Origin of the sequence: Butyricimonas synergistica DSM 23225, assembly GCF_000379665.1 — a bacterium.
Classification (GTDB): Bacteria; Bacteroidota; Bacteroidia; order Bacteroidales; family Marinifilaceae; genus Butyricimonas; species Butyricimonas synergistica.
The window spans coordinates 173014-230684 of record NZ_KB903360.1 but is presented as its reverse complement, the minus strand read 5'-3'; the positions used below and the strand labels follow the sequence as shown (position 1 = coordinate 230684).

Sequence of the window (57671 nt, the reverse complement as noted above, 5' to 3'; positions counted from 1 at the left end):
TTCGCCTTTAACCCCGGTTTCGGTGAAGTGGGTGATGAGTTCTTTCAGTGTGCCGCGTTGAAAATCCTCGAATAGTTTGCTGATCTCGCGGGCGACACAAGCACGGCGGTTTTCCCCGAAAAATTCAGCCATTTGTTCCAGGGCTTTAACCAAGCGGAAGGGGGACTCGTAGAAAATCATGGAGCGGTCTTCTTCGGCGAGCGAGATGAGTTTTTTCTGGCGCCCTTTTTTCTGGGGCAGGAATCCCTCGAAGCAGAAACGGTCGCAGGGAAGCCCCGAGTTGACGAGGGCGGGCACGAATGCCGTGGCTCCCGGGAGGCATTCAGTTTCTATACCTTGTTCCACGCATGTGCGGACGAGCAGGAAACCGGGGTCAGATATGCCGGGAGTGCCCGCGTCACTAATCAGCGCAACGTCTTCTCCCCGAGTGATACGTTCGGCAATGCGGTTTACTTGCTGGTGTTCGTTGAACTTGTGGTGTGAGAGTAGCGGCGTGCTGATCTCGTAGTGCTTGAGCAGTTTCGCTGACGTGCGGGTGTCTTCGGCAAGAATGAGAGGTACTTCCTTTAATATACGGAGTGCTCTTAACGTGATGTCTTCGAGGTTCCCGACCGGGGTGGGTATAAGATATAGTTTTGCCATAGTAATTGAAAATTGAGAGTTGAAAATTGAAAGTGAGGTTTCAATTTTCAACAATTTAATATCCGCAAAGGTAGGAATATATCTATGATTTTATTCATGATTTGACGATATTTCTCTTTTAGGAATAGGGTGTTGCTTTCGTGTTGGGTGTGATTTTCAGCGTTTTGGAGGCGTAATTATCGCTAAAAGCGTGTGTTAGTGAAAAAAAAATAGTGATTTCTTTGGTGGGAATGAAATTTGCCGTATATTTGCAACCGCTAAAGCAAAGCATGGTCCGTTCGTCTAGGGGCTAGGACGCAAGATTCTCATTCTTGTAACACGGGTTCGATTCCCGTACGGACTACCAAGCTAATAGTAATCGATTTAACGATGGTCCGTTCGTCTAGGGGTTAGGACGCAAGATTTTCATTCTTGTAACACGGGTTCGATTCCCGTACGGACTACCGAGAAGGTAGTGGTTTTTAATGGTCCGTTCGTCTAGGGGTTAGGACGCAAGATTTTCATTCTTGTAACACGGGTTCGATTCCCGTACGGACTACAAAGTTGAATTAAATTAATTTGTAGAGATGGCAAATCATCAATCATCAGAAAAAAGAATACGGCAGACTGAAAAAAGAAAATTGCATAATCGCTACTATGCGAAGACTGCTAGAAATGCTGTTAGAAAGCTACGTGCATTGACGGAGAAGGAAGCCGCCACGGATTTGTTACCGAAAGTTTCATCTATGTTAGATAAGCTTGCGAAGAAAAACATTATCCACAAAAATAAGGCTGCCAACTTGAAGTCGAAGTTAGCTTTGCACGTGAATAAGCTGTAATTGTAATAGACATAAGATATTCAGGTAATGAGCCTAGGTTCATTACCTTCGTTTTTATGTGTCGGGTAATCTTGAGAATTTATTCTCGAGATTTTTTTTATTCTTGAAAATTGTTTACTTTTCCGGCTATAAAGATAAGATTATGGCTGGAGAATATATCCCGATGTCCTCGTGGGCGGAAGATGACAAGCCCCGGGAAAAAATGCTGGCGAACGGTGTCGCCACGCTTTCTACAAATGAGTTGCTGGCAATCCTGTTGCGGTCGGGAAGTGGTGGGGAATCCGCCCTCGATCTTGCCCGGCGTATCCTTGCCGATTGTAATAATGACCTGAACGTGCTGGCTCGCTTGTCCGTGACGGATTTCATGAACCGTTACAAGGGCGTGGGGATGGCAAAAGCCGCATCGATTATTGCTGCCGTGGAGATCGGGCGCCGCCGGGCTTTGGCTGCTGCCCGGGAAGAGCCTGTGCTGACGACGAGCCGGGATTTGTACGATTACCTGCAACCGCTGATCGGCGATCTGGATCATGAGGAGTTTTGGGTGATTACGCTATCGAGTGCTTGCCGGATCAAGTCATGCGAGCGGTTGTTCTCGGGAGGCATGGAAAACACGATTATCGATATCCGGATGGTGTTCCGAAAAGTGCTGGAATCCAAAGCCTGCTCTATCGTCATCGCCCACAACCACCCTAGCGGCAATAATCGCCCGAGTTCACAGGATGTCGCTTTGACGAAAAAGGTGCAGGAAGCTGGAAAGCTGTTGGATATTGTCCTGTTGGACCATATCATTGTATGTCCTGACCGGTATTACAGTTTTGCGGATCATGGAACGTTGTGAATTTTAGATTTGATGATTTTAGATTTTGGATTGAGGGTGTAAATCACTTAATTGTTGTATCTTTGTGGCAGCATATTGTGCCACATTGACATTCGTTTTGTTTGTCAATGTGGCATATTGACTGTTGGCAGGGATTTTGCTTAGAAAAAGTAGCTTAAAATGTTTATTCATAAAAAATATATACGATATGTCAGAAGAGAAGAAAGCGACTCGCGAGGAAGAACTGGAAGAGTCACAGAATGTTGAGAAAGAGGCGGAAGAAAAATCTCACAAGGATAAATCTTCTAAAAAGGAGGGGAATCAGCTGGAAGAATTGGGTCAGAAGCTGGTAGAGATGAATGACAAGTATCTGCGGTTGTCTGCCGAGTTCGACAATTATCGGAAGCGTACTTTGAAGGAGAAAATGGAATTGACGAAGAGTGCCGGGGAGCAGATACTGACTAATATTTTGCCCGTGGTGGATAACTTCGAGAGAGCTTTGAAAAGTATAAGTATGACGAAGGATGTGGCTGCCCTGAAAGAAGGGGTTGATTTGATATACGCGAATTTCAAGACATTCCTGACACAAAACGGGGTAAAGGAGATCGAGACGGAGAATGCAGACTTTGACACGGATATTCACGAGGCGGTGACGACGATTCCGGCTCCGGCTCCCGAGTTGAAAGGAAAAGTGTTGGATTGTATCGAGAAAGGATATTACTTGAACGATAAGGTGATGCGTTTTGCGAAAGTGGTTGTTGGCGAATAATTTAAGATGGCGTGGTAATGGAAAAGAGAGATTATTATGAAGTGTTGGGCGTGTCTAAAAATGCCGATGCTACTGAAATAAAGAAAGCGTACCGTAAATTGGCATTGAAGTATCACCCGGATAAGAACCCGGGCGATAAAGAGGCGGAGGAGAAATTCAAAGAAGCAGCCGAGGCGTATGACGTGTTGAGCAATGACGATAAAAGACGCCGTTACGACCAGTTTGGGCACGCCGGAATGGGCGGAGCGGGGCAAGGCGGTTTCGGCGGAGGCATGAGCATGGATGATATCTTCTCTCACTTTGGAGATATCTTTGGCGGCTTCGGAGGTTTTAGTGGCTTCGGCGGAGGGGGACGTACAGCCCGCCGGGTGAACCGGGGTACTAATTTGCGAGTGAAGGTAAAGTTGGACTTGCAAGAGGTCGCAGCCGGGGTTGAGAAGAAGATCAAAGTAAAAAAATACGTGGCTTGCCAACATTGTAACGGCACGGGAGCGAAGGACGGGAAGTCTTTCTCCACGTGTTCGACCTGTCACGGTTCGGGACAGGTGACCCGTGTGCAGAACACGATACTGGGAGCTATGCAGACGACATCGACTTGCCCGACTTGCGAGGGCGAAGGGAAGATTATCAACGAGAAGTGTACTTTTTGTAACGGAGAAGGCGTGCTGATGGCAGAGGAAGTCATCACGATCAATATTCCTGCCGGGGTAGCGGAAGGGATGCAATTGTCGTTGAGCGGTAAAGGTAACGCTGCCCGGCGGGGTGGCGTGAACGGTGATTTGATCGTGCTGGTGGAGGAAGAGGAACACCCGGACTTGGTGAGGGACGGCAATGACTTGCTCTATAACGTGTTTATCGGTTATCCGGAAGCCGTGCTGGGCGATACGGTAGAGATACCGACGATCGAGGGCAAGGTGAAAGTGAAGATTGAGCCGGGGACTCAGCCGGGCAAGATATTGCGTTTGCGCAGAAAAGGATTGCCGGACGTGAACGGGTACGGGAAAGGCGATTTGCTGGCAAAAGTAAATGTATGGATACCTAAGAACTTGTCAAAAGACGCGAAGAAGCTGGTGGAGAAGATGAAGGACACGGAGGGGTTCAAGCCCGGAAATAATGACAAGAAAAGTATTTTTTCCAAGATGAAGGATTTTTTTGATTAATGCAAATTTATGATTACACTGACACAACTGGAATATATCGTAGCCGTTGACGAGTACAGGCATTTCGCTACTGCCGCAGACAAGTGTTTCGTGACACAGCCGACATTAAGTATGCAAATCAAAAAACTTGAAGACGATCTCGGTGTAATCATTTTCGATAGGAGTCGGCAACCGGTGGTGCCCACGGATATCGGGGCTAAACTGATCGCTCAGGCTCGGACGGTGTTGGCTTCAACACAAAGGATGAAGGAAATTATAAACGAGGAGAAGCTAGAGGTCGCGGGTTCTTTGAAGATCGGAATTATTCCCACGTTAGCACCCTATTTGTTGCCTATTTTTATAGGGGATTATATCCGTCGTTATCCCGCTGTGAAGGTGGAGGTGGAGGAATTGGTGTCGGAAGAGATCATTCAGCGGTTGAAGCGGGACACGTTGGATGCGGGGATTTTTGTAACTCCTTTCCATGACGAGAAGATCGTGGAGCGTCCGATTTTTTACGAGGAGATGATGATATACGCTCACCCCAGTCATGAACTTTTGAGGAAAAAGGACGTAGAAATACAAGATATTGCAACTCCCGAAATATGGATGCTGGGGGACGGGCATTGTTTCCGCGACCAGGTGGTGAACCTGTGCGAGATGCATGATACGCAACACAAGAATCTGCCTTTTGATTTCGAGAGCAATTCGCTGGAAACTTTGATGAAGATCGTAGACCGGGAAGGTGGTTTTACCTTGATCCCGGAGCTGGCATTGTTGTACATGACGGAAGAAAAGAAAAAGCAAGTCCGTTCGTTCACGACCTATAAGCCGCTGCGGGAGGTCAGCGTGATCTATTCCCGTTATTTCACGAAGCAGAAGCTGATAAACCTGCTTTGCGAGGATATTAAACAGGTTGTTCCCCCGGGAATGTTAAAGAAAGAGAGGGGAAGAATTGTCGAATGGAAAAAATAAGATAAACGTAATACCCTAAGAAAATGGATAGTATCAAGAAAAGTTTTTTAGAGGCGCAGCAGGTGTTGGCAGATTTTGTAGCAGATGACGAGAAGTTGAAACAGGTTGGGTTGGCAGCCGAGATATTATCCCGGGTTCTGAAAAGCGGAGGTAAAGTGATTAGCTGCGGGAATGGTGGTTCCATGAGTGACGCCATGCATTTCGCGGAAGAACTTACCGGACGTTTCAGGGGAGACCGCCCGGCATTGCCTGCTGTGGCTATTTCTGACCCCACTCATCTGACTTGTGTGGCGAATGATTTCGGTTTCGACCACGTGTTCTCCCGTTACGTGGAGGCACACGGGAAAGCCGGGGATGTTTTGCTGGCGATCAGCACGTCCGGCAATTCTGCTAACGTGGTGAATGCCGTGAATGCCGCACATGAGCGGGGAATGGTAGTGATCGGTCTGACGGGAAAAGACGGGGGACAGATGAAGAACTTGTGCGATGTGAATATTTGTGTCCCATGGAACGGGTATTCCGACCGGATACAGGAGATTCATATTAAAGTGATTCATATTTTGATAGAACAAATCGAGCTGCATTTGTTTGCAGAGTAGATATTATTGAGGTGTATAATAACATGGTTTTAAAACGAAATAGTTATGGGAAACAAAATTAATGACCCTATTGCGCGGTTGATGGGGTTGAGGTACAAGTCACACCCGTGGCATGGGATAGATATCGGCGAGGATGCTCCTGCTGTTGTGACCGCGTTTATCGAGATGGTGCCGACGGACACGGTGAAGTATGAATTGGATAAGGTGAGCGGCTATATCAAGATCGACCGTCCGCAGAAGTATTCAAACGTGGTTCCGGCATTGTACGGTTTTTTACCGCAGACGTATTGCGGGGATCTAGTGGCAGATTATTGTATGGAGCAGACCCAACGGGCGGATATTCATGGGGATGGTGACCCGCTGGATATTTGTGTGTTGACGGAAAAAACGATATCCCACGGGGATATTATCGCGGAGGTGCGTCCGATCGGGGGATTCCGTATGCTGGACAAGAATGAGGCGGACGATAAGATTATCGCCGTGTTGAAGCACGATGCAACGTACAGTATCTACAACGATATATCCGAGTTACCTCACGTGGTGATCGATCGCTTAAGGCACTATTTCCTGACTTACAAGGATCTTCCCGGCGAAGAACGCCGTACGGAAATTACCCACGTGTATAATAAGGAAGAAGCCTACGAGGTCATCCGTAGAAGTGCGGAGGACTACAAGAACCACTTCCAGGGACTGGAAGATATTTTGAGTAGAGTGTAAATGAATGATTCCGTGATTGACGATTGTATGATTCCGTGATTCTATAATCACCTAATCATCAATCATTAAATCACTGAATTACTTTATCCTCCCCATTCTTCCCGGTCGAGGCTGCGGTATTGAATGGCTTCTGCGATGTATTCGGGTTTGATTTCTTTGCTGTGGTCGAGGTCAGCTATGGTGCGGGATAATTTTATAATACGGTCGTAAGCCCTTGCCGATAAACCGAAGCGTTGCATGGCAATTTTTAACAGGGCTGTGCATTTATCATCTAAAGAACAGTATTTTTTCAACAGAGGCGAGGTCATTTGGGCGTTGCAGTAGATGCCTTGATGGTGGCGGAAGCGTGCAGTCTGAATTTCCCGGGCGGCGATTACCCGGGAGCGAATGGCAGCACTGGGTTCACTTTCTGCGGTACTGGTTATCTTGTCGAGTTCGACGGGAACGACTTCGATATGGATGTCAATACGGTCGAGTAGGGGACCCGATATTCTGGAAAGGTATTTTTGTACCGCTCCCGGCGGACAGTTACATTCTTTGGTCGGATGGTTGTAATAACCGCAGGGGCAGGGATTCATGGAAGCGATTAGCATGATGTTTGCCGGGTATTCCACGCTGAATTTGGAACGACTGATAGAGATCATCCGATCTTCCAGCGGCTGACGGAGGACTTCGAGGACAGACCTCTGAAATTCAGGCAGTTCGTCCATGAATAAAATTCCGTTATGCGCCAGGGAGATCTCCCCGGGTTGAGGTGAGGCCCCCCCGCCGACGAGTGCCACGTTGGAGATGGTGTGGTGGGGAGAACGGAATGGACGGGTAGTGATTAACGAATTGTTGTTCTGTATCTTTCCTGCCACGGAATGAATCTTGGTTGTTTCGAGTGCTTCTTCGATTGTCATCGGAGGCAGGATGGTCGGGAGCCTTCGGGCAAGCATGGTTTTCCCCGAGCCGGGCGAGCCGATCATAATCATGTTGTGTCCGCCGGCGGCAGCGATTTCCATGGCTCTTTTCACGTTCTCCTGTCCCTTGACATCCTTGAAATCCAGCAGTTCGTTGTCGGGTTGTTGTTCCATGACTGTTCGGTCGAACTTTGTGGGAGAGAAGGTTTTCTCTTTTTTCAGAAATGCGATGACTTCGCTGATATGCCGAAAGCCGTATACCTCGAAATCTTGGACGACAGCTGCTTCATTGGCATTTTGGCAGGGAAGGATAATTCCCTTGAATCCTTCTTTTTTGGCATGAATGGCTATTGGCAGTACGCCTTTCACGGCTTGTAGGCTACCGTCGAGGGATAGTTCTCCCATGATGACATAGCGTTCCAAGTCGGCGTTGGGAAGTTGTTCGTTTGCCGCAAGGATTCCGATGCCTATTGGCAGATCGTAAGCCGAACCTTCTTTCTTCACGTCTGCGGGAGCCATGTTGATGATAACTCTTTTGCCCGGAATCTTCAGCCCGATTTCCCGGAGTGCGGAGTCTATGCGCTGTTGGCTTTCTTTCACTGCATTGTCGGGTAATCCGACGATAACAAATTTGGCTCCCCATAGAATATTTACTTCTATCGTGATGGTAATAGCATCGATACCGTGTACGGCACCCCCGAATATTTTGACTAACATAACTACCGATCTTGGTTTTACATACAGGCAGTTAAGTTAGGATTTTTTTACACGAAAACAAAGGAAGAAGGTTATTTTTTATCCTCGAGTTTTTCCAGCGATACTTTGTTGCCGTCGAATTTGGCGTAGGTGAAATGCGTGATCCAGTCCCCCGTGTTGATATAATGGCTGGATACTTCTAGTTGGAGGTCGATCGGGAGATGCCGGTGCCCGAAGATGAAATAGTCAAAATGCCGTTCCTGTAATACCTTTTTGCAATACAGTACGATTTCTTCCCTGTCATCCCCGAGGTATTCGGAGGCTTCGATCTTCCCGTTGCCTTTCAGCCGGGAATGGGAAGACCATCTGTTTGCCAGCGCAATTCCCCAATCGGGATGGATGAACCGGAAGCATTTTTGTAGAAAACGGTTGTGGAATACTCTGCTTAGGAAAAGGTAGCCTTTGTCTTTGGGGTTAAGCCCGTCGCCGTGCCCGATGAGAAAGGATTTTCCGTTTATACCGGTTTCATACATCTTCGTGTGCAGAATTACCCCACATTCTTTTTCTAGGTAATCGAAAGCCCAAATGTCATGGTTGCCGGTGAAAAAATGCACTTTTATCCCGTGGTCGGTAAAGTTGGCGAGTTCTGCCAAAAAACGCACGTGTCCTTTGGGTACCACATGCTTGTATTCAAACCAAAAATCGAACATATCACCGAGCAGGTAGAGTTCCGAGCAGTCGGGTTTGATCTTTTGCAGAAAGTCTACAAGCATCAACTCCCTTTCCCGGTTGTTCTTTAATAGTTTAGCCCCTAAATGTGCGTCAGAGAGGAAATAAACGTTCTTGCCCTGCATGATGATATGTCCGTTCTATTTTATTATTTCTTCAATAAAGTGTTCAATCGATCTTCCAAACGATCGCCATACAAGTTTTTGCCGACAATCTCTTTCTTTTGGTTGATGATGAAGTTTGCGGGAATGTCTTTCACGTTCCAGGTTGCGGCAGCCCTGCTCTGCAAACCTCCTTCATCCCATACGCAAATCCAGTCGATCTTGTTTTGTTTTATCACTTCTTCCCATAATAGCCGGTTCTTGTCCAGGCAGACCATATAGATTTCCACGCCTTGTTTTTTGAACTTGTCATAGATGGCTTTCATCTCTTTGATGTATACCTGGCTTTCCTTTGCGGTGATTAACCCGAAGTCTAACACGACCAGTTTGTTTTTCAGAGAAAGCAACGATACCTCTTTGCCTTCCACGTTCGGAAGCTTGATGTCCGGTAGTGATCCTTCCGTGTTGTTAATCATGTTAACCAGGTGCTGGTTTTGGATCGCTTGTGATATTTTTTTCAGGTGGTTCATGATCGCTTTCGTGTATTGCGATTCCGGGTAAAGGGCGGTGAGTGAAGATGCAACTACTTTGTAGTAATGCAAATCCTCGATCTCGTCCATGATGCCGATATTCCCGTCGATCTTCTGATACAGGGCGTAATATGATGCCGGAGAGGTGGCGTGTTTGATGATAAAGTCCCGGGTGAAGTTGATCTGTTTGTTGATGGCTTCTTCCCATGCCTTGGCATATTCTTCCCGTTGCTTGTCGTAAGCGGGTTCTTGCGGGAGAGCCTGGTAGGACTTTCTTAGAGAATCGGTTAACGTGAGCGTGCGGTCGAGTTGGAAATTTAATAACTTGATCCATAATGAATTTTCTGACCCGTCTACCCAGTAATTATTTTTTATATCGTTGTACGTTCCACTCACTTCGATCTTTTCGTCCGGGCTGGCGATGATGGTAACCTGCTCGTTGTTCGCGAATTTAAGTGTATAAAAAGTCGGCAGATCAACATTAATCCCGAATGAGAATTCTCCATTCTTGTTAATTTTTGTTGAGTCAATAACTTTCCGGGAACTCACGTCGATTTGTTCCAGATATACTTTCGTCTTGCCCGCATCTTTGATGGATCCGGTAATCTCGACATTGGTGTCTTTACCACAAGCAACGATAAGAACTACAAATAGTCCAAGTAATAGTATTTTTCTCATAGTTTGTTGGAATGATATAAATAATCTACATCTAAATATTAGATTCGAAAGTAATACTTTTTTTCGATTTTTTACATCAATAGAGGAAGAATTTGAATAAAAAAACCGTTAATTAATTGTTAATGTGCTGTTTTAGAGTGTTTGAATTCAAATAAAGTTTTATTTTTGCAAATGATGAAACAGCGAAAAATAAATATTCCTGCCCTTTTGTTATTGTTCACGTTCCTGTTCGGGACCATAGGGGTGAATGTAAGTAAGGTTTACTGCCATCGTTGCCAGGAAACTTACTCGCACGTGATGTTTATTCCTGCTGACGTCTTGTGCCCTTGTATGCACGGGTGTTCTTGTTGTCAGGCGTGTCACCATATGCACAAGAAAAATTGTGATAACGCGAAGCAGCAGCATACCTATTATAAAGTTTACGGGGACTGGGCGGCGTCTTATTCAGAGATACAGTTTAACGATATGGTACTGGCGGTGGATGTAACTCCTGTTTTTGCCGGTGATATCGAATCTATTGTCAAATCTTTTTATCTTTTCTCTTCGTGCACGGATAATTCTCCACCCTTGGAGGTGCTGTGTACATTTCGTTGTTGATTTAATTTCTGTTTGATGAAAAGGTATCCCTGCGGGTTCTTTTCGGCGGGTCATGCGTGTTTGCTTGACCGGAGTGTGTGACGAGTGAATAGAAATTTAAATAGAGCGAAAGTAATTGTATGAGAAATCTTTTTATTGTGATCTGTTTGTTTGCCTCCATCGGGTTGCAGGCACAAACGATTAAAGGTCGGGTGTTGGAAGAAACCGCCGACGGCGAGGAACCGCTTGCCGGGGCGAATGTGTATTGGGTGGGGACGACCAAAGGTGCAGTGACAGACGAAAATGGAGAGTTTAAACTGAAGTGGGAGAAGGTGGGGAAGCTGGTAGTCAGTTTTATCGGTTATCGGGCAGATACCATTCTGGTGAAGCCGACGGATAAGTATGTTACCTGTACGTTGAAGTCTGGGGCGCAGTTGGAGGAGGTAAACGTGGAAGCCCGGAAACAAAGTACGGTGATGTCTACGAATCGACCGTTGATTGAGCAATTAATCACGGGTGAGGAATTGTGTAAGGCTGCTTGCTGTAACTTGGGCGAGAGTTTTGAAACCAACGCTTCCGTGGATGTTTCTTATGCGGATGCGGTGACTGGGGCTAAGCAGATACAGTTGCTCGGGTTGACGGGAAAGTATGTGCAGATGATGACGGAGAATATGCCTAATTTCAGGGGGCTGTCTTCGTTGTACGGGTTGACTTATATTCCCGGTCCGTGGATGTCGGCGATTTCCGTGTCGAAAGGTACCGGTTCGGTCATCAATGGTTACGAGTCGATGGCAGGGCAGATCAGCGTGGACTATAAGAAGCCCCGGGATGAGGAGTTGCTGTCGGCAAACGTGTTTACCAGTAGCGAGGGGATGTACGAGTTTAACTCGAATTTCAGTATCCGGTTCAATGACAAGTGGAGCACGATGTTTCTCTTGCACGGCGACTGGATGGAAGAACCGCACGACGGGAACAAAGACGGCTTTCTGGATATGCCCGAGAAAACACAGTACAATGTGATGAACCGCTGGGCGTACAAGGATGATTCCTGGTACTTGCAATTCGGCGGTAAATTTATTGACGAGGAACGTACCGGGGGACAGACTGCTCACGGGGGACATGCGACACCCGATCCGGCTTACGGGCTTTACAAGATCGGTATTGATACGCGTCGTTACGAGGGTTTCTTGAAGGTGGGTTATTTGATGCCACAATACGAGAACACCAGTATGGCTTTGCTGTTGAATTACACGGACCACACGCAGGACTCCTATTACGGGCGGAAAATATATAATGCCGGACAGAAGAGTTTCTTTGCGAACTATATATACCAGTCCATATTCGGGAATAATCCGGGACAGATGTACTCGGCGGGTATTAGTTTCAATTACGATAAGTATGACGAGGACTTCCGGGATCAGTTGGTCGGGGATGACGGGCTCACGGGCGTGGATGTCAGTTTCAAACGTGAAGAACGTGTTCCGGGTGCATTTTTCCAGTACACGGGAGAGTTCCTGGATCAACGGTTTATCGTGATGGCAGGCTTGCGTTATGACTACCACAATATTTTCGGTAGTATCTGGACTCCCCGGGCTCATATCATGTATAAACCGGATGAGTTCACGAATATAAAAGCCACTTTCGGGCGGGGATTGCGCACGGCGAATATTCTTGCGGAGAATAGTTATTTGTTGGCTTCCGCCGCTAATTTTTACGTGGAAGGCAAGTTACTGGCTGCTCATCCTGATTTGCTGGACGAGTTGAAGATGGAAGATTCATGGAATTTCGGGGCGAACGTGAACCGGAAGTTCACTTTGTTCGGGCGTACGTTGAATATTAATCTCGATTATTATCACACAAAGTTTAACGATCAGGTTGTGGTGGATAACGAGACGGCATTCGATCGGGTGAATTTCTATAACCTGGAAGGGAAGTCGTATTCCAATTGCTACCAGGCAGAGGTGAAGTACGAGTTAATCCCTCGTTTGGAAGCTACGGTGGCATACCGCTATAACGACGTGAAAACGACGATAAATGGGGAGTTGAAACGTACCCCGTTTACTAGCCGTTACAAGGGGATGGTGAACCTGTCGTATTTCACGAACCTGAAGAAATGGCAATTCGATTTCACCACGCAGTTCAACGGTTCCGGTCGTTTGCCCGAGCAGGGAGGTATTGCGCAGGAGTACAAGATTGCACCTCGCTTCGATTCTTTCCAAATCATGAATGCACAGGTGACGAAATATTTCCGTTTGTGGAGTGTTTACGCGGGATGTGAAAATATAGGGGATTTCACGCAAAAGAATCCGATCGTGAATGCTCACGATCCTTGGAGCAACACGTTTGATTCGTCGAAAGTATGGGGACCCCTTCACGGACGTAAATTCTATATCGGTTTGCGTTTTGCGTTGGATAGGAAGGGATAGGTAGAGTTTGAAATTTAAAGTTTAGAATAAATTAATAATTGAAGATATGAAAACAATGAAGATTTTATTTACGCTGGTCGTGTTCGTTATGATGGGTTTAACCGTGAATGCGCAAGCAAAGAAAGACACGACGGTTATTATGAAGTTGGGTATCCATTGTCCCTCTTGCAAAGCGAAGTTGGACAAAAATATGCCTTTCGAGAAGGGGATTAAAGATTATAAATTGAACATGAAGGATTCCACGGTGTTGATTACTTACCGTATGGATAAAAATTCTTTACCGGAATTGAAAGCTGCTATCGAGAAGCATGACGTGAAGGTTTTGGGAATGTGCGACAAGAACGGGAAGATGATTAAATGTGACAAGGGGCAAAAGAAGTGCTGCGGGGAAGGGGTGAAAGAAGAATGTAAAAGTGATTGCAGCCAATGTGAGGGGGACAAAAAGGATCACAAGTGCGAAGGGAAATGCGGGGATAGTTGCTGTTCCAAAACCGGGAATAAAGACGAGTGTTGCAAGAATAAAAAGAAATAGATAGCAATTAGAAAAGGGGAGTTTTGAAGACCCCCCTTTTTTATTGTTCCAGGATGAATTGATTCATCTTGTCAAACTGTTTTTCCATGTCTTGCAATAGGCGGACTTGTACTTTTGCCCGCTGCAAGTTGTGCTCCGGGTAGGTGACCGGGTAATAGTGGTCGCCGTCAAGATAATCCGTGAGGAATCGTACCGCTTGCAGGTAGGTCATCAAGGTACAGCCTCGTGCCAGCGTCCTTTTCTCTTTCAAGGTAAAGAGATGTTTCGCTTTTTCCATGAAGCCGGCAGTGAATGCCTCGAAGTATGCCATATTGAACGATACCTCGTTCAGGTTACGGGTTTCTTCTCCTGCCGTGTTGCAAGCGGAGCGGATAGCATCCCCGAAATCGTAATGCACGATGCCCGGCATCACGGTGTCCAGGTCTATCACGCACAAGGGATGGTCGTTATGGTCGAATAGCAAGTTGTTTGCTTTCGTGTCGTTGTGAGTCACCCGTAGCGGGAGAAGTCCGTCATCCTTTAGTTGTTGCAGGTCGAGCATCTCTTTGTCGAATCTCTTCAAGTACTCCAAAAGTTCTTTTCCCGCCTCGATTCTTTCCGGGCTGGCTTTTGCCAGGGCTTCCTTTAATTCCCGTTGACGCCGGGGTACGTTATGGAACAAAGGAATTGTTTCGGTCAGCAATCTGGCGTCAAAGTCTGAAATACGGTTCTCGAATTCACCGAACCCGATACCTACCTGATAAGCAATCTGAGAGTCGGGTATTACGTCATAGCTTTTCGATCCCTTGATAAACAGGGAGAGCGTCCAATAATTCCCGTCGTAATCCTTGTGATATGCTTTTCCCTTGTCCGAGTAAAAATACGTGATGTATTTGCGGGTGATATCGCTTACCTTTTGGCGGATGAGGCGATTGCGGATGTGTCCGCACACGAGTTCCTTGTTTTGCACCAGCTTCGGTATATCCTTGAAGATATTGCCGTTAATCTTTTGGAGGATGTACTCGACGTCTTCGTCTGCCTTGACCAGGTAAGTGTCGTTGATATGCCCGGAGCCGTAAGGCGTGGCAGACACGAACTGACCGCTGGCCACGAATGTGTCGTAGATCTTCTTTAGTTTCTCCATGGCGTTGTTTTTTTTGTTGTTTCCCCGTTTTGTTTTCGTCTTTATTGTCCCATGTCCGTGTACAGCCCCTCCCCGTCGAATTTTTGCAGGGCATTGTTCACGAGCTCTGCGTCTTCCTTGTAGGTAACCCCGAACCATTGGGCGGAGGTGTTCAATACCTTTACTTTCACGGCTTGTTGTTTAATCAGCTCGTCTACCACGAACGGGATATATATCTCTGCTTTCGGGTTGTTGCTATTGGCTTGATAGAAGTCGACGAACTGTTTCTCGATTTCTCCGAAAAGCATGGGCGTGAATCCCCAGAAGTTCATGGAAACCACATTGTCCTCGTGGAGGGTGACGCCGGAGTTCATGTCCTTGATTGCGGAACCTTCCCGTCCGATTTTGGTACGCTCCGTGATGCTGGTCAGGAAATTGTCCTTGTCCACGGTGCATATTCCACGGGATACCGTACCGTTTTCCGACAGGGTAGCTGCCAGGCGGTAACCGGCAAGGCTGAAACATCTCTCGTCCGGGTTGTTTGCCACGAAATCATGCATTTTCACGAAAGCGTCCCGACCGTAGAAGTCGTCAGCATTGATGGCGATGAATGGCTCGTTGATACTATCTTTTGCCGACCAGATGGCGTGAGCCGTCCCCCACGGTTTTTCCCGCTCGATGGGAGGCATATTGCCGGGCAAACGATCCATTTCCTGGAAACAGTACACCGTTTCCACCAGGCTCTCCGCGTATTTTCCCACGGCTTCCTTGAATTCTCGCTCGAAACTGCGGCGGATGATGAACACGATTTTGTCGAATCCGGCGTGCACGGCATCGTAGATGGAATAGTGTAATAATGTTTTTTTGTGGGGACCTAGCAGTGCAAGTTGTTTCAGGCTACCGAACCGGGAACCCATTCCCGCTGCCATGATGAGCAGGGTGGTTTTGTTTTTCTTTGTTTCCATGGTGTTTATATCTTATTCTTTTGTTTTCTGTCTTTCGTACAAAACTAATAAAACTTTACCATAGAATCCGGGTTTATGGTAAAGTTTTTACATACAATACCCCGTGAAGTTATACCTGCGGTGGAGATGGAGGAGTGATTGCTTCCTCGTCTTCTTCCGTGGCAGGGATCAGAAGTTGGGACTCATTTTGAGGCAAGGCTTCCACCGACCGGAGGTGGCGTTGTATGGCACGGGTGCGTTTGCCCATGACTTCCTCGAGTTGGTTGTTGGCTTTCTGGAGGTTCTGTTGGGCTTTTTCGAGCATCCCGCCGAATTTATCAAATTCGGTTTTTACGGCACCCAGGATACGCCATACTTCGCTGCTTCGCTTTTGAATGGCAAGCGTGCGGAATCCCATTTGCAGGCTGTTGAGGATAGCGGCAAGGGTGGTCGGTCCTGTAACGATGACATGGTAATCCTGTTGCAATTGTTCCAGCAGGGAGGAACGGCGGATGACTTCCCCGTAAATGCTTTCAAAGGGAAGGAACATGATGCCGAAATCCGTGGTGTGGGGTGGGTCGAGGTATTTGTCCCGGATGTCTTTCGCCATGCCCCGGATGGTTTGTTCGATATTGCGGGAGGCGATTTCGATGCGCTTTGGATCACCGCTCTCGTGGGCTTCCAGCAATTGCTCGTAGATATCTTTCGGGAATTTGGCGTCTATGGGGAGGTACACGGAATTTTCGCCTTCGTCTTTTCCTGGTAGCTTGATGGCGAACTCAACCAGTTTGTCCGAACCTCTTTTTGTCTTGACGTTTGTGTCATATTGTTCCGGGGCAAGGAGTTGTTCCAGGAGCATCGAAAGTTGTACTTCCCCGATCGTGCCTCGGATTTTTACGTTGCTGAGCACTCGTTTCAGTCCTCCCACGTCCTGGGCGAGGGTTTGCATCTCGCCTAATCCCTTTTGCACGTTTTCGAGTTGCTTGCTCACGAGTTCGAACGATTGCCCGATACGTTCGTGGAGCGTCTTTTGCAGTTTCTCGTCGACGGTAGCCCTCATCTCTTCCAGGCGTTTCTCCGTGTTTTGCAGGAGTTCCTGCTGGCGGGTACTTAGTTCCCCGAGTTTCTCCCGTTGCAGGCGGTTGGAAGCGTTCATGCTTTCGGAGAAATTCTTTTGAAAGGCTTCAATGGCTGCGTGGGTTTGTGTCGTGATATTTTTCAAGGCTTCCCGGTGTTCCGTGCGGAAATTATTTAGCGATGCGGCAAGTTCTTCCCTGTCTTGCCGGGAGCGCTTCTCGTCGGCATCCCGGTTATAGCGAAATTCTTCCCGGAAGGCTTTCTCCTGTCGGGTGATACTTTGTTCAAGGGAAGTGAATGCTTCCCGGGAGTCCGTGGTTTTCCGGGCTCGGAGGAGTAGCACGAGTAATATGATGTTGAGGATTACGAGTAATCCCCCGGTGATGTACATGAATAATTCCATATTTCTGAACCTTTAGTGGTTCAAAAATATGGAAAATAACTCAGAGTTTGGTGTACTCTTTCTGAATTTGTTTTTGCCCGTGCGGGACGAAAATCAAGGCTGTCGTGTCGTAGCCCCGTCTTTTTGCCCGGTGTATAAGGTCTTGTAATTTCTTAGGCGGCAGTGCCGGGGTACGGCTCACGATCCAGAGGTGGTTGCGTTTGGAACTGCCGATCAAGGCGGCACTATAATCTTTCTCGACCTCCAGAATGTGGTAGTCCGTGTTAAAGATCATGAAGAAAGTGACTCTTAAAATTCCGGGTTGGGTGGTATCCGGGATGTGTACTTTCCCGATAATCTCTTTTTTCTCACCCGAGAGGCTATCCCGGTAGCCACACCCGATGACTTTGATGTTGCCATTGGGTTTGATGACGTAATTGGTGGTAACCCCGACCAATCCCCGCTCGAAAGGATGGTCGAAACGTGCGATTTCATACCACAGGCCGGCGTACTTTTTCAAGTCGAGAGAGTCGGTCGCCCGGTTGTTTACTACACTGTCGGATTGCGCTGTTGCTGATATGATATTGCATCCGACGAGCAATATCGTTACTAGTAATGCTTTCATAGTACGAGTTGACAGTAAGGTGTTTAGTTGCTCGTAATACGTGAAGCGAGGACTTGAAGTTAGTTTATAAGCTTTATAAAGTTCATAAAGTTTACAAAGTATTCTTTAGGCTTTACTGCTTATTTGTTTTTGTTCGCCAATTGTCCGCAGGCGGCGTCAATATCTTTTCCTTTACTGCGTCGCACGTTAACCACGATATTTTTGCTCTCGAGGAACCGGACAAATTGATCCCTGTTCGCGTCGGGGCTGTGGCGATAGGGGGCGTTGTCAACCTCGTTGTACTCGATAATGTTGATTTTTACGGGGAATTGCCGACAGAATAAAGCCAAAACTTTGGCGTCGTCAAGGCTATCATTTACACCTTTGAGTAGTAAATATTCAAAAGTCGGGCGGATCCCCGTTTTGCCGACGAAATATTTGATCGCTTCAGCCAGTTCCGGTAACGGGTATGCCCTGTTATAGGCATCAGTTTATCACGGGTAGCGTTTATCGCGGAGTGTAGCGAGATGGCGAGATTGAATCGGACTCCGTCGTCAGCAAGGCGTCGGATGCCTTCCGTGATGCCGGAAGTGGATAACGTGAGGCGTGAGGGCGACATCCCCAGACCGTCATTCCCGGTGATACGTTCGATAGCCTGTATCACGTTGTTGTAATTCAATAGCGGTTCTCCCATACCCATGAATACGATATTGGAAAGCGAGGTGCCTCGTTCTTCCGCCAGACGCTTGACGGCAACCACTTGGTCGAATATTTCTTCAGGCAGGAGATTGCGAGTAAAACCTAATCCCCCCGTGGCGCAGAAACTACATTTTAATTTACATCCTACTTGTGAGGACACGCAAGCGGTAGCCTTATCCCGGCTGGGAATCAGAACTGCCTCAATCAGGTTGCCGTCCGGCAAGGTAAACCCTAGCTTGGTCGTTCCGTCGCTGCTTTCTTGTTTGTGGGTAATCGTCCCTGTTTGTAAGATAAAAAGTGAAGCTAGCCGTTCCCGGGTTTCCTTCGATAAATTCGTCATGTCGTCGAAACAGGTAACTCCTTTTTGCCAAAGCCATTGCCATATTTGCTTTGCCCGGAATGCCTTCTCCCCGTTTTGTACCAGAATTTCCGCTAGTTCTTTTTGCGTGTATGCCCGTATATTTGTCTTTTCCATGTTTATTTTCCTTATGATATTCTTTGTTGGGATGATGACTAATCCTTTCCCATATTTTCAATTTCCTCTGCTTGTTGCTGCAATTGGAAAATTTCTTTTTGTCGTTCAATTTCGATTCTTAGTTCTTCTTCTGAAGGCAGATAAGTTAAATATTTGGCGGCGAATAGTTGTGCGTTATCATGTAACACGGAATAGCGAGCAATATCTTGACTCGTTTGAGTACAAAGAATCAAACCTATTGTAGGATTATCCCCTTCTGTTCGTTTAAGTTCATCATACATCCTTACATACATATCCATTTGTCCCACGTCTTGATGTGATATCTGAGTTGTTTTTAGATCAACCAAGATAAAACACTTAAGTATGTAATTGTAGAATACTAAATCTATAAAATAATCCCCGGCGTCTGTATTAATGTGTTGTTGGCGTGCAACAAAAGCATAACCTTTTCCCATTTCCATGAGAAATTTTTGAAGATGAGAAAGAATGCTGCTTTCTAGTTCTGTTTCAGTAAAATCAATGTTCGACGATAATCCCAAGAACTCGGCTACGACTGGATTTTTGATAAACTCTAGTTTGTCTTGTTGAAAAATGTTTGTTTTTTGTTTCATTTCTTCAACAACCGACTTTTGGTTTTGTGATTGTAATAGACGATAATAATATTGTGAAGAAATATTACGGTCGAGAGTGCGTACACTCCATGTTTCATGGATGGCTTCTTTCATATACCAATTTCTAGCATTGATGTCAGTTACGCTAACTAATCGTCTACAATGAGACCATGTCAATTTTCCACACACTGTGTGGAAAATCTCCGGAGAGAACTCTATATAGAACTGCCGACAGTAATACAACAAGCTTTTTGAGAATCCTTTACCAAATTCATGAGTGAGTTCCTTGGATAACAATTTCAAAAGATAAATTCCATAATTGGCTCGTTCCTTGCCTTCTTGTTCTTGTTCCACAATGCGTTTGCCTATATTCCAATAAGTTTCCAACATTGCGGAATTAATAGCCGTGTAAGTCTTGTATCTGCCTTGTTGTACGATTTGTTTTATATCTTCAACAAATTGTGCTTCTAAAGAATTTTCGTAATGACTATGTTTGTTTGATATTTTGTTCATTTTAGTCAATCTCTTCACATTTGTATATGCTAAACTAGTAAAATAATAGCAATAAAAGAATTTTCTAGCGAATTTTATTTTAAAACTCAATCCACACGTCATTCTCGGAGAAATATTCCCTTAATTTATGAATCGCCCGGCTTTTCAATACTTTGACGGTATTCACGGCAATACCCAGTTCTGCCGCGATTTCTTTCGTGCTGTTTCCGGCGAGGGAAAGGTCTACGATGCGTTTGCATTGCGGGGGCAACGTGTCGATAGCTTCGAGTAACAATAAGTTCGCTTCCTGCTCGATAATCGTGTCCCACAAGGAATCTTCCCGTTCGTTGATAAACTCTACCTTCTCGTAACGTTTTTTTTCGCGGGAAATTCCCCGGAGGTAATTTAGGGATTCATTGCGTGCCATGATGAACAGGTAATTTTCGACAGACTCCATTTTTTCATATTGCTTCCTGTTCTCCCAAAATTTGATAATAACCTCTTGGGCTATGTCTTCTGCAACTTCCGAATCACCGGTCAATTTAAAAGCGATTGCGCATAAAGATGCGAAGTGCTCCCGGATAAAATTTCCCAGATCAAAATGATAGCCCGTGCCCTTTTTGTTATTACGCATACCTGAATCTTTTCACTTATTCGACAATATTGGAAGAATAAGTTGATGGCAAATATAGGTATTTCTCCATGATTTTTTAGAAAAAATTCGTATCTTTGTGGATATAGAATAGATCAATGCTATGAATTACAAGGATAAATACATCCGTTTTGATTGGGCTATCAAGCGATTGTTGCGGAATAAAGCTAACTTTGGAGTACTGGAAGGTTTGCTTACAGTGCTGCTAGGGAAGAATATTCATATCTTGGATATTCTGGAGAGTGAAGGAAACCAGCAGAACGAGAATGATAAGTTCAACCGAGTGGATATCAAAGCTCGTAATGACGAGGATGAGATTATTATTGTCGAGGTGCAGATTACAAGAGAATTGTATTTCCTTGAACGTATTCTTTACGGGGTGGCAAAGGCAATAACGGAACATATCGAGTTGGGGCATATTTATTCGGAAGTGAAAAAAATATACTCGATTAGTATTCTTTATTTCGATATTGGCAAAGGAAGCGACTACTTGTATCACGGGCAGAATTCTTTCGTGGGAGTTCACACGGGAGATTTTCTCCAGGTGACGATGAAAGAGAAAGATGCATTGGTTCCACGGCTTCCTGCAGAGATTTTCCCGGAGTATTTCCTTATACGTGTGAACGAGTTTGATAAGGTAGCGGTAACCCCGCTTGAAGAGTGGATAGATTACCTTAAAAATGGTCATATTCGTCCGGATACCCAGGCTCCAGGGTTACAGGAAGCTCGCCAGAAGTTGATCTATTATAGTATGGATGCAACGGAGCGTGCGGCTTATGATCGTCATGTGGATGCAATAATGATTCAGAATGATGTGTTAAGCACTGCTAAGTTAGAAGGATTGACAGAGGGGCGTCTCGAGGGGCGTGAGGAAGGTCGTCTCGAGGGGCGTGAGGAAGGTCGTTTAGAGGGGCGTATGGAAGAAAAAAGACAAATTGTTTATAACATGAAATCATTAGGTTTGTCATTAGATGTTATAGTTCAGGCAACAGGTCTTTCTCCTGAAGAAATCGAGCAATTATAAAAAAGAAATTCAATTTATTCAAGAGGCTGTCAATTAGTATATTGGCAGCCTCTTTTTTCGTGTGGGAGGCAAGGAAATACGAAAATTTTCAAAAAAATTATCTTCTCGTGTAATACCAAACGGTAATCGGTGGTGTCTTTAGGAAAAATAATAAAAGAATGAAAGAATTTCAGAGTCATCAAATCGCACGGATTATCTTACGCGTAAGATACGGCATCGCTACCGGGGAGGAGAAGCGATTGTTTGAAGTCTGGATAAAGGGTGGTAAAGGGCGGCAGGCGCTTTACGACAGGATTATTGCCGACGAGAGTCTGAAAGAACATTTGGATTTAAAATCGGGATACGATCGTCAAACGGATTACGGGAAATTGCAGTCCGATATATTACGCTCGTTGACGAAGCGGAACAGGCAAAAACGGGTAAAACATTATTTCTTGTGGTGCGGTAGCGCCGCGGCTGTTTTAATCTTGGCGAGTATGCTCCTTTTCAAGTACATGAAGGATGCCCCAGTAGAAATGTACCCTAAAAAACTGGAGATTGCCCAGGTCTTGCCTGCCTCGGCGACGGTACAGGATAAAGTGGTATTGGTCTTGGCTGACGGGGAAAAAGTAGGAATGACTAAAATAGAACAGGATAGCTTGCGTGTAGGGACGGCAATGGTCATGGGACGGGAGGAGAAGCTCGTTTACGCTTCCGACCGGGAGAGGGCGGATTCGGTTACGTCTGAAAAGTTGGAAATGAACAAGGTCATCACGACAACCGGGGGCTTCTACTCTTTGGTCCTGAGCGATGGAACCCGGGTTTGGCTTAATTCCGAGAGTGAATTGGAATTCCCGGTTTTTTTCGGCAGGGACGAGAGGGTGGTAAAGCTGAAAGGCGAAGCATTCTTCGAGGTGACATCGGATGCCGCACGTCCTTTTATCGTGCAAACGAGCGGTGTGCGCACGCGAGTGTTGGGAACTTCTTTTAATATCAAGGCTTACACGAACGAGTCCGACGTGACCACCACGCTCTTCACCGGAAAGGTCGATGTGGCGTCATTGGCGGATACCACGGACAAGGTGATGCTTTCTCCCGGGAGGCAGGCGTATTGGAATCAGCAAACCGGGAAATTAAGCGTGTCGGAGGCGAATCTGGATAACGTTATCGCGTGGAAAGAAGGAATGTTCGTGTTTAACAAAGAAAATATAGAAGTCGTAACCCGCCAGATCGAGCGTTGGTATGGCGTGAAATTTATATATGAAGCCGAAGGAAAGAGGGATTGCACTTTCAATGGTTATTTTAGTAAGGACGAAACGCTGAAGTCTATTCTGGATGCGTTCACCTTTACTGGAGGACCTGAATTTAAAATTGATGGAAATGTTGTTTACGTGAAAGATAAATCATAATTAAAAAACAAAATGGAGCAACTTCGCGGGCGCTCCACTTTGAAGACCTTGTTTAGAAACAAGGCTAATGTTAAATTTAATATCACAAATCTATGAAAAAAAAGACGAAACCAAAAGTCTTTTCGGGACTTTTATGCACGTGCAAAAGATCGTTTAGTGTTTTTTCACTATTCTTGGCAGTGCAACTTCTCTGTTCTGCTTCGCTTTTAGCGCAGCAGGCAAACCAGAAAACCATTTCAATTGATTTTAAAGATTTCAGCGTGTTGCGGGCGTTGCATGAGATCAATCGATTGGGCGATAATTTAGTGACTTTTCGGGAAGAAGTGATCATGAAAGAAACGAAAAAGATCACTTTAAAACGGGAAAACATCACCGTGCTCGAGGCGGTAAAGGCTTGTTTGGAAGGAACAGGATTAGTTGCTTCACAACAGGCGAATGGTAAAATTCTTGTTGGACCGAAACAAGAAAGTAATTTATTTAAAGTCAGCGGTCGTATCGTGGACGAGAAAGGGAATCCCATTGCCGGGGCGACCATTGTGATCGTGGGAACGACGCAGGGGGTTGCCTCTGATGGTGAAGGACGTTACGAGATCGCTGTAAAACCGGACGATGTGTTACGGGTTTCTTTTATCGGTTATAAGACTGAAACTATTGCTATTAAAGGAAAATCGAAATTGAATATTCGGTTAAATCCCACGGAGGAGAATCTCGAAGAAGTAACCGTTGTGGCATTCGGGGAGCAAAAGAAAGAGAGTGTCGTTTCTGCGATTACCACGGTGCGCCCGATGGATTTAAAATCTTCTAGTAGTGACTTGACTTCTAGTTTCGTGGGAAAAATATCAGGTATCATCGGTTGGCAAACGGGAGGAGCTCCTGGGGCGTTGACTGAAGAGGAAATGAACACGAAATTCTACATTCGTGGTATTAGCTCGTCTAACGGGGCCTCCGAGCCGTTAATACTTATTGACGGGGTGGAATCTTCCCGTTTGGATTTGGCACGTATGGTACCGGAAGATATCGAGAGTTTTTCCGTGTTGAAGGATGCTTCGGCAACAGCTATGTATGGAGCAAGAGGTGCCAATGGTGTTCTCCTTGTGACCACAAAGAAAGGTGAATCCGGAAGCGTGTACACGTCTGTGCGTTACGAGGCTGTGGCCTCCATGCCGACTCGGAAAATCGAGGTGGTTGATCCGCAAACATATATGCGTATGTATAACGAGGCTTTGTTAGCACGTAATCCTAATGCGACACCGGCTTATTCTTTAACCCGGATTGAACGTACGGGCGATTCTCGTTATCCTTCTTGGGTTTATCCCGCTAATGATTGGTTTGATATTCTTTTTAAAGATATGTCGGTCAATCACCGGATGGGAGTTAACGTGCGGGGTGGTTCAGAGGTGGTACAATATTATGCATCTGTAAATTATGCGTATGACCAAGGGATGTTGAAAACTGATCGTTTGAATCAGTTTGATGTGAATATCAAAAACTCCACGCTTTCTTCTCGTGTAAATTTGAATGTGAACCTGAATGCCGGTATTCGTTTGTTGGTGAATTCTTCTTTTTCTTACGATAAATATCATGGTCCGGTTGCTGATGTAACAGCTGCTTACGGGATGGCTTTTAATGCTTCTCCGGTGAATTTCGCTTTTACTTATCCGGGTGATAAGGAGCATAATTGGCCTCACTTGCGTTTCGGGAGTATGCAAGTCGGGCAGGACTTGGCGCTTAATCCGTATGCCGAATTGCAAGCAGGATACAATGAGCGTAGCCGTTACAGCGTGACAAGCCGCGTGGAGTATATTCATAATTTGTCGGCTTTATTGAAAGGATTAGAATTGCGGGCTAGTGCTTCTTTTTCAAAGTCGGGTTATGACTTCGGTGCATTTACGACCTCTCCTTTCTATTATTACATGGATGCGGAAAACGGTGGTTATGATTTTGAAACAGGAGAACATACTTTAACGGCATTAAATGAAGGAACGGCAAATAGGACGTTGACAAAACCTTATAATAACGGGACTGGTTCTTCCGCCAATACGCAATTGGTGTACGAGGGGCGTTTACTGCATACGGCAGCTTGGGGTGATCATCAAACGTCGTTAACAGCCGTGTTTCAGGCACAACAATCAGACTCGGCTCCCCAGTATGATCTTTTCGAGAGTTTTGAACAACGTAATTTGAGTTTCTCTATGCGTGGTTCTTACGGTTATTTGGATCGTTATTTCGTGGAAGCGAGTTTTGGATATAACGGATCAGAGCGTTTCACGAAGAACAACCGTATGGGATTTTTTCCGTCGGCGGGTGGAGCTTGGTTAGTTTCCAAGGAGAATTTTATGCAAGGTATTAGTGATTGGATTTCTTTCCTTAAATTTAGGTTTTCTTGGGGAAAAGTGGGTAATGATGGAATTATCAAGACTCCTCGTTTTGTGTATATGCCGGAAATAGGGAAAAAATCGGGTTATAGCGATCCGGAACCGGGTAATGGTGATGGTTTCAGTCGTAAAAGAATCGTGAATTATGGTGATCCTGATGTGAAGTGGGAAGTATCCGAGCAATTCAACTTGGGAGTAGAAACACGTTTTTTTAAAGATATTTTGGAAGTTAATGCCGATATTTATCAAGAGATTCGTCATAACATTATCGAGACTCGCGTGACAATTCCTTCTCACGTGGGAGTGGAAGTAAATCCGTTGGATAATTTAGGAAAGATACGTTCTCGTGGTATTGATCTTGCAGCTAAGGTGCAACATGCTTTCTCTTCTGATTGCTGGATTATTCTTAATGGAACTCTGACTTACAGTAAAGCTGTTTATAAGGAAATAGAAGAGGCAACCAATAAGCCACTGTGGCAGTGGAAGAAAGGGCATGAACTTTCCCAACGGGTGGGGTATATTGCCGAGGGATTGTTTTGCGATCAGGCTGAAATAGACAACTCTCCTCAGGCTGGAACTGGTGTTATGCCCGGTGACATTCGTTATCGTGATATCAATGGTGACGGGGTAATAGACATCGAAGATGCGGTGCACATAGGTTTTCCGGAAACCCCGCGGATGGTATATGGTTTCAGTGGTTTTATTAATTACAAAAATTGGGAATTCAATTTTGCTTTCCAAGGCTCGGGAAAACGAGGATTTTTCTTGAACCCGAGGGCTTTGTCCCCATTCGTGTCGGATCATGCTATGTTGAAAGAAATATACGAGAGTCACTGGACTCCGAAAAATACAGACAACCGCCCGTTTTGGCCTAGGCTTTCCGTGCAAAATATTGTGGATTATAACAAGCAAGAAGATTGGTATGCGAATGAAACGGATGTTCGTAAGTCCACTTATTTTATGCGTGAATGTCGTTTCCTGCGTTGTACGTCTTTGGAGTTAGCCTATAACCTGCCACAGGCTGTGCGCCATAAGTTGCGTATGCAAAACGTGAAATTTTTCGTTCGTGCAAATAATCCGTTCCTGATTTCTAATTTCAAGATCTGGGACGTGGAATTAGGTGAGGATGGGTTCAATTATCCGATCCAGAAGACTTACGCTGCGGGTATGAGCATTAGTTTCTAACGTATAAATTGAAGATAAAATGAAAAAACGGATATTATCATATTTACTCGTTCCTCTTTTCATGTTGACCGCTTGTAGCGATTGGCTGGATGTAGTGCCGGAAGAGGATATTGCAACTATTGATTCGGATTTTGAGACTTATGCGGGTGCTTATAGTTGGTTGAAAAGTTGTTATATTTTCTTACAGAACGAGGTAAACCAAATGAGGAATGTAGCTTTTTGGGCATCGGACGAAATGGTTGCAGATGATTATTTGAGAAACGTTGTTAATCCTCGTCCGGAAGGACTTGATATTATTACGGGCTTGCAAAGCGTGTTATACCCGCGTGATGATCATTGGTTTAACAAACAATCATACGAAGCGACCTCTGCTAGAGATGATTATTATACTGCCATAGTGATGTGTAACCATTTTATTACCCGTATTGATAACGTGTATAATTTGTCAGATGCGGATAAGAAGGAATGGAAAGCAGAAGTGAAAGCGTTGAAGGCTTTTTTCTATTTTGAATTGATGCGCCGCTACGGTCCGATTGTACTTGTGCCGGATGAGTTTGACCCGAATCAAAATGTGGAAGACTTGAAGTTGCCCCGGAGTCACGTGGATACTTGTTTTAACGCTATCGTGCGTTTGTGTGATGAGGCAATGGTTGATCTTCCAGCGGCGAGCAAGAAAGCGAGTGAGCGCAGGGCTTATTTCAATAAGGAGGCAACCATGGCGCTCAAGGCAAGAGCGTTGTGTTATCAGGCGTCTGACTTGTTTAACGGTAATCCCGATTATGCATCTTTTGTAAATAAGAACGGAGAAGCGTTGTTTAGCAAGACGAAAGATCTGGAGAAGTGGAAACGGGCAGCAGATGCCGCAATTGCGGTGATTAATTACTCCAACGATGGTGGTGGCGCAACCCTCAAAACGGGAAGTGCGGCTAATACTCCGTTGCAATCTTACATCTTGGATATCGAAACCTCAACTCAAACATTTAACTACATGAACAATGAAGTGTTGTTAATGATTAAGACCGTACCTTACATGAATGGTGGCTACTTGGGCTACACGTTGCCTAATTATGCGGATGGTTCGATACACTCTTTGCCGGGTGCTTGTTTTGTACCCACGATGAAAATGGTAGAGATGTTTTACACGGAAGACGGTTTGCCTATCGATCAGGATTTGAAATGGGTGGGGAGCGGAAACTTCTATAGCATTGGCGAAGAATCTGATCCTAAATACACGGATGTTGTGGCATTGAACGAGCCGGTATTGAATTTACATCGTCGGCGTGAACCTCGTTTTTATGCTGATATTGCGGCAGACCGTTGTTTTTGGCGATTGGGGTCCGTCGAAACGAATATCTATAAGGTAGAGGCTTATCAAGGTGAGAGCTTCGGTTTGAAGGATAAACGTTTGAATTCGCTGGCTCCGCAAAATATTACGGGTTACTGGATGAAAAAATGGTGTAGTTCAAAAGCGAATCTTGCTAATCACCAGAGTAATTTACAGAATTTAGGAGAGAGCCCGGTTCCTATTTTCCGGTTAGCGGAGATGTATTTGATTGCTGCCGAGGCGTTGAATGAATACAAGCAAGCACCAGATGCCGAGGTTTACAAGTATTTAAACGTGATCCGTAAACGTGCAGGTATTCCGGACGTGGAAGTGTCATGGCGGAATGCGAAGGATCCGAACAAGGTGAAGACACAAGTGGGAATGCGTGAAATTATCCATCGGGAATGGAACATCGAGTTTGCTTTCGAGGGATATCGTTATTGGAACGTACGTCGATGGAAAACGGCCAATATCGATTTGAATGAGCGGGTGTACGGTTGGAACGTAGTGGGTAATAATGCTACTAGTTTCTATAATAATGGAAAGGGACCTGTGGTAGTATTCTCCGGGAATAAATTCGTGGCTCCTCGGGATTATTTCTATCCTATTCGGAGTGAAGAGGTGCAGACGTCCGGTTACGTGCAAAACCTTGGGTGGTAAATTTATTAATGGACGATTTTCGAATCGTGAATTGTAAATCATAAATTAAAAATAATTATGAGGAATATATTATTGGTTTTATTACTAGTATGTGGTTTTGTTGCTTGTGAAAATAACGATGAAATAGGTTTTGACATACCGGTTGAATTCCAGAAAATTTCTTTTGAACCGGTACCTGGCGGGGCGGTAATGCGTTACAAGTTGCCGGATATCCATGATATTTATAGGGTGCGTGCGAGTTATATCAATGCTTATGGCCAACGACTGAAAAAAGATGGCAGTTATCTCTCGGACACGTTGTTATTGGACGGGTTCAACGAGAAAAAGACAGATGTGACGGTAGAGTTGACATTTTTGAATAGAGATATGGAAGAGTCTGCCCCGGTGGAGATGAAATTCTCGACGGAAGCGGCAGCCACGGTGGCTCTTTTCGATAACTTGAGCGTGAATTCATTCTGGGGTGGATTTAATGTTACTTACAATGCACCTAAAACGGTGGACGGTACGATTCACATCTTTTATATTGGAATGAATCCTGCCACGCAGCAGTTGGATTCAATCCTAATGGGAAGTTATCCCATCTCGGAAGGGGGCGACACGTTGAATTTTGAATTGAAACAAGTTTTGGATAAATTGGACGTGGTAGTACGCACGGACGATTACGAGGGGCATCGCGTGAAACAGATTATTTACAGGGATATCCCCGCTCTTGCCATGGAAACGTTGACTCCGGAAAAATTTGACTTTAGTTTCACGGGAGAGATTCAAGAGAATGAAAAATATGGGTTTGGAGTAAAATATCTTTTCGATGGCAAGAAGAAAGGTGAAGCATTTCGAAATAATGTTTTAAGTGGAGTCAAAGGTAAATATAACACGTTTATTGCCGGACCGGAAGCTTTTGGTGAGCGTTTCATTTTTGATTTACGCGAGCCTCGGATTCCGGCAGCCTTGTATGCCTATGCTTTTTTGAATTTTAATACGAATTTTCCCGATATCCCTTCTTATATTTTCCCGGGAGATGTGGTTGATATGTATGCCGGGGAGATTTGGCGGGGCAGTTACCCCACGCGTTTGCCAGCTAAGGCGAAAGTGTATGGGACGAACGAGGATCCCCGTACGGTTGATTTAGCATCTTGCGATTTGCTTTACACGTTGGACGATGACGATTCTTACACGTATTGGTACTCTAAATCCTGGTGTAAGGATACAGATTGTGATTATGTCAATGGAAAGAAAGTTTACTTGAATGTCACCGATGAGGAATTTAATGCTGCGGAGCCTATTGTGCTAAGGATGATGTGCAATTATTCAGAAAAATCTTTCCGTTACTTGATACTGGTAATAAGTGATACTTATTTAAGCAATCGTTGGTCGTTCGACTATCCGAATGGATATGAGGAGAATGCTAAAGAGTATATCACGTTTGATGAAATAGAAGTATTGGTAAAAGCTGAATAAATGGTAGAATTATGATGAAAAGAATATATTACGTTATCAGTTGGTTTGTCGCTCTCGTTGCGATAGGGTGTAGCGAGAGTTTGGAAGATACTTATGACGAGTACACGGGTGACGGTGTGATTCGTTATTTGGGCAAATGCTCTGGGCTTGAGGTGAATCCTGGCTGGGAACGCTTGCAGGTAGTTTGGAAGAACAATGTGGACGCCAAGGTGAAACGCGTGAAAATCACGTGGCAGTCGGAAAACGAGAGTACGCCTTGCGTACGTTATGTTGATCGTTCCGGGGAGAAGGATGATGCGAACTTAATGGATACGATATACTTGGAGGGATTGAAAGATGCCGTGTATACCGTGCGTGTGTGTAATCAGGATGTGGATAGTGTCGAATCGCTGGTAGAGGAGAAATACGGTCGTCCGTACACGGAAAATCACGAGGATTTACGCACGTTTACGCGAGGTATCTCTGCCTTTAGTCGGATGGGTGATAAATTGGCTGTGGTGATTGATCAAGATAACGAGAATGTGAAGGAGTTGCAATTGTGTTATCACGACATGAACGGGCAGGAGCGCGCTTGGGACGTGAAAGCACACATGACGGATTCGCTTTTTTATGGTACGACCAATTTGGGACGTGATTACATGTACTTGATTCCAGAAGAAACGGATGTGAAGATTGATTTCAGTCGTCCTTTGTTCATTCAGCGAAAAGGAAAATTGAATAGTTGCGTAGATGAGATCAAATTCAAGGATGAGGAGTTGAATCTGAATGAAAAAATTTGGTCCACGGCGTTTACTCAATTGATGCTTGGGAAATACGGTCCCGATTGGGAGAGCAAAGTGGAGAGCTTGGAAACGTTGGAACTGGATTATAATTTGAATTCAATGCAAGATTTGATCTATTTTCCCAATTTGAAGAAGGTGATTCTTGGAAAAAATCGGTATATATCACTTGATAACATCTCGTACGAGTTAATGGCAAAAGGTTTTAATTACTTCAGTAGCACGGACGAATACGTCGCTTTGGTTGCATTGCAATTCTTGAAAAGAGTGCATGAAGATTTTAGCGTGGTGCGTTACACGAATCACTATTTTGGCATGGACATGAAAACGTACCTTCCTTATGTTGATTTGTTCAAGAGAGCCGGGAAATTGGATAATGATTTCATGATAGAAGAAAAGTATGATGATAACATGAGGCACAAACCTGTTTATACTAGGTTGGACACCACGGGGTGGGTCGTCACTTGCTCGGATACGCTCTATAGTGGTTACAAGGATAGAGGGGCAGCCATGTTACTGTTCGATGGGCCTCGCCATTTCGTGGATGATTACTGGGGAGATGAGTGGGACGAGGAGGTTTATTTTGAACCCGGTCTGACATTGGGGGCTTCTATTGTTACCGTGAATTTTGATATGAAAAATACCCACACGGTGAAAGGTTTTAAAGTATGTCAACCGACTCTCGACAAAGGGAGAGCCACGGATTTCTTGTTGTCATCACTAAAAATTGAGTTCTCTGCCGACGGGTACAATTGGAGGAAGGCGACTCACACGGACGGAAGCGTGACGATCGGTAACACTCCGGGCGAGGAAACCTTTATCCTTGTTCCAGAGGATTTGCAAGGAGCTGTGCGTTATATCCGTTTAACAATGACCAACAGACATGTTGACGAGATTGATGGACATTTGGCGTTTAACTTGCGCTTGGGTATGTTTATACCGCTTGCAGAGATTGTATTGCCTGATTAATGCTAAAGAAGAGGTAAAAAGAATATTATTTTACCTCTTCTTCTTTTGCTAAAATCAATCGAGATTATGAAAACAGCGATATTTTGTTTAATTATGGTGATGTTATCTCTTGGAGCGAGCGCTCAAGAAGAACAATATAAAAACTTCAAAAAAGTGCAGGGAGATGATGAAGGTGTACTGATCGTGGATTTGAATATCAAGCAGGCATTAGATTCATTGCAACAAGAGGCCTTGAGAAAAAAATTTGATATGAAGGGGGTTAGAAAATACCCGAATGGTAGTTTGTACGACTGGTTATTGGGAAATATTTGGGGAGTTTGCCATAAGGAAGAACAGTCTACATGTGATGAATGGGAGGAAGCAATCCCGTCCACCTTAATTTTACGTTTGAAAGAACAGGAGAATCAGCTTTTAGTTACCCGTGGAATTAATCATTATTATTTTCGTGTCGAGGCGATAGCAAATAACAAGGGACAGATTTTGTCGGTATTTTTCTACATAGATGTTCTGTTACAATCGGTGATAAAAGAGGAAGATTTGCAAAACATTTACGATGCGGTTGTGAAAAAAGGGATAGATCCGGATAAATATGAGTTTAGTTATCCTACGATACAATTGTCTGATGATTTTATCAAAAAAGTCACCCATCCAGATACTACTTCAGAGGGGCGTCTGGCTCTCATGCGAGAATTTTTTGAACAGAAAAAAGCATACAAGTGTACTTATGGCATTATCTCGATCAAAGGTTTAGCTAAAGGGCGTGATTGGTAAGAAGAGATGGAAGAACAATAAACTGACGGATAAAAGAGTTCATGTTATGGTGATAGTTTATTGTAAATTTGAAAATGAAATAGATGAGAATGAAATTTTTGCTATTAATCGGCATGGCGATATTTTCCACGATCGCCTGTAAAGCCCAAGAAGGTTATCAAATCAGTGGGAAAATGAATGGGGAGTCCACGGGAACACTTTTGCTAGTGAGCGAGGAAAGCGGTAAGCTTGACACGTTGGGGATTGCCACGCTCAAAAATGGCGTTTTCGTCTTCACGGGAAACGTGAACCGTCCCGTGGCGGCTTACCTCACGCTGGAGAACGGGGGGGGGATGATACCGTTGATTCTCGAGAACGTTAATTTTATGGTGAACATCAGCAGCACCGGGGTGTTGATCCAAGGTGGTAAGCAACAGGAATTGTTGACCCGTTTCACTCGTATCAGTCAAGCTTTCTTGGCAGAACAAGCCAAAGTGGCGGCAGAAGTGCGGCAGCCTGGGGCAAATGTTCAAGCCTTGCAGAATCGTGTAGATAAGGCCTACGAGCTATCGGTGAACGCCACCATCGAGTTAATCAAGGCGCACCCCGACGAGTACGCCACGGCGCACGTGATCGCCCTCGGCATCAGTGGTGAAACGGAAGAGGGCTTGCGCTCGAAGTACGAGTTGCTGGGAGAGGCGGCACGTGCCACGGTTCCCGGCAAGCGGATCGCCGCCGCTCTTGAACAGTACGAGAAACTTGCCGTCGGCGAGGTCGCCCCGAACTTCACGCTGGAGAAGCCCGACGGGAATACGTTCTCGTTGCACGACTTGCCCGCCAAGTTGAAGTTGGTGTACTTTTGGCTCTCGACGAACCCCGTTTGCCGGGAGGACAACACCGGGCTAGTGAAACTTTACCTGCAATATCGCCCGCTGGGGTTGGAAATTGTCAGCATCTCGCTTGACGAGAACCGTGGAGAGTGGCGCAACGCCGTCGGTCTGGACGGAATGGTGTGGACGAACGGATCGGACTTGCAAGGCTTTGCCTCTCCGGTAGCCCGTCTTTACATGGTGCACGACGTGCCCATGACGTACCTCGTTGATGGCGAGAACCGCATCGTGGCGAAAGGGCTCCGCGAGGATGCACTTCGTGATACGGTGGCGAAATTACTGAAAAAGAGCAAGAAAAAGTAATAATCTTTTGCAACTGGTGCGTGCTGGGGGAAAGTTGCTTGGCGGCTTTCCCCTTTTTTTTATAGTTTCCGCCCGTCGGTGAATATTTCATGAGGCATAAATTTAATTGCCAATGAAAACAGATTTATCGGGTGTGGACGCACCTTTGAGCGTGTCACCTTTGGTGGCAGACGGCTTGTTTATTCGCCAGGACGAGTATTACAAGAAATATTTTTACGCCGACATCGTTTGGATCGAGGCGTCGGCTAATTATTGCGATATCTATTTTAAAGATAAATCCCGTATCACCGTGGCGTGCCGTTTGGGAGTCGTGGAGCGGCAATTGCCGGACGCGTATTTTGCCCGTGTACACCGTGGATTTATCCTGAACCTTCGTTATGTCGACACGTGGGCGGGCAACTCTTTGCATGCCGTCGGGAAATGGTTCCCGATAGGGGATCATTACCGGAAAAACGTGTTGGCTTGTTTTAATATACTGGATACTTCCCGGGAGTACCCGAAAACGGGGCGAGAGAAGTAATCCTATAATTTAGTATTCACCGGTCTCGTGGATAAGTTTATCGGCGGGCTCCGGTGAAAGATTTTCTTTCAGCACGAGAGTTGTGGGGTGTCTGTAGGCGTCTGTGTCAGATTTCGGGGTGTTTATACAGTTATTTGGTCTTCTGTGTCATTTAGTTGGCGGCGGGCGACGGGGGGTATATCTTTGTATCGTTGATTTAAAAATAAAAGATGATGAGAATTTTAAAAAACACGGTACAAGAGGTCGGGGATACCTGAGGAACTCCCGGTGAGAATGGGGAGTGGTTCCGGTGAAGACAGGGAACAAAGTCCTTTCAAACTCCTTACAAAGTCCTTTCAAAGACCTTCGGGGAGGTGTTTGAAACGAGAGTGATAGGAAAGAGAAACGAGAGTGTAAGTTTATTTGTTATTATTTTCAATTTAATCAGTATGGCTAAAGCAGATAAGTTGATATCGGGAAAAATCGGGAACACGATCTTTTATCAAGTCGGACCGGATACCCGGGTACGGAGTACCCCGGCGGAATACTCGGACGCGAAGACGCCGGAGCAGATGGATTGCCGTTCTCAGTTCATGGTGGCGATTCGTTTCTATCGACACATGGTGACGACGCCCTTGCGGGAAGTGTGGCGAGTGGCGGCAGGGGGTATGTCGGCGAGTGGTTACAATTTTTTCATGAAGCTGAACATGAAGGTTTTTAAACCGGACGGGAAGATCGCGGATTTTTCACGGTTGCAGTTGGCGGTGGGGATGATGCAAGAGGTGAATAATCTTCGGGGGAAGGTGGACGACCGGGATGTTGTCACCTTGATGTGGGAGGAAAATGCCGGGTTGGCTCCGGCACGAAAGAACGATACGTTGATGATAGTCGTGCTATACGGCGATCGCTCGTTTACGCCCGTGTTTGCCGAGACCGGCGGGGCGACGCGGGGTGACGGGATGGCAACGTTCCGCTTGGAAAGAAAGCGGGGCACGGCGGCACACCTGTACTGCTTTTTCCGGGAGAAGGAGGGAAAGTCGTATTCCTCGAGCCAGTATTTGCGAATGTAGAAATTTAGTGATTTACGATTTAATTTTCAACTTTCAATTATGGCAAACAAAAACGAAAAAGGGGAAGAGATGACCCAGTTGCAGCGGGAGCTGAAGGAGCTCCGGTTGGAGGTAAAATTGGCGATAGAGACGGCGGCGAACGTGTCGCACAGGTTGATGACCGCGAAGGAGGTTTGCAAGGCGATGGGCATTTCCGCCAAAACGTTGCTCCGTTACGAGAAGTTATTCGAGATTCCCGTGCGGCGTATGGGACGCAAGAAGTTTTACTTCGAGGCAGAGGTGAAGAATAGTATTCTAGCGGGATTCCGGTGGTGGAAGGAGTAAAGGGTCTGGTCGGGGCGGTTGGCGAGGTGGTCGACCGCCTGACACTTCCGGTGCGGGAGAAACGGCAACTGGAAGCGGATTTGTTGCGGGTGCTCGCAGAATGGGAGCGGGCACGGGTGGAGGCGCAATCGGCGGTGTTGGTGGAGGAAGCGAAGGGAAGTTGGTTGCAACGATCGTGGCGACCGCTGGTGATGTTGGTGTTCGCGGTGATCGTGTTGGTCGGAACGTTCACGAGCCTGCCGATCCTGGAGGAAACGTCCCGTTTCTGGGACTTGCTGGAAATCGGCCTGGGCGGTTACGTCGTGGGACGGGGCGGAGAAAAAATTGCGGGAGCGATTTTTAAGTTAAAAACTAAAAGATAAAAACTAAAAGATGAATTCATTTTCAATTTTCAATTCTCCATTTTCAATTGTCAACCATCGGTTGATGGGCGAGCGGGTGCGCCATCTGGTTTGCGCGAAGAATACCCGGAAACTGGTGGGACCGGACATGATTGTCTTGCACTATACCGCCGCGTGGGGAGCCGAGGCGGCGGCGATTTACCTGACCCGCCCTGACGTGGGAGCTTCCGCCCATTTGGTGGTCGGGCGGGACGGGGAGGTCATTCAACTTGTACCGTTTGACACGGAAGCGTGGCATGCCGGGCGTAGCTGGTACGCGGGACGGTCGGGTTTGAACCGTTATTCTATCGGGATCGAACTGGATAACCTGGGGTTGCTCCGCTTGTCGGGAGGGATGTTCGTTGCCGAGTGTGGTCGGGTTGTCCCGGCAGAAGATGTCTTCGCGCACGAGTCGGGGGGGAAACTGACTTACTGGCACCGCTACACGAGGGCGCAGGTGCAAGCCCTGGTGAAGATTTGTAGTGTGCTGGAGGAGCACTACCCGATCCGCGATGTCGTGGGGCATTCCGCGGTCACGAACCGGAAAGTCGATCCGGGGCCCGCGCTGGAGGAAGCGTTTAAGGATTTCGGGATTAGGTGATTTAATGATTTGCAATTTGTGATTAAGTGATTTGCGATTAGGTGATTTTTAAATCATGACATCATTTAATCGGCAATCACGGAATAAATAAATTTTTAACTTTTAATTTTCAATTATTATGGCAGAATTTAATTCTTATTTGTTAGGGAAAGCGAGAAAATCAGTAGGTAACATCACGTTGTGTTACACGAGATGCAAGAACATCGCGAAAGCGAAAGTGTTCGCGAGGAAGGATAACCCGACGCCAGAGATCCTGGCGCAGCGGGCGAGAATGAAAGTGCTGGTGCAGTTGTCCCGGAGTCTTTTGCCGGTGATACAGAAAGGGTTTGTCGGTATCGGGAAGGGCTCCACGTCGAACGCGTTCGTGGCGGAGAACATGGGAGCGATAGAGGTGAACGAGAAGAACGAGGCGAGCGTCAATTTTGAACGATTGCTGGTGGCGGCAGGAATGCTCAACCCGCCGAAGGTGACCGTGACGTATAGCGAGGAAAACCAGAAGTTTCTTTTCGAGCAAGCGGAGCAGGAAGAAGAGGACGGGTTCGCGTTGTCTGACGACCTGGTGTACGGGGTACTGTACGAAACGGAACGGGAACGGGCAAGACTGGTGGCGTTGAGACCCCGGGGTGAAAGTGGCAGTACTACTTATGCGCTCCCGGACGAGTGGGATAACACGAAGGTGAAGGTGTATTGCTTTGCCATGCAGAAAAATGGGAAAAGGGCGTCGGACAGCTTGCTGATTTCCTGATCTGATTCATTTTAGGTTTTAGATTCCAGCCGCCCGGGGTGTTGCTTCGAGGCGGCTGGGATTTAATATTCGAGAGCGTATGTTGTTTGCCCTCCAAGTGCTTGTCTTTCCAATGAAAGAGAATGTTATAATAATATTAAATCATGGGAAGTTACGTGATATTTCTATGAATTAAATTGTATATTCGCGATCGTTTGCCGTTGGGAAGTAGGCGGTGAATGAGTGGTTTTGTGGTGAAGGAATGAATAAATTCAATTATATATAACGTGAAATTTAAACAGATGAAGAAAGTTTTATTTATTGTATTTGCTTTACTTTCAACGTCAATCGTGCGGGCGGATGAAGGTATGTGGCTGCTGTCCCTGCTTGGGAAGAATATCGAACAGATGCAGGCGCAAGGGTGTAAATTGACAGCGGAAGATATCTATTCCGTGAACAAGGCGTCGTTGAAGGATGCTATCGTGGGATTGGGTAACGCCGGACGTCCGTTTCGGCATTTTTGTTCAGGGGAGATCATCTCTGACAAAGGTTTGGTGTTGACAAACCATCACTGCGGTTTTGGCGTGATTCAAAAGCACTCTACTTTGGAGCATGATTACCTGTCTGACGGTTTTTGGGCTTATGACATGAAAGACGAGTTGTTGAATCCCGGTATCACGGCTTCCATCCTGCAACGTATGGAGGATGTTTCCGACAAGGTGAATGCCGTGTTGAACGACAACATGACAGAAGAAGAACGTGCTCAGGCTATTGCAGTTATTTCAAAACAACTCTCTACGGAGGCTGTAAAAGGAACTAATTTGCAAGCACAAGTTATTGATATGTTCGAAGGCAACCAGTTCTTCTTGTTGGTGTACAAGATTTACCAGGATGTTCGCTTGGTGGGAGCTCCGCCACAGAGCATGGGTAAATTCGGTGGTGACACGGACAACTGGGTATGGCCCCGCCACACTGCCGACTTCTGTATGATGCGTATCTATACCGCACCGAACGGAGAACCTGCTCCTTATTCACCGAACAATGTTCCGTTGAAGCCGAAACATCATTTGCCTGTTTCTGCAAAGGGTGTGCAGGATGGTGATTTCGCCATGATCATGGGATTCCCCGGAACAACCGACCGTTTCCTGACTTCTTTCGGGTTGAAGGAGACGATGGACGTGACGAACGATATTCGTTATAAAGTGCGTACCGAGAAATTGCGCGTGATGAAAGAAGGAATGAATGCCGATCCGAAGACCCGTATCCAATACGCTTCCAAGCATGCACAATGTGCTAACTACTGGAAATATTCTCACGAGCAGAATATCGCTTTGAAGAACTTGAACACGATGGGTGAGAAAGAGAAGATCGAGCGTGAATTTACCGCTTGGGTAAATGCAGATCCGGCTCGTAAAGCTAAATATGGCAACGCTTTGACGATGATCAAAGAAGGATACGAGGCTATGCATCCGTACAACGAGGCAATGAACTATATGCAGGAAGCCGGTCTTCAAGGTGCGGAAAGCCCCTTGTTTGCCGTTCGCGTAAGCAACACGTTGAAAGCGTATTACGACGAGAAGACCCCCGAGATGATCAAGGAACGCATGATGGAAGCCATCAAGGGGAATGCACAGGAGTTCTTCAAGGATTACAACAAGGATGTGGAGAAAAACTTGATTGCCGTGATGTTTAAAATGTACAGTGATAACGTGGCTGAAGAATGGCATCCGGAGGTGATCAAAATGATCAACAAGAAATATAAAGGTAATTACGAGAAATATGCCAAGGAAGTATCCGATAAATCTATCTTTACTGACCAGGCTCGTTTTGATGCCTTCCTGGCAAAGCCTGACATGAAGAAATTGGAGAAAGATCCCGGGTATATCATGGGTAGTTCTTTGTTCGAAACTTACCAGAAATTGGGAGGTGCGACCGAAGAAATGCGCACGAAAGTTGCCAAAGGCGATCGCTTGTTCGTGAGAGGTTTGATGGAGATGCAACCCGAGAAGGTGTGGGCTCCGAATGCCAATTCAACGATCCGTTTGACTTACGGTAACGTGAAGAGTTACAAACCGAGAGATGCCGTGTTCTATGATTATTACACGACGTTGACGGGTGTTATGGAGAAAGAAGGTCCGAAAGGAACTGAATTTGAAGTACCGCAGAAATTGAAAGACTTGTATTACGCTAAGAATTTCGGTCGTTACGGTGCGGATAATATCTCCGTAAACTTTATCACGAATAATGATATTACGGGAGGTAACTCCGGTTCTCCGGTAATCAACGCTTATGGCGAGTTGATCGGAACCGCTTTCGATGGTAACTCTGAGGCAATGTCCGGAGATATCGATTTCGAGGAAAACCTGCAAAGATGTATCAACTTGGATACCCGCTATATGTTGTTCATCGTGGACAAAATGGCAAATGCACAAAATTTGATCGATGAGATGACGATCGTGTATTAATGGGTCTGTAAAGTCCATAAAGTTTATAAAGTCCATAAGGTCAGGGTTTGATCTTATGGACTTTGTGTTTTTACGAACTTTTTTTCTTTTTCCGGGTAAACCATTCTTGCACGGATTCCATGATGTAATAGAAGTTAGGCATGAAGAGGGTACCGACGAGTGAGGTCATGAGCATCCCGTAGAAGACGGCGGTGCCGAGGGAAATACGGCTTGCGGCTCCGGCTCCGGTAGAGATGATCAGGGGAAATACCCCAAGGATAAAGGCAAAAGAGGTCATGAGGATAGGGCGTAGACGTACCCGTCCTGCCTCGAGAGCCGCTTCGCTGATGGGTTTTCCTGCTGCCCGGTAGTCCCGGGCAAATTCGACGATCAGGATGGCATTCTTTGCCGTGAGGGCGATCAGCAAGATGATGCCGATTTGCGTGTAAACACTGATCGGCAGGTTCATGACCAGGCAGCCGATGACGACACCGAGAAGAGCGATCGGCAATCCCATGACGACGGCAAAGGGGGAAGTCCAACTTTCATACTGGGCGGCAAGAATCAGGAATGCCACGAGGATTGCCAGGATAAAAATGACAGAGGTGGTTGAGCCGGCACTTTCTTCCTGGTAGGACAGTCCCGTCCATTCGTACCCGAACGTGTTGCCTAACTCTTGTTTGACGAGTTGCTCCATGGCTTCGAGGGCTTGACCGGAACTGTATCCCGGGGCTGCTGATCCGGATATGGAGGCTGCCGCGTAGGTATTGTATTTAGGTAGTAATTCCGTTCCTAGGCGTTGTTCCACGGTGGTAAATGCCGAAAACGGTACCATGTTGCCTTGTGCATTCTTCACGTTAAGGAATAATATATTGTCGATCACTTCCCGGCTGGAAGGCAATCCCTGGAGGTTGACCTGGAAGGTGCGCCCGTATTTCACGAAATTGTTGACATAGATCGAGCCGATGTATGCCGACAGGGCGCTGAACACATTGCCGATGGGGATTTGCATGAGTTCCACTTTGTTCCGGTCGATGTCCAGGTAATACTGGGGTACGCTGGCGCTGAACGTGGAGCGGAGCATGGCGAGCCCGGTCGATTGGTTGCCGGCATTGACGAGGTGGTTTGTTGCCTGTTGCAGGGATGCCGAACCGTAGTTATTGATGTCTTCCAACATCAGCTGGAAACCGCTGCTTTCTCCCAACCCCGGTATGGGAGGGGGCGACACGGCATAGCTTTGGGCTTCCGGAATTTCCGCGTAGGCGAGTTCATTGAAACGGGTGGTGATGGCGTCTACACCGAGAGTTTTTGCTTTCCGTTGATCCCAGTTTTCAAGCATCACGAAAATGGAGGCTGCATTGGAACTCTGGGCGTTGTCCATCATGGAGAAGCCGTTGATGGTAATATAGGTTTGTACACCGTCAATGCTGTTCAATATTACCCCGGCTTTAGCGGATGCCTCTTCCGTGCGGGAGAGCGAAGCCCCGTCGGGGAGTTGCATGGAAACAATGAAATATCCTTGGTCTTCGTTGGGTACAAAGGTGGTCGGTCGATACATGAAACCCAGGAAGGCAAGTACCGACAGAACGATGAAAACAAACAAGGTGAGTACCGATTTCCGGATAAAGCCCCTCACGACCCACATGTACCCGTTCGTCGTCTTCTCGAAGAACTTGTTGAATCCCCGGAAGAGGAAAAAACGGGTCGGTTTGGCGGGTTTCAAGAACAAGGCGCACAATGCCGGGCTTAATGTCAGGGCGTTGAATCCACTGATGATGGTAGAGGCGGCAATGGTCAAGGCGAACTGCTTGTAAAGCGATCCGGTGATTCCCCCGATAAAGGCGGTGGGAATGAACACGGCGAGCAGGACGAGGATTATGCCGACGATGGCGCCCGACACTTCTTTCATGGCTTGCGTGACAGCTTCCCGCATATTGGCGTATTTCCCGGTTTCGATCAGCCGGTAACTATTCTCGACAATGATGATGGCATCGTCGACTACAAGCCCGATGGCGAGTACCAGTCCGAAAAGGGTAAGCGTGTTGATGGAGAACCCGAGCAGGTTCATGAATGCGAATGTCCCGACCAGTGACACGGGAATCGCGATCAACGGGATCAGCATGGCTCGCCAGTTTTGCAGGAATAGTAATATAACAATTAGCACGAGAATGAAAGCTGTGCCGAGGGTTTTATATATTTCTTTGACCGAGGCATGGATAAACTCCGTGGTGTCAAGCGTGATGTTTAGATGTACCCCTTCCGGGAGGTAGGAGGAGAGGGTGTTTACCCGTGTCTTGATTCGCTGGGAAACGTCGATTGCATTGGCTCCGGGGAGCTGGTAGATGGCGATGGCGGCGACGGCTCCTCCTTTCAAGGTGGCACTGGAACTGTATGTTTGGCTGCCGAGTTCCACGGTAGCAACATCCTTTACCCGGAGGTATTTTCCGCCGGGAAGCGCTTTGATGATGATGTTGCCGAACTCTTCTTCATCGACAAGCAATCCTTGTGTTTCCAGCGTGTACTGGAATGCCACGGGGGACGCTAAAGGCGGAGCCCCGACGGAACCGGGTGCCACTTGTATGTTTTGGCTTTCGATGGCGGTAATGATTTCTTCCGGGCTGACGTCCCGGATGGCAAGCAGGTTGGGGTCTAACCAGATGCGCATACTGTAATTGCCCGCCCCGAATGAGCCGACGCTGCCTACTCCCTTGATACGGCTCAACTCGTTGACCAAGTTCAGTTCGGCATAATTGGAGAGGTACAGGGCGTCGTAGTTCGGATTGTCGGAGGTCAAGGTAAGGAACATGACCACGTTGGTAGATTCTTTCGTGGTGGTAATACCCAATTTAGTGACTTCCTGCGGGAGTGCGCTTTGGGCTATGTTTACCCGATTCTCGACCAGAACGGTAGCCATATCTAGATCCGTGCCGACCTCGAAGGTCACCGTGAGTTTGTACACTCCTGCGCTGGATGAGGTGGACGACATATAAAGCATTCCTTCTACCCCGTTGACTTGTTGCTCGATGGGGGTAGCCACCATTTGGGCAATGGTGGTAGCGTTCGCTCCCGGGTATTGTGCTTCCACGACAACCGTGGGAGGCGTGATCGTGGGATATTGCTCCACGGGCAATGATCTCAACGAGATTACTCCTGCCACCACGATAAGGATGGAAAGGACGGTTGCGAATATAGGGCGATTGATGAAAAACTTGGACATAATCGATTCTGTGATTTAGTAATATTAAATCTAAAATGGGTTGATTTTCATTCCTGGGCGGATGTTGATGAGGGCTTTGGTTACGTAACGGTCTTCCGTGGTAGCGCCGTTGATGATTTCCCGCATACCGTCGGGGGTGAGGACTCCGACTTTTACCTGGCGGAATTCCACGGTATTGTCGGGTGTCACGAGATAGACGTAGCGTCCTCCCTGGTTGGTGCCGATGGAGGCTTCGGGAATGACGACCGCTTTAGGGACACTTTTGTAAGGCACGACGACTTTCACGTACATCCCGCTCAGTAATTCCCCGTTCGGGTTTCTGGCGATAGCCCGTACCGTGATAGTTCCCGTGCTGAGGTCTACATTGGGCGAGCGGTAATCGAGGGAAGCAATCCACGTTTTCTCGGGATTGTTCACGTCTTGTATCGTGACGGGCAAAGCCGAGGGACTGTCTTGGGGCAGTTGCATGAAGTCGGCGTAAGCCATGTTGAAATAGAGGTACATCTGGTTGTCCTTGTATATAGTTGCCAGTGCCGAATTGTCGGCGGCGGTTCCGACCATGTTGCCGGCATCAATCATGTTGCGGGAGATGCGTCCCGTGAAGGGCGCTTTCACCGTGCAATAGGAGAGGTCGATATTCGCGGAACTCAGTTGTGCCCGGGCATCCTCGTAAGCGGCAACGGCTTCTCCGTAGTCTGATTGTGCTTGCAAATAGTCAATCTCGCTGATTGCCTTGTTTTTTACCGCTTCTTTCATGCGTTCGTAAGATGCCTTGGCGTATGCCAGTTTGGATTTGCAACTTTCCACGTTTGCCTCGGCTTGGGCGACTTTGTCCTTGTACGGTTGGGGTTCAATCACGAAAAGAGTCTGTCCTTCCCGCACTCGTTGTCCGGGTGTGAAATGGTAGGAATCGAGATACCCCGATACGCGGGCAACCAGGTTGACCGTCTGCTCTGCCTCCATGTACCCGGGATACTCGAACGTGTAGACCACGGTACGTAGTCCGGGATGCGCCACCTCCACGGAAGGTGCTTCCGGAGCCTCCTGCTTTTGCTTGGTTTTCCCGCATCCTGCTAATAAGATAGCCAAAACAAAAGAATAGTTTATAAAGTTCTTAAAGTTCATAAGTTCTTAAAGTTTTAAATCCGTAAAGTCCATTTTCAATTTTCAATTCTCCACGGGCCATCCTCCTCCCAAAGCCTGGTAGAGTTCTATCAGGTAGCGAAGCGATGCGGCACGGGCTTCCACGAGCGAATTCTCGTAATTCAATAAACTCAGTTGTGACGTGAGCACGTTCTGGTAGCTGGTTAAGCCGTTTTTATATTGTTCTATCGCCAAGTCCAACGTCAGCTTTGATTGCTGGTAGGCGTCGTTCAAGGCGGAAATCTGCGATAGTGATTTGTTGTAAGTCACGAGGGCATTGTCCACTTCCTGCAAGGCGGTGAGCAAGGTTTGGTTATACGAGTTGATCTCTTCGTCCAATTGCAGTTGGGCGGATTTCTTGGACTCCACGAGATTACGCCCGCTGAATATTGTCCATTTGATGGAAGGGGCAATTTGCCAAATCATATTTTCTTTGTCCGTGAGATGCTCGAAGTTTTCGGAGGCATAACCGATATATCCGGTCACGAGGAATTTCGGCCACCAGTCGGCACGGCTTGCCCCGACGGCTTCGGCAAGCCCGTCAATCGTTCGTTCGGCAGAACGTACGTCCGGGCGTTGGCGGATCAGGTTGGCGGGAATCCCGACGGCAGCCGCTCTCGGGTTCTCCGGAAGCGGGTGATCTTTGAATAAAGAATCCCGGATGGGTTCGGCGTGCTCCCCGATCAATACCCCGATCAGGTTGATTTGTTGCGCGATCGTCGACTCTATACCCGGCAGGGATGCTTTCGTTTGCAAGTAGAGGCTTTTTGCCTGAGCCACATCGAGCCGGGAAGCCAATCCCACGTTTAACTTGGTTTCCGTGAGTTCCATCACTTGTTTCTGGGATTCGATGTTTCTTCGCGTGACTTCCAGTTGTTTTTGGGCACAACGGAGATTGACATATGCCGTGGATAGTTGGGCGGCAAGCGATACCATAACACCCCGGTAGTCTTCCTGTGCGGCGAGATAAAATTCTTTCTGCGAGGAACTTTCTTTACGGATGCGACCGAAAACGTCGAGTTCCCAGTTTAAATTCACCGTGGCACTTCCCACCCGTTCGATTATATTTTTCTTGTCGGCACTGAGGCTGCTCTTTTCGGGAGCATAGCTGCCCGCGAAATAGATCGTCGGGTAATAAGGGCTTCGGTCTACCCGTAATTTGGCTTTTGCCATTTCTATTTTGCGGATAGCATTACGGACATCGTAGTTTTTGACAACGGCTTTGTCAATCAAGGTGTCGAGAATGGGATCTTTGAATAATTTCCACCACTCGTCGTTCGAGGGGAGAGTCTGTTGGAGGTTGGGGGCGTTGCTCGTCCTTTTGTAAGGTTTGTTGACTTGTGGCGGGGCAGCTTTCCCCGCCAAAGTGATAAGTGTAAAAATGATAAACGACAGGATACATCCCGTCCTCGTCATAGCAGCCAGTCTCATAGCGTATAAATTGTGTTAGTCTATTTTCTACTAACTGCTATACGAGAACGCGGGAAAAATGTTAGAACCCGAAATTCATTTCGTCCGTGATGATAACTACTTGGGCGGAGGGTGCATTCAGTATTTTTCGTTCGATGTCCGTTGCCGGGCGAATCTGAATGATTTGCATTGGGTCGACGTTGAATGCCCTCTTGAGCCGGTTGTTGACAAGTAATGACGGTTCGGATAATTTCTCGGGATTCACCGTGAATTCTTGGTTTTTGTGTTTGTATTTCAATGTACCATTTGAATAGCTGATGAATTGTCCGGCTTTTTTCAACGTGTTAATAATCACGTAAGATTTTTTCGCGTTACCCGGTTCGGTTACCATGATCACGTTGGCGATTTCCTCGGGGAAGCCGTTTTTCAGGCTATCGGTGGGAATTTCAACTCCATCGATCAAATAAGCGATTTCTGTGTTGGTAGCGTTTACCTTGATACGGGTTTTTCCGTTTTCCCGTATCACTTCCAGACCGTTTGAAATGGATTCGGATATGCCGTCCTCTTTTGTCCCGTCGAAGAGGGGACCCATGCTGCGGAACATCTCTTCGGCTCGTTTCATCATGTCTTCCATGCTGCCCATCTTGTCAAGTCGCTCCCGGAAAGAGCCGAAAGGATCTTCGCCGAAAAGGGAATCCCTCTTTATCCCGAAACGTTCCTCCATACGTTTGATGAAGTCCATCGGGTTGCCTATTCTCTCCGCGATAGAACTTCCTTCCGCCGGGGTATTTATGTATGCCAGCCTGTCGAGTCCTTTCACGTTCAATGCCGAGGCTATCTCGTCTACATTATCCAGATCAATATCCCCTTTCAACTCGATCACGGAAAGCGTGCCGTTTTCTTCACTCCATAATACCAGAGAGGTGATTTGTTCGTTGTTCTGCGTGACGTACAGACGCTCCTGCCCGTACATTCCGCGGTGGCTGCGCACGAGAGTGTATTTGGATTCGTTCTCCACGACGGGAGATAGTCTTTGGTTGATCTCCTCGACTACTTTGGGGGTCGCCCGTTCTATGTCGACTTGCATCACGTTGATTTCTTTCATTTTCTTCAAAGCCTCTTCTGCCGCGAGAGTCGGTTCGCTTTGTTTATAGAGTTTGTAAAGCGACGGGGTCAACATCGTTACAGTTATGCCTTCTTTGTTGCGAAATGCTTTCATCTCCTTGCCCACCTGCGCTTGCAGCGGAAGGAGAGTGACAAGGCTTATTGCCATACACGTTAATAGACTTTTGATCTTCATAACCTGATAAGTTTTATTGTTATACTAGCACATACTTTTTCCAGACAGTAAATTTAATAGAATAATTCATTCCTTCTTCCCGGCTTAACGTTATTTACAAAAGCTATACCATTGGGCAAGAAATTTTATACCTTTGACGGCGAAAATGATTCAGTGATTCGGAGATTTGCGATTCAGTGATTGTAATCATGTGATCTTGAATCTAGGTAATCACAGAATCTAAAATCATTAAATCACAGAATAATGTTATATAATTTCGGGATTATCGCGTATCGTTGTGCTATCGGAGTCGCTTCTCTGTTTAACGAGAAAGCGGCTTTATGGGTGAAAGGCAGAAAAGGTATATGGAAACGGATGGAAGCTGCCGGTCGGGGAAAAGGACGGCTGGTATGGTTTCACGCGGCTTCGCTCGGGGAGTTCGAGCAAGGGCGTCCGGTGATCGAGAAGTTGAAGGAAAAAGAACCGTACACGAAAGTATTGTTGACTTTTTTCTCGCCTTCCGGCTACGAGATTCGAAAGAATTATTCCGGTGCGGATTATATTTTTTACTTGCCGACAGATACTCCGGCGAATGCCCGCCGTTTCGTGAAGATGTGGCATCCCGATGCCGCGGTGTTCGTGAAGTACGAATACTGGTACAATTACCTTCACGAGTTGAACGAGCGTGAAGTGCCTACTTACCTGATTTCCGCGATATTTCGCCGGGAGCAGCCTTTTTTCAAGAAATGGGGAGGATTGCACCGCCGGATGTTGCACTTCTTTACCCGGCTTTTCGTGCAGGATGAAGAGTCCGTGAAATTACTTTCGTCTATCGGGATCACCCACGTGCAACAGACGGGAGATACCCGTTTTGACCGCGTAAAGCAAATCGCGGATGCGGCTAAACGAATCGAGAAGGTGGAGGCATTCTGTAACGATCGCCGTGCCGTGGTGTGCGGGAGTACCTGGCCCGGGGATGAAGAGATTATCATTGATTATATCAACAAGCAGGAAGGGAATTATAAATGGATTATCGTGCCCCACGAGATCGGGGAAGGGCATATCCGTGATATTTTGAGTAAATGCCGCAAACCTGTGGCTCGTTACACGGACGAGAGTGCCGACGTGACGAAATGTCAGGTGCTCGTGGTAGATACCATCGGGGTATTGTCATCCATATACCGCTATGGTTCGATCTCCTACATCGGCGGGGGATTCGGAAAGGGTATTCACAACACGTTGGAAGCCGCTATCTATGGTATCCCGGTGATCTTTGGTCCCAAGTACCACAAATTCAAAGAGGCGGTAGATCTGATTGCCCGCGGGGGAGCTTTCTCTATTTCTGATAAAGAGCAGTTCTCCTCCTTGCTCGACTCGTTAATAAATAGCCCGGCTATCGCTGAGGCAGCCGGGCAAAGTGCTTTGAAGTTTGTCAATAAACAGTTGGGAGCCACGGATGCGATTATGCGTCAGTTATTAGTAGAATAGGACTTCTTCAACATCCTCTTCTACTTCGACACCCTTGATCCATGCTTTCAAAGTCTTCAAGATAGCGTCTCGCGTGAGATTCTCGAAGCTTTTGATCCGGCATTTGTGGTCCATGTCTGCTTTCACGTATTTGACACACTTGCTATTTTTTTTCAAGTCCACGGCTGTCGCACTCCACGGGTCAATTCCTCCGTAGATGAAAAGCATATTTTCAGCCTTGGTCTGCAACCAATGGTTTATATCCTGCATTTGCTTCGTGTTGAAAGGCGTATTCTCGTACCCCTTGGGCATAGTGAAATCAAACGTGATCACGTTCTCTTTTTCTTCCTTGAAGAATTTTTTGAACGGCTTGATATTATAGGTGTACATACCTGTTTCGGTCAGCGCGGCATAATAGAAGGCTTGTAAATTTTCAATGGATTTGTCATCAAAGAAATCGGGAGGGGATACTTTTACTAGATAGTTGAATATTTCGTTATAGTCCTCTTCTTCCAGTTGGGGCATATCGTTGATGTTGTTTCCCCATTGCCAGAATGCAAACGGGAATTCTAGGATTGTGAGTTTCAGAGCCCGTTCCGCGTCACCGACTTTACGGAATGAATATGCTTTGGTACGAGTTAATTGCTCCATGAACGGCATGAGTTTATCCAAGTTTTCAAAACATCTCTTTTGGAAATCAAAAATTTGCCATTTGATCTCTTTGCCACCGCCTTCCAGCAGATGTTTGTTCTCGGGAGTATCCCCGAGTTTAGAGAGGAATTTTTCCAAGCGGGGATCTACTTTTTCGAGGTTGATCGGGGCAACGTAAGGCACGCTGACTTCCACGTCTTCCGGGTAAAAATAACGATGGTAAACCGTGGTTTGCCCTCCCTTGCTGATTCCGGTGGAAATCCATCTCGTGTCGGGATATACTTTTTGACGCAGGGTTTGGATGATCTCGTGTTGGTCTGTGGCGGCTTGTTTCAATGTTAAGTATTCCCAGGGTGTTTCACCGGCAGGTTTGCTGTTATTGAAAAAGCGATGCTCTATGGTAAGTTGGTTCGTGTTGAATAATTGTGATAATTCGCTCGGCATGGGTGAATATATGCCATATCCTTCCAGGATGGCAACCATCGGAGCCTTGAAGTCGCGATGCCCGAGCAATACCCGTTGTTTGAATGTTCCTTTCGAGGGATTGCCGTGGTCTACCGGTTGTTCGTACAAAAACTCGTAATATTCGCTATACGGGGGAACTTTCAATTCCCGAATGTCGGATATTTCCTTGATCTGTTGCAATTTTTGTAATAACGGACCGTTTGCCAACAACGTCCCGCAGGCTAATAATAGGGATACGACAAGTGTAAATACATATTTCATAGGTCAGTTCTTTATTTTTCAGTCTGCAAGGTATGAATTTTATGTGAAAAAGATACCTTTGTTACACTATTTAAAAATTGTAAGACTATGAAAAGAATTTTATTATTACTCGTGCTCTCCTTGTGTCTATTGAGTTTTGCGGAAGCTAAAACCCCTCAAGATCAACCCTCAAAAGAGTATGTCGAAACGTTGAAAAAGATGATTGTTGTTTCTGGCGGTGATGCTACTTTCAAGCTGGTTATCCCGCAGATGTTCGCCATGATGAAGCAACAATTGCCGAATGTTCCCGAGGAATTCTGGAAAACGGCGGAAGAGGAAATTATGAAAAATATCGTGGATGATGTAGTCGGGATGTTAGCCCCGATTTATTGGAAACATTTGACTAAGGCTGATCTGGAAGGAATTATCAAATTCTATGAAACTCCCGTGGGTAAAAAAATGGCTGCCGCACAACCGAATATTATGACCGAGAGCATGAAAGTCGGTCAGCAATGGGGGATGCAAATAGCAATGAAGATTCAGGGTATGTTGAAGGAGAAGGGGTATATGTAATTATCTTCGTGCTAAGTTGTACAGATCAGCATTTTGTTTTTCCGAACCACTTTTGAATTACTTTCTAAAATAAACAGAAAAGGGCTGTCTATTACTTTTAGACAGCCCGAAATACATTAAAATATTCGTGTACAAAGAATTTTAGCGTCCTTCTTTTCCGTCCCAGAAAGATTGGGCATCAGCTACTTTGTAAATGACATCTTTGATACTTCCCGGGTTACCTTGCATTTGGTATAAAGGTTCTTGGGTTTTCCCGGAGGTTAGAATAACGTTATCGAATTTAAAGATATAGAACTTGCCTTGTTCTGTGGCTACTCCGAGCCGATCGCCCAAGTCTTCGTCTGAAGTGATGGTGATAGACGTGATGCGCTCACCCTTGAAATCGAACTCAAATTTTCTGGGTAATTCATTCGGATCAGACGATTCAGTGCTTAGCCAATATAATTTCTCCTGATTAGCGCCTCCTGTGAAAAACAAGTAGGGGGTCATTCGTCCTATAGCAACTTCTGACTCTTTGGTGAGCACATTACCCGGAAATACGGTTTCTTCATATACAGGATAGACCCCGAAACCATAATTAGCTTCAAATTCAAAATATTGGCGATAGAATTTCTGTTCGCTTTCATCGAACAGGATACAGTAATAATAGGCAGGTGCATAATATCCGCAATCCCTGATGGCACTAAAAATCGGTTCCCGATCACCCATTTCATTTAGGGGGGTGAAATTGTCTCCATATTTATTCCAATTGATGAGACGTATCTCTCCGGATTCTTCGGGATACCATGGACCATCGTAGATAAACATATATTGTTTTGAATTTTTTTCAAAGAAAAGACCGCCATAAAGCGTGTAGAAACAAGAGGGGAGCAGTAAGCTAACATGATACCTCTTTCCTCCCACGGGTTCCGGGTCAAAACGCCCAGCATGGAAAAGCGCTTGGTCGTCACTTAAACGACTGTACATTTTCCCGTCTTCGCTTAATACCCAATGTGTGTTGCAGAAAAACATGGCGTCTTTGATACGGAAATTTGCCGGCAATTGATCCCCGATAAACTCTTCGGCAAGGTAACTTTCATGCTTTAAAGAGGCTCCGTTTAATAGAACCGTACCTTTCTCTCCATTTTGTAGTACCCATACTTCAGCCAATTCGCTTCCCATTGTTTTTCCAGTGAAATGCTCGATTAATTTTACCGGTTCGCTTCCCAATTCTCTTCCGTTTACGTTTTTGTAGACGTCAAATTCTTCGAAGTAGGTCGTGGTGATTTTTCCGTCAGCACCTTCCTCGTGCTTTTCTCTTACCAGGGAAAGATTGGATTTCCCGTCCTTTTCGGAAAGAAGCAACCAGCAAGTTTGGTATTTAGCGTAGACTTCAACGGCGAAAGGAAAGAAATAGGGTAGATCAATATCCAAGTCTGTCACTTTCAAATTGCATATTTTATATCCAAGAGGACCGGGATAAACCGGAACATCTAAAATTTCTGATTCAATGATGGTGTCCCCGATGAGCCATTCGTATTTTAAATTCACGTTTACACTATCGTATTTGAAATGGAGTTTGGGTTCAATTTTTAGCCCGTCCCCTTCATGGATCGTGTACTTCCATTCCATGCCACCATCTTCCGTGATGGTATTCAGTTTTTTATAATTGTAGTTTCCCTCGTCCTCGAAGCATCCCCACAAAAAAGGGAATATGCCGAGTAACCATATACATATTTTTTTCATATTCATTGAATTTTATTGTTTTACTCGCCGATAACTGTTACAGTCATATCTTCTTCATTATCTTCATCATAGATAGGTGGATTCTGGGCTTTCAAATAGCGTTTGAATTTTAAAGCCAAGGCTCGGATCTCGCTGGCGGAGAGACCCGTGATGTCTCCTACTCCAGTTTCTTGCATGAATAGTTCGAATTTTTTTCGTGAGTATTTTCCTAAATAGACATTTGTTATCGTGTTGTTCCACCATTCGGGACGGGTCGGAATGGCACTGAAGATGGTTTTGTTGTAACGGAGTGCTTTCGGTCCCAATTGGTAGTCTCTCGTTGCTTCCAGCGTCAACACCAATGTATAACTTTTGCTTTCCAATTCGTCTGTTTTCTTGAGTTCCATCCAAAGCGTGTCTGCTACCACGTTGGCATGGAACACGGGATTTTTAGGCAAGGCGTAATTGGTCTCCTTTGCCGTGGAGACGGTGTCCACGATTAACTTGACCGGAGTATCTTCCATGAAGGGCATTCCTTGTAAAGAAAGCGGTACGGGGATTTCCAATGTTTCTTCTCCCGGGTAGAAATAGAAAGATATTTCCAAGCTGTCCGTGCTGATATCCGTACTAAAGGTCAAGTGCGTGTTCCCGCCGTAGATCGTGGTATCCTCTTTGTCACAAGCCGTGAACAGGATACCGGTAAAGATGAATAAATACAGGTATATTCTTTTCATAATCATATTAATTAAAGGTTTTCACTGCTCGGGATGTCCCATACCCATTTGCCTGCCATGTTAATTTTATTTCTCTCTCCATCCCAAATAGGAGTGTTCAAGCGTTTGTACATGAAGAACATTTGCCCTTCCTCTACCAATTCGCGACGGGCATCAAGAGCCATTTCCGTGAGGAAGTCGTTAAGCTCGGAAACCGGGGGAAGCGGGTTGATACAGCCTCGCTTTTGGCGTAAATTCGTGTGAATGAAATCGCTTGCGCCTTCGATATCGCCCTTCCTTGCCATGTATTCGCTCACGATGTAGACCATTTCTCCCATACGCATGACTGGGATTAACGGTCCGTTCACTCGTTCGTTGCTTTCAGTCTCTTCCTTTTGATATTTTATGGATATCCGCATTCCTGTTTTGGGTGATGATGACATTTGTGAATAACGGTAGTCGGTTTTATCCGAGAAGAGTAAATCATGGTGGCGAATCGCCAAAAATCCGTATGAAATATCGTTGAAGAAGTCGTTGTGATAATCTGTTACTTGCCCGTTGAAGAAGGCAAGTAGAATATCTCCTTTACTTTTGCGGTTTCCCGAGAACTCCCAAGAGGAAGGATACTTGTAAGCGGGAGTCCAAGAGTTAGTGCCTGGGAATGCCAGTACTTCGCTGGCGTATTCATACGCCTTTTCAAGATTTCCGGCATAGAGGTACACCCTTGCCAAAAGTGCAGTGATATTATGGTAATTCATGTGGGTCCCCCGCATTCTCCAGAAGGTGCCTCTGTTGCCATTACCCCAGCCTCCGTTTCCGATTCTATTATATTCCGTGTTAATTGCTTGTACATTTTCGGGTAGTGTATCTTGTGCTGCCAATTCGCGGGCGGTGAGCAGATCTTTCACAACGAGTTCTAAAACATCCTGTACGCTTTTCCGTTCGCTCATGATGGAGGGGTAAGTAGAAGAGTAAGGGATGTATTTTTGTCCGTTATCCTCTGCCACGGAGGGGGCGAAAAGTCGCAACAGGTCAAAGTGCATGAAGCCGCGTAATGCGTATGCCTCTCCCGTGATCATGATTTTTTCTTGGTTCTTGTACTCGAAAATGTTGGAATCCACTTTCTCGATTTCTTGAATCAAGTTGTTGCAATTGGCAATGGAGTTATACATTTTTGACCAAACATTATTGATCGTGGTTGAGAAACGCTTGTAGTCCAAGTCTGAAGCATAGTATACAGGGTTGTTAATACCTGAATTCAAGTACGCATTGTCGTACATTTGTCCCATCGCTTCCACCACGCCATAGGTTAGGTTCTGCCCGTAGAGATCCTTGCCGGAAAGTTGCTGGTATATTCCGTTCAATGCAGTCCGGAATCCTTCGCCGTCTTTGTATAAGTCGCCGGATGCGATTTCATCGTCAGGGTAGACGGTCAACCAATCTTTGCAAGAAGAGAGGATGCCGGCGGTGAGTATAGTGAATAATAGTATGTATTTTTTCATAATCAATTATTTTAGAATCCTAAACGTAAAGTGAAGTTCACCTGATTGGCAAATGGATAGTTAAGTCCTCGTTCCTGTTTGATGGAGGAAACACGCCAGATATCAGCCATGCTAACCCCGATTTGGAAGGTGGACAGGAATGTCTTTTTCATCCAAGCGTGGTTACTGAAGTCGTATTCAATGTCTAAAGAGGCGAGCTCCATGAAATTGTTTTTTTGCACGAAGCGAGAAGTGGAGCGGGTCGGGTCATCGAAAGTGTCTTTCAAAGCTTTGAAACGCGCAACCTGACCTACCTCGCGCCAGCGGTCGGTAAATACCCGTTTATCGGCATTCGTGAATTTTAGGTTGGCATCTTCCACTTTGTCCACCAGGGTTTGGTTGTACTCGTCACCGCCGAACTCATAGCGGAATCCGGCATAGACGGAGAGTCCCTTGTAGCTTAAGTTCAAGGAAATGGTTCCTCTGGCTTTCGGTTCTTTATCACCGATCACTTGGGTATTCAAGGCTGTCCAATCGTAGCTGATGTTGCCGTCGCGGTTCAGGAAAAGCTCTTTCCCGTTTGCCGGGTCGATACCCAACGAGCGCATACCCCAGATGGCGGTTAAGGATTGTCCTTCTTCATATTTGCTAAGCGGTTTTGACCATTCAGCTTTGTTCGTGGCATCGGATAAATATTCATCTACCAAGTCATTGTAAGCCTTTAAGGATTCGGATATTTTCTTCATTTTTCCTTTCTGGGAGGAGAGGTTGGCGGCGATGCTCACGTACCAGTTATCGTTCCGGAGTAGCACGCTACGGAAATCCAAGGTGAGCTCTTTGTTTTCATTCTTACCTTGGTTGTCGTAGTAAGTCGTAAAACCGGAAGAGGAGGGGATGGTCACGTCGGTAATCATATCCACGGTCGTCTTGGTGAAATACTCTGCTTTGAGGTAAAATTTATCTTGGAACAAGTTTAAATCCACACCGATGCTCCAGGTATTTGCCTTTTGCCATTTCAAATCGGGATTTCCCATGGCTGACAATACGGCGCCATAACCGCTACTGTACCAATAATCCGTGTTGTTCTGGTAGATGGAGGTTGACATGGAAGCCTGGAATCCGGAACTTTGTCCTGTTTGCCCGTAACTGCTGCGCACGCGCAACTCCGTCAACCAAGGGAAAGCATCCTGTACACCATTGTAGTTGTGGATGTTGATACCGGCACCGATGGAGGCAAAAGGCGCCATCCGATTGTTCTCGCCGAATTTGGAAGAGGCATCGCAACGTATGGAAAGGTCGGCAAAATAGATGTTATTGTACATGTAATTCCCCGTTGCCGTGATACCGATGGAACGGTCTTTGGCGCTATAGAACGAGGGTTTATTGGATATTTCGGAAGCGTAATGCGGGGAATCCAAATCGCTGGACGGAAATCCTCGGTATTCTTCGTTTCTAGTGGTTCTTTCACCCGTCATCAGGTCGTAGCGCAACGTGGCGTTGATGCTGTGCTTCTTGATATTTTTGACGTATTGCAGCGAGGCGGAGAATTGCCAATCGATGTCGGTTCCGGAGTTTATCCTTAATTTACCTCGTAATTGGTTGAAATCATCATTTGTGTTTTGGTTTTCATCGGATTGGGATTTCGGGTCAATAAAACGCTTGCCGTCGTCCCATTTTTTGGTAGCGGTCAGGGCAACGTCTGCTTTCAATCCGTCGACAATGTACCACATGACTCTCGTCGTGTTGCTCAACTCCTCGTAATTGGAGCGGTTGTAACTCTTTAAGCTAGCTTCGTAAAGTGGATTCTTGCTGCTAGAGCCTCCGGAGTTGGGTAATGTTTGAAGGTAGTTCCCGTATTCATCCTTTAACCTGTTATAAGGACGTTGGGAGGTGTAGTCCGAGAATGTGCCGTAAGGTGACTCTTGGGAATTCATGCATTCGTAAGTCGTGTTGTTCACTACCTGCAATATGCTGCCTATGCGATAGTCTAATTTCAAGCCGAGGGTGACATTCTTGCGGTAGGAATCTTTCATGACACCGTTGTTTTGGTTGTATCCGAAGTCCAATCCGAAACGAAAATTTTCGGCACCCCCGTCCAAGTGTAAACTATGCTTGTGGTTTACGGCATTGCGTAGCGGCTGTGCCAGCCAATCGGTTTCTACCCCCTCTTTGATCCATCCTAACCGTTTGTAATAATCATCTTCACCCATTGGGGCTCCAATACCATCGTAAAGGCCGGTAAGGCGTTCCGCTTCTAGAAGTTCGGAGCCGTTCATCATGTTGTAATCTTTTAATGAAGGCATGGATACCGTTCCGAGCAAGTTGTAGGTCACGTTGATTTTACCGGGACGGGGAGCCACAGTCGTAACGACGATCACGCCGTTGGAAGCGCGGGAACCGTACATAGCGGTGGCGGCGGCGTCTTTCAGCATGGTGATGCTCTCGATACGGTTCGGGTCCATGTCATATATTTTTTCCGCACTTACTTCGATACCGTCCAGTATAAAGGTCGGCAGGTTTGGATTGGAATTCAAATTGTTCTTGTCCAAATCTCTCACGCCGATACCGGTACGTCCGGAGATGTACATTTCCGGCATGTGGTTCGGGTCGGATCCGAATCGGTTGTCGCGTTCGATTCTAAAGGAAGGGGCAAATGCTTCCAAGGCGGTCAGTACGTTGCTCTTGGATGCTTTGAGCAGCTCTTCGCGTTTTACGGTGACGCTACTTCCGGAGAAGCTTTTCTGGTTGATTTTGGAGATACCTGTTACCACAACTTCTTCCAGGTCTTCTTGTTTTTCTTTCATGACAATCCGGAATTTTGTTTCTTGTCCGATTTTTATCTCTTGCGATTCCATTCCGATGAAAGAAAATACTAAAGAAACTTCTTTTAGGTTGGCGGGGATAGTCATTTTGAATAACCCGTTGGCGTCGGTACTGGTCCCGATGGTGGTCCCCTTGATGGTCACGGTTACTCCCGGTATGGAGTCTCCCTTGACATCGACAACGACACCGGTGATTTCTTTGGCTTTTTTCTCGTCTTCCTTTGATGTGGTTGATTTCGGTGTAATAACAAATACATCGTCAACAATTTTGTAGACTAGGTTTGTGTTTTCGAGACATTTTTTAATGACCTCTTCCAAGGGCTTCTCTTGCATCTTTAAATCAAATTGACGTTGGGATTTGACTTGTTCGTGATTGTACAAAATCTTGCATCCCATGACGTTGGTCAGATGTTCGAGGACGTTCGATAATGTGGTTTGTTTTAAGTTTACGGAAATAATTCTGTTCTGTTGTGCGTATAGCGTACTTCCTAACGTGGAAATTGCTAAGAAAAATTGCAGGAAAAGGAATAGGCTTCCTCCATACAATAGTTTGCAGACCGACTTTTTTTTCCTCATAATTAAATTGCTTTAGGTTATTTGATGTGGGCGGGTGAAAGAGTTTCGCTTCTTTCACCTGCCCGTGAATTGGTTATTTTATTGTTAGTGCTTTTTTTA

Annotated in this window: 49 protein-coding genes and 3 tRNA genes (2 of these 52 only partly in view); 30 read left to right on the top strand and 22 right to left on the bottom strand. The window is 46.2% G+C overall.

All coding sequences use genetic code 11. The features are described from left to right. A protein-coding gene (gene rsmI / locus A3CY_RS0109390) for a 16S rRNA (cytidine(1402)-2'-O)-methyltransferase (RefSeq protein ID WP_026207490.1) crosses the window boundary here: on the bottom strand, window positions 1-642 show its 5' portion. Its footprint begins 54 nt before the window's first position; the window shows 642 of its 696 coding nt (coding positions 1-642); the start codon lies at window positions 640-642; its stop codon lies beyond the left edge, outside the window. A gap of 271 nt (window positions 643-913) precedes the next feature. Here rsmI and A3CY_RS0109385 point away from each other — a divergent pair. The 10 genes from A3CY_RS0109385 to A3CY_RS0109340 all read left to right on the top strand — a co-directional run bounded on the left by A3CY_RS0109385 (window position 914) and on the right by A3CY_RS0109340 (window position 6476). Then, a tRNA-Glu gene (locus tag A3CY_RS0109385) sits at window positions 914-988 on the top strand. Between the two features lie 25 nt (window positions 989-1013). After that, window positions 1014-1085, top strand: a tRNA-Glu gene (locus A3CY_RS0109380). A 23-nt stretch (window positions 1086-1108) separates the two neighbouring features. Next, window positions 1109-1180, top strand: a tRNA-Glu gene (locus tag A3CY_RS0109375). 28 nt (window positions 1181-1208) lie between these two features. Further along, complete coding sequence (gene rpsT / locus A3CY_RS0109370; RefSeq protein WP_018337653.1) at window positions 1209-1460, top strand: 30S ribosomal protein S20; 252 nt, start codon at window positions 1209-1211, stop codon at window positions 1458-1460. A gap of 142 nt (window positions 1461-1602) precedes the next feature. Further along, the gene (gene radC, locus A3CY_RS0109365) at window positions 1603-2298 is read left to right on the top strand and encodes a RadC family protein (protein WP_018337652.1); all 696 of its coding nucleotides are present in this window, start codon (window positions 1603-1605) and stop codon (window positions 2296-2298) included. Window positions 2299-2485: 187 nt separating this feature from the next. Next, a complete protein-coding gene (locus A3CY_RS0109360; RefSeq protein WP_018337651.1) occupies window positions 2486-3046 on the top strand; it encodes a nucleotide exchange factor GrpE in 561 nt (186 codons plus the stop codon). A gap of 17 nt (window positions 3047-3063) precedes the next feature. After that, the gene (dnaJ, locus tag A3CY_RS0109355) at window positions 3064-4206 is read left to right on the top strand and encodes a molecular chaperone DnaJ (protein WP_018337650.1); all 1143 of its coding nucleotides are present in this window, start codon (window positions 3064-3066) and stop codon (window positions 4204-4206) included. Between the two features lie 9 nt (window positions 4207-4215). Then, window positions 4216-5160 (top strand): LysR substrate-binding domain-containing protein, encoded by a 945-nt coding sequence (locus A3CY_RS0109350; protein WP_018337649.1) that lies wholly within the window; start codon window positions 4216-4218, stop codon window positions 5158-5160. A 23-nt stretch (window positions 5161-5183) separates the two neighbouring features. Further along, a complete protein-coding gene (gene lpcA, locus A3CY_RS0109345) occupies window positions 5184-5759 on the top strand; it encodes a D-sedoheptulose 7-phosphate isomerase (RefSeq protein WP_018337648.1) in 576 nt (191 codons plus the stop codon). 45 nt (window positions 5760-5804) lie between these two features. Next, a complete protein-coding gene (locus tag A3CY_RS0109340; protein ID WP_018337647.1) occupies window positions 5805-6476 on the top strand; it encodes an inorganic pyrophosphatase in 672 nt (223 codons plus the stop codon). Between the two features lie 83 nt (window positions 6477-6559). Here A3CY_RS0109340 and A3CY_RS0109335 read toward each other — a convergent pair whose 3' ends face one another. The 3 genes from A3CY_RS0109335 to A3CY_RS0109325 form a co-directional block, all read right to left on the bottom strand. Then, window positions 6560-8095: a YifB family Mg chelatase-like AAA ATPase gene (locus A3CY_RS0109335; RefSeq protein WP_018337646.1), complete on the bottom strand. Its 1536-nt coding sequence runs from the start codon at window positions 8093-8095 to the stop codon at window positions 6560-6562. 71 nt (window positions 8096-8166) lie between these two features. Further along, window positions 8167-8928 (bottom strand): UDP-2,3-diacylglucosamine diphosphatase, encoded by a 762-nt coding sequence (locus A3CY_RS0109330; protein ID WP_018337645.1) that lies wholly within the window; start codon window positions 8926-8928, stop codon window positions 8167-8169. 23 nt (window positions 8929-8951) lie between these two features. Beyond that, window positions 8952-10112, bottom strand: a complete 1161-nt coding sequence (locus tag A3CY_RS0109325) for a TlpA disulfide reductase family protein (RefSeq protein ID WP_018337644.1) — start codon at window positions 10110-10112, stop codon at window positions 8952-8954. Between the two features lie 171 nt (window positions 10113-10283). Between A3CY_RS0109325 and A3CY_RS0109320 the strand changes: the two genes are divergently transcribed. The 3 genes from A3CY_RS0109320 to A3CY_RS20680 all read left to right on the top strand — a co-directional run bounded on the left by A3CY_RS0109320 (window position 10284) and on the right by A3CY_RS20680 (window position 13646). Continuing rightward, window positions 10284-10709: a hypothetical protein gene (locus A3CY_RS0109320; RefSeq protein WP_018337643.1), complete on the top strand. Its 426-nt coding sequence runs from the start codon at window positions 10284-10286 to the stop codon at window positions 10707-10709. Between the two features lie 119 nt (window positions 10710-10828). Next, complete coding sequence (locus tag A3CY_RS0109315; RefSeq protein ID WP_018337642.1) at window positions 10829-13114, top strand: TonB-dependent receptor; 2286 nt, start codon at window positions 10829-10831, stop codon at window positions 13112-13114. Window positions 13115-13160: 46 nt separating this feature from the next. Then, entirely contained in the window at window positions 13161-13646 is a 486-nt protein-coding gene (locus A3CY_RS20680; RefSeq protein ID WP_051082714.1) for a heavy-metal-associated domain-containing protein, read from the top strand. 40 nt (window positions 13647-13686) lie between these two features. On the opposite strand, the gene A3CY_RS0109305 is transcribed toward A3CY_RS20680, so the two are convergent. The 8 genes from A3CY_RS0109305 to A3CY_RS0109275 all read right to left on the bottom strand — a co-directional run bounded on the left by A3CY_RS0109305 (window position 13687) and on the right by A3CY_RS0109275 (window position 20666). After that, window positions 13687-14769 (bottom strand): phosphotransferase enzyme family protein, encoded by a 1083-nt coding sequence (locus A3CY_RS0109305; protein ID WP_018337640.1) that lies wholly within the window; start codon window positions 14767-14769, stop codon window positions 13687-13689. A 41-nt stretch (window positions 14770-14810) separates the two neighbouring features. Continuing rightward, window positions 14811-15713 carry a sugar phosphate nucleotidyltransferase gene (locus tag A3CY_RS0109300; protein ID WP_018337639.1) on the bottom strand — a complete coding sequence of 301 codons (903 nt, stop codon included), beginning with the start codon at window positions 15711-15713 and terminating at the stop codon, window positions 14811-14813. Between the two features lie 109 nt (window positions 15714-15822). Then, window positions 15823-17172: a DNA recombination protein RmuC gene (locus tag A3CY_RS0109295; RefSeq protein WP_018337638.1), complete on the bottom strand. Its 1350-nt coding sequence runs from the start codon at window positions 17170-17172 to the stop codon at window positions 15823-15825. Between the two features lie 40 nt (window positions 17173-17212). Next, the gene (locus A3CY_RS0109290; RefSeq protein ID WP_026207488.1) at window positions 17213-17776 is read right to left on the bottom strand and encodes a lipocalin family protein; all 564 of its coding nucleotides are present in this window, start codon (window positions 17774-17776) and stop codon (window positions 17213-17215) included. Between the two features lie 119 nt (window positions 17777-17895). Continuing rightward, on the bottom strand, window positions 17896-18105 hold the full coding sequence (locus tag A3CY_RS23290; RefSeq protein WP_018337636.1) for a hypothetical protein: 210 nt from the start codon (window positions 18103-18105) through the stop codon (window positions 17896-17898). A gap of 26 nt (window positions 18106-18131) precedes the next feature. Next, complete coding sequence (gene rlmN / locus A3CY_RS20675; protein WP_240388142.1) at window positions 18132-18929, bottom strand: 23S rRNA (adenine(2503)-C(2))-methyltransferase RlmN; 798 nt, start codon at window positions 18927-18929, stop codon at window positions 18132-18134. 38 nt (window positions 18930-18967) lie between these two features. Continuing rightward, window positions 18968-20053 carry a PDDEXK nuclease domain-containing protein gene (locus tag A3CY_RS0109280; protein WP_051082723.1) on the bottom strand — a complete coding sequence of 362 codons (1086 nt, stop codon included), beginning with the start codon at window positions 20051-20053 and terminating at the stop codon, window positions 18968-18970. Between the two features lie 79 nt (window positions 20054-20132). Continuing rightward, the gene (locus A3CY_RS0109275; protein ID WP_018337634.1) at window positions 20133-20666 is read right to left on the bottom strand and encodes an RNA polymerase sigma-70 factor; all 534 of its coding nucleotides are present in this window, start codon (window positions 20664-20666) and stop codon (window positions 20133-20135) included. Window positions 20667-20787: 121 nt separating this feature from the next. Between A3CY_RS0109275 and A3CY_RS0109270 the strand changes: the two genes are divergently transcribed. The 15 genes from A3CY_RS0109270 (at window position 20788) to A3CY_RS0109200 (ending at window position 39852) form a co-directional block, all read left to right on the top strand. Further along, window positions 20788-21708, top strand: coding sequence for an Rpn family recombination-promoting nuclease/putative transposase (locus tag A3CY_RS0109270; RefSeq protein WP_018337633.1), 921 nt, complete (start codon window positions 20788-20790; stop codon window positions 21706-21708). A gap of 158 nt (window positions 21709-21866) precedes the next feature. Next, on the top strand, window positions 21867-23096 hold the full coding sequence (locus tag A3CY_RS0109265; protein ID WP_018337632.1) for a FecR family protein: 1230 nt from the start codon (window positions 21867-21869) through the stop codon (window positions 23094-23096). Between the two features lie 92 nt (window positions 23097-23188). Further along, window positions 23189-26656, top strand: a complete 3468-nt coding sequence (locus A3CY_RS0109260; RefSeq protein WP_018337631.1) for a SusC/RagA family TonB-linked outer membrane protein — start codon at window positions 23189-23191, stop codon at window positions 26654-26656. A gap of 19 nt (window positions 26657-26675) precedes the next feature. Continuing rightward, a complete protein-coding gene (locus A3CY_RS0109255; protein WP_071595977.1) occupies window positions 26676-28640 on the top strand; it encodes a RagB/SusD family nutrient uptake outer membrane protein in 1965 nt (654 codons plus the stop codon). A gap of 57 nt (window positions 28641-28697) precedes the next feature. After that, entirely contained in the window at window positions 28698-30098 is a 1401-nt protein-coding gene (locus A3CY_RS0109250; protein ID WP_018337629.1) for a DUF4959 domain-containing protein, read from the top strand. Window positions 30099-30109: 11 nt separating this feature from the next. Further along, entirely contained in the window at window positions 30110-31846 is a 1737-nt protein-coding gene (locus A3CY_RS0109245; RefSeq protein ID WP_018337628.1) for a DUF4998 domain-containing protein, read from the top strand. A 66-nt stretch (window positions 31847-31912) separates the two neighbouring features. Then, window positions 31913-32617, top strand: coding sequence for a hypothetical protein (locus A3CY_RS0109240; RefSeq protein WP_040371545.1), 705 nt, complete (start codon window positions 31913-31915; stop codon window positions 32615-32617). Between the two features lie 83 nt (window positions 32618-32700). Next, window positions 32701-33789 carry a TlpA disulfide reductase family protein gene (locus tag A3CY_RS0109235; RefSeq protein WP_040371544.1) on the top strand — a complete coding sequence of 363 codons (1089 nt, stop codon included), beginning with the start codon at window positions 32701-32703 and terminating at the stop codon, window positions 33787-33789. Between the two features lie 112 nt (window positions 33790-33901). Further along, on the top strand, window positions 33902-34309 hold the full coding sequence (locus tag A3CY_RS22010) for a LytR/AlgR family response regulator transcription factor (RefSeq protein WP_018337625.1): 408 nt from the start codon (window positions 33902-33904) through the stop codon (window positions 34307-34309). Between the two features lie 428 nt (window positions 34310-34737). Then, window positions 34738-35358, top strand: coding sequence for a DUF6266 family protein (locus A3CY_RS0109225; RefSeq protein ID WP_026207486.1), 621 nt, complete (start codon window positions 34738-34740; stop codon window positions 35356-35358). 39 nt (window positions 35359-35397) lie between these two features. Further along, on the top strand, window positions 35398-35682 hold the full coding sequence (locus A3CY_RS0109220) for a MerR family transcriptional regulator (protein WP_018337623.1): 285 nt from the start codon (window positions 35398-35400) through the stop codon (window positions 35680-35682). After that, window positions 35670-36044 carry a 3TM-type holin gene (locus tag A3CY_RS0109215; protein WP_240388141.1) on the top strand — a complete coding sequence of 125 codons (375 nt, stop codon included), beginning with the start codon at window positions 35670-35672 and terminating at the stop codon, window positions 36042-36044. The genes A3CY_RS0109220 and A3CY_RS0109215 overlap by 13 nt, the downstream gene beginning before the upstream one ends. Before the next feature lie 10 nt (window positions 36045-36054). Then, on the top strand, window positions 36055-36663 hold the full coding sequence (locus A3CY_RS0109210; protein WP_018337621.1) for an N-acetylmuramoyl-L-alanine amidase: 609 nt from the start codon (window positions 36055-36057) through the stop codon (window positions 36661-36663). A gap of 118 nt (window positions 36664-36781) precedes the next feature. Further along, window positions 36782-37408 carry a DUF6266 family protein gene (locus tag A3CY_RS0109205; protein ID WP_018337620.1) on the top strand — a complete coding sequence of 209 codons (627 nt, stop codon included), beginning with the start codon at window positions 36782-36784 and terminating at the stop codon, window positions 37406-37408. A 281-nt stretch (window positions 37409-37689) separates the two neighbouring features. After that, window positions 37690-39852 carry a S46 family peptidase gene (locus tag A3CY_RS0109200; RefSeq protein WP_018337619.1) on the top strand — a complete coding sequence of 721 codons (2163 nt, stop codon included), beginning with the start codon at window positions 37690-37692 and terminating at the stop codon, window positions 39850-39852. Between the two features lie 70 nt (window positions 39853-39922). Here the strand turns inward: A3CY_RS0109200 and A3CY_RS0109195 are convergent, their stop codons facing one another. The 4 genes from A3CY_RS0109195 to A3CY_RS0109180 form a co-directional block, all read right to left on the bottom strand. Beyond that, window positions 39923-43051, bottom strand: coding sequence for an efflux RND transporter permease subunit (locus A3CY_RS0109195; RefSeq protein WP_026207484.1), 3129 nt, complete (start codon window positions 43049-43051; stop codon window positions 39923-39925). 27 nt (window positions 43052-43078) lie between these two features. Further along, window positions 43079-44173 (bottom strand): efflux RND transporter periplasmic adaptor subunit, encoded by a 1095-nt coding sequence (locus tag A3CY_RS0109190; protein ID WP_018337617.1) that lies wholly within the window; start codon window positions 44171-44173, stop codon window positions 43079-43081. Window positions 44174-44215: 42 nt separating this feature from the next. Then, window positions 44216-45622 (bottom strand): efflux transporter outer membrane subunit, encoded by a 1407-nt coding sequence (locus A3CY_RS0109185; RefSeq protein WP_018337616.1) that lies wholly within the window; start codon window positions 45620-45622, stop codon window positions 44216-44218. A gap of 61 nt (window positions 45623-45683) precedes the next feature. Then, window positions 45684-46901 (bottom strand): DUF4252 domain-containing protein, encoded by a 1218-nt coding sequence (locus A3CY_RS0109180; protein WP_018337615.1) that lies wholly within the window; start codon window positions 46899-46901, stop codon window positions 45684-45686. A 243-nt stretch (window positions 46902-47144) separates the two neighbouring features. Between A3CY_RS0109180 and A3CY_RS0109175 the strand changes: the two genes are divergently transcribed. Next, complete coding sequence (locus A3CY_RS0109175) at window positions 47145-48368, top strand: 3-deoxy-D-manno-octulosonic acid transferase (RefSeq protein ID WP_018337614.1); 1224 nt, start codon at window positions 47145-47147, stop codon at window positions 48366-48368. Here the strand turns inward: A3CY_RS0109175 and A3CY_RS0109170 are convergent. Beyond that, the gene (locus A3CY_RS0109170) at window positions 48357-49724 is read right to left on the bottom strand and encodes a S28 family serine protease (protein WP_018337613.1); all 1368 of its coding nucleotides are present in this window, start codon (window positions 49722-49724) and stop codon (window positions 48357-48359) included. The two genes, A3CY_RS0109175 and A3CY_RS0109170, sit on opposite strands and share 12 nt — an antisense overlap. An 87-nt stretch (window positions 49725-49811) precedes the next feature. On the opposite strand from A3CY_RS0109170, the gene A3CY_RS0109165 reads away from it, so the two are divergent. Then, window positions 49812-50276 carry a DUF2059 domain-containing protein gene (locus tag A3CY_RS0109165; RefSeq protein WP_018337612.1) on the top strand — a complete coding sequence of 155 codons (465 nt, stop codon included), beginning with the start codon at window positions 49812-49814 and terminating at the stop codon, window positions 50274-50276. Window positions 50277-50417: 141 nt separating this feature from the next. Here A3CY_RS0109165 and A3CY_RS0109160 read toward each other — a convergent pair whose 3' ends face one another. The 5 genes from A3CY_RS0109160 to A3CY_RS0109140 all read right to left on the bottom strand — a co-directional run. After that, window positions 50418-52001 (bottom strand): PKD-like family lipoprotein, encoded by a 1584-nt coding sequence (locus A3CY_RS0109160; protein WP_169503610.1) that lies wholly within the window; start codon window positions 51999-52001, stop codon window positions 50418-50420. Window positions 52002-52021: 20 nt separating this feature from the next. After that, window positions 52022-52714: a DUF4843 domain-containing protein gene (locus tag A3CY_RS0109155; RefSeq protein ID WP_169503608.1), complete on the bottom strand. Its 693-nt coding sequence runs from the start codon at window positions 52712-52714 to the stop codon at window positions 52022-52024. Window positions 52715-52725: 11 nt separating this feature from the next. Beyond that, window positions 52726-54195: a RagB/SusD family nutrient uptake outer membrane protein gene (locus tag A3CY_RS0109150; RefSeq protein ID WP_018337609.1), complete on the bottom strand. Its 1470-nt coding sequence runs from the start codon at window positions 54193-54195 to the stop codon at window positions 52726-52728. An 11-nt stretch (window positions 54196-54206) separates the two neighbouring features. After that, a complete protein-coding gene (locus tag A3CY_RS0109145) occupies window positions 54207-57572 on the bottom strand; it encodes a SusC/RagA family TonB-linked outer membrane protein (protein WP_018337608.1) in 3366 nt (1121 codons plus the stop codon). A gap of 73 nt (window positions 57573-57645) precedes the next feature. Beyond that, window positions 57646-57671, bottom strand: the 3' end of a protein-coding gene (locus tag A3CY_RS0109140; RefSeq protein ID WP_040371594.1) for a zinc-dependent metalloprotease. It continues 2572 nt past the right edge of the window; 26 of the gene's 2598 nt are visible here — the last part of the coding sequence; the start codon falls outside the window, past its right edge — the gene reads right to left on this strand; the stop codon is at window positions 57646-57648.

Excerpts from the sequence above, each read along its gene's own strand:
- A3CY_RS0109290 (WP_026207488.1), bottom strand. The coding sequence starts at position 17,776 with ATGAAAGCATTACTAGTAACGATATTGCTCGTCGGATGCAATATCATA.
- A3CY_RS0109305 (WP_018337640.1), bottom strand. The coding sequence starts at position 14,769 with ATGGAGAAACTAAAGAAGATCTACGACACATTCGTGGCCAGCGGTCAG.
- A3CY_RS0109190 (WP_018337617.1), bottom strand. The coding sequence starts at position 44,173 with ATGAACTTTAAGAACTTTATAAACTATTCTTTTGTTTTGGCTATCTTA.
- A3CY_RS0109360 (WP_018337651.1), top strand. The coding sequence starts at position 2,486 with ATGTCAGAAGAGAAGAAAGCGACTCGCGAGGAAGAACTGGAAGAGTCA.
- A3CY_RS0109205 (WP_018337620.1), top strand. The coding sequence starts at position 36,782 with ATGGCAGAATTTAATTCTTATTTGTTAGGGAAAGCGAGAAAATCAGTA.
- A3CY_RS0109265 (WP_018337632.1), top strand. The coding sequence starts at position 21,867 with ATGAAAGAATTTCAGAGTCATCAAATCGCACGGATTATCTTACGCGTA.
- A3CY_RS0109340 (WP_018337647.1), top strand. The coding sequence starts at position 5,805 with ATGGGAAACAAAATTAATGACCCTATTGCGCGGTTGATGGGGTTGAGG.
- rlmN (WP_240388142.1), bottom strand. The coding sequence starts at position 18,929 with ATGGAAAAGACAAATATACGGGCATACACGCAAAAAGAACTAGCGGAA.
- A3CY_RS0109185 (WP_018337616.1), bottom strand. The coding sequence starts at position 45,622 with ATGAGACTGGCTGCTATGACGAGGACGGGATGTATCCTGTCGTTTATC.
- A3CY_RS0109170 (WP_018337613.1), bottom strand. The coding sequence starts at position 49,724 with ATGAAATATGTATTTACACTTGTCGTATCCCTATTATTAGCCTGCGGG.
- A3CY_RS0109270 (WP_018337633.1), top strand. The coding sequence starts at position 20,788 with ATGAATTACAAGGATAAATACATCCGTTTTGATTGGGCTATCAAGCGA.
- A3CY_RS0109235 (WP_040371544.1), top strand. The coding sequence starts at position 32,701 with ATGAGAATGAAATTTTTGCTATTAATCGGCATGGCGATATTTTCCACG.
- A3CY_RS0109300 (WP_018337639.1), bottom strand. The coding sequence starts at position 15,713 with ATGGAAACAAAGAAAAACAAAACCACCCTGCTCATCATGGCAGCGGGA.
- A3CY_RS0109160 (WP_169503610.1), bottom strand. The coding sequence starts at position 52,001 with ATGAAAAAAATATGTATATGGTTACTCGGCATATTCCCTTTTTTGTGG.
- A3CY_RS0109250 (WP_018337629.1), top strand. The coding sequence starts at position 28,698 with ATGAGGAATATATTATTGGTTTTATTACTAGTATGTGGTTTTGTTGCT.
- lpcA (WP_018337648.1), top strand. The coding sequence starts at position 5,184 with ATGGATAGTATCAAGAAAAGTTTTTTAGAGGCGCAGCAGGTGTTGGCA.
- A3CY_RS0109330 (WP_018337645.1), bottom strand. The coding sequence starts at position 8,928 with ATGCAGGGCAAGAACGTTTATTTCCTCTCTGACGCACATTTAGGGGCT.
- A3CY_RS0109245 (WP_018337628.1), top strand. The coding sequence starts at position 30,110 with ATGATGAAAAGAATATATTACGTTATCAGTTGGTTTGTCGCTCTCGTT.
- A3CY_RS0109320 (WP_018337643.1), top strand. The coding sequence starts at position 10,284 with ATGATGAAACAGCGAAAAATAAATATTCCTGCCCTTTTGTTATTGTTC.
- A3CY_RS0109275 (WP_018337634.1), bottom strand. The coding sequence starts at position 20,666 with ATGCGTAATAACAAAAAGGGCACGGGCTATCATTTTGATCTGGGAAAT.
- A3CY_RS22010 (WP_018337625.1), top strand. The coding sequence starts at position 33,902 with ATGAAAACAGATTTATCGGGTGTGGACGCACCTTTGAGCGTGTCACCT.
- dnaJ (WP_018337650.1), top strand. The coding sequence starts at position 3,064 with ATGGAAAAGAGAGATTATTATGAAGTGTTGGGCGTGTCTAAAAATGCC.
- A3CY_RS0109315 (WP_018337642.1), top strand. The coding sequence starts at position 10,829 with ATGAGAAATCTTTTTATTGTGATCTGTTTGTTTGCCTCCATCGGGTTG.
- A3CY_RS0109165 (WP_018337612.1), top strand. The coding sequence starts at position 49,812 with ATGAAAAGAATTTTATTATTACTCGTGCTCTCCTTGTGTCTATTGAGT.
- A3CY_RS0109260 (WP_018337631.1), top strand. The coding sequence starts at position 23,189 with ATGAAAAAAAAGACGAAACCAAAAGTCTTTTCGGGACTTTTATGCACG.
- A3CY_RS0109225 (WP_026207486.1), top strand. The coding sequence starts at position 34,738 with ATGGCTAAAGCAGATAAGTTGATATCGGGAAAAATCGGGAACACGATC.
- A3CY_RS0109295 (WP_018337638.1), bottom strand. The coding sequence starts at position 17,172 with ATGGAATTATTCATGTACATCACCGGGGGATTACTCGTAATCCTCAAC.
- A3CY_RS0109350 (WP_018337649.1), top strand. The coding sequence starts at position 4,216 with ATGATTACACTGACACAACTGGAATATATCGTAGCCGTTGACGAGTAC.
- A3CY_RS0109240 (WP_040371545.1), top strand. The coding sequence starts at position 31,913 with ATGAAAACAGCGATATTTTGTTTAATTATGGTGATGTTATCTCTTGGA.
- A3CY_RS0109155 (WP_169503608.1), bottom strand. The coding sequence starts at position 52,714 with ATGAAAAGAATATACCTGTATTTATTCATCTTTACCGGTATCCTGTTC.
- A3CY_RS0109150 (WP_018337609.1), bottom strand. The coding sequence starts at position 54,195 with ATGAAAAAATACATACTATTATTCACTATACTCACCGCCGGCATCCTC.
- radC (WP_018337652.1), top strand. The coding sequence starts at position 1,603 with ATGGCTGGAGAATATATCCCGATGTCCTCGTGGGCGGAAGATGACAAG.
- rpsT (WP_018337653.1), top strand. The coding sequence starts at position 1,209 with ATGGCAAATCATCAATCATCAGAAAAAAGAATACGGCAGACTGAAAAA.
- A3CY_RS0109210 (WP_018337621.1), top strand. The coding sequence starts at position 36,055 with ATGAATTCATTTTCAATTTTCAATTCTCCATTTTCAATTGTCAACCAT.
- A3CY_RS0109255 (WP_071595977.1), top strand. The coding sequence starts at position 26,676 with ATGAAAAAACGGATATTATCATATTTACTCGTTCCTCTTTTCATGTTG.
- A3CY_RS0109280 (WP_051082723.1), bottom strand. The coding sequence starts at position 20,053 with ATGAACAAAATATCAAACAAACATAGTCATTACGAAAATTCTTTAGAA.
- A3CY_RS0109325 (WP_018337644.1), bottom strand. The coding sequence starts at position 10,112 with ATGAGAAAAATACTATTACTTGGACTATTTGTAGTTCTTATCGTTGCT.
- A3CY_RS0109335 (WP_018337646.1), bottom strand. The coding sequence starts at position 8,095 with ATGTTAGTCAAAATATTCGGGGGTGCCGTACACGGTATCGATGCTATT.
- A3CY_RS0109180 (WP_018337615.1), bottom strand. The coding sequence starts at position 46,901 with ATGAAGATCAAAAGTCTATTAACGTGTATGGCAATAAGCCTTGTCACT.
- A3CY_RS20680 (WP_051082714.1), top strand. The coding sequence starts at position 13,161 with ATGAAAACAATGAAGATTTTATTTACGCTGGTCGTGTTCGTTATGATG.
- A3CY_RS0109145 (WP_018337608.1), bottom strand. The coding sequence starts at position 57,572 with ATGAGGAAAAAAAAGTCGGTCTGCAAACTATTGTATGGAGGAAGCCTA.
- A3CY_RS0109175 (WP_018337614.1), top strand. The coding sequence starts at position 47,145 with ATGTTATATAATTTCGGGATTATCGCGTATCGTTGTGCTATCGGAGTC.
- A3CY_RS0109220 (WP_018337623.1), top strand. The coding sequence starts at position 35,398 with ATGGCAAACAAAAACGAAAAAGGGGAAGAGATGACCCAGTTGCAGCGG.
- A3CY_RS0109200 (WP_018337619.1), top strand. The coding sequence starts at position 37,690 with ATGAAGAAAGTTTTATTTATTGTATTTGCTTTACTTTCAACGTCAATC.